The 57,671-nt window shown below is 40.5% G+C and carries 52 protein-coding genes, 3 tRNA genes and 1 pseudogene (2 of these 56 running past the window's edge); 40 read left to right on the top strand and 16 right to left on the bottom strand.

Going from position 1 to position 57,671, the window contains the following annotated elements:
• The 4 genes from B9Y69_RS04900 to B9Y69_RS04885 form a co-directional block, all read left to right on the top strand.
• Nucleotides 1-536, top strand: the 3' portion of a protein-coding gene (locus B9Y69_RS04900) for a DUF4843 domain-containing protein (RefSeq protein WP_085471846.1). 181 nt of this gene lie to the left of the window's left edge; 536 of the gene's 717 nt are visible here — the last part of the coding sequence; its start codon lies off the left edge, out of view; its stop codon occupies nucleotides 534-536.
• 9 nt (nucleotides 537-545) lie between these two features.
• The gene (locus B9Y69_RS04895; RefSeq protein WP_085471845.1) at nucleotides 546-1,973 is read left to right on the top strand and encodes a PKD-like family lipoprotein; all 1,428 of its coding nucleotides are present in this window, start codon (nucleotides 546-548) and stop codon (nucleotides 1,971-1,973) included.
• A gap of 22 nt (nucleotides 1,974-1,995) precedes the next feature.
• The gene (locus tag B9Y69_RS04890; protein WP_159451811.1) at nucleotides 1,996-3,477 is read left to right on the top strand and encodes a peroxiredoxin family protein; all 1,482 of its coding nucleotides are present in this window, start codon (nucleotides 1,996-1,998) and stop codon (nucleotides 3,475-3,477) included.
• A gap of 238 nt (nucleotides 3,478-3,715) precedes the next feature.
• On the top strand, nucleotides 3,716-4,684 hold the full coding sequence (locus B9Y69_RS04885) for a hypothetical protein (protein ID WP_085471843.1): 969 nt from the start codon (nucleotides 3,716-3,718) through the stop codon (nucleotides 4,682-4,684).
• Here B9Y69_RS04885 and B9Y69_RS04880 read toward each other — a convergent pair.
• On the bottom strand, nucleotides 4,674-5,312 hold the full coding sequence (locus B9Y69_RS04880; protein ID WP_085471842.1) for an efflux RND transporter periplasmic adaptor subunit: 639 nt from the start codon (nucleotides 5,310-5,312) through the stop codon (nucleotides 4,674-4,676). The genes B9Y69_RS04885 and B9Y69_RS04880 overlap by 11 nt on opposite strands.
• 378 nt (nucleotides 5,313-5,690) lie before the next feature.
• On the opposite strand from B9Y69_RS04880, the gene B9Y69_RS04875 reads away from it, so the two are divergent.
• Complete coding sequence (locus B9Y69_RS04875; RefSeq protein ID WP_085471841.1) at nucleotides 5,691-6,509, top strand: alpha/beta hydrolase; 819 nt, start codon at nucleotides 5,691-5,693, stop codon at nucleotides 6,507-6,509.
• A 293-nt stretch (nucleotides 6,510-6,802) separates the two neighbouring features.
• Nucleotides 6,803-7,219 (top strand): hypothetical protein, encoded by a 417-nt coding sequence (locus B9Y69_RS04870; protein ID WP_085471840.1) that lies wholly within the window; start codon nucleotides 6,803-6,805, stop codon nucleotides 7,217-7,219.
• Nucleotides 7,220-7,708: 489 nt separating this feature from the next.
• On the opposite strand, the gene B9Y69_RS04865 is transcribed toward B9Y69_RS04870, so the two are convergent.
• Together B9Y69_RS04865 and B9Y69_RS04860 are read right to left on the bottom strand one after the other, a co-directional pair.
• Nucleotides 7,709-7,795 (bottom strand) — tRNA-Ser (locus tag B9Y69_RS04865).
• A 119-nt stretch (nucleotides 7,796-7,914) separates the two neighbouring features.
• A complete protein-coding gene (locus tag B9Y69_RS04860; RefSeq protein WP_085471839.1) occupies nucleotides 7,915-10,044 on the bottom strand; it encodes an HD family phosphohydrolase in 2,130 nt (709 codons plus the stop codon).
• A gap of 233 nt (nucleotides 10,045-10,277) precedes the next feature.
• Between B9Y69_RS04860 and rpe the strand changes: the two genes are divergently transcribed.
• From rpe to B9Y69_RS04840, 4 genes are all read left to right on the top strand, one after another.
• On the top strand, nucleotides 10,278-10,961 hold the full coding sequence (gene rpe, locus B9Y69_RS04855; RefSeq protein WP_085471838.1) for a ribulose-phosphate 3-epimerase: 684 nt from the start codon (nucleotides 10,278-10,280) through the stop codon (nucleotides 10,959-10,961).
• A 273-nt stretch (nucleotides 10,962-11,234) separates the two neighbouring features.
• Nucleotides 11,235-13,499, top strand: a complete 2,265-nt coding sequence (locus B9Y69_RS04850) for an aconitate hydratase (RefSeq protein WP_085471837.1) — start codon at nucleotides 11,235-11,237, stop codon at nucleotides 13,497-13,499.
• A gap of 66 nt (nucleotides 13,500-13,565) precedes the next feature.
• The gene (locus B9Y69_RS04845) at nucleotides 13,566-14,429 is read left to right on the top strand and encodes a hypothetical protein (protein WP_085471836.1); all 864 of its coding nucleotides are present in this window, start codon (nucleotides 13,566-13,568) and stop codon (nucleotides 14,427-14,429) included.
• Between the two features lie 104 nt (nucleotides 14,430-14,533).
• Nucleotides 14,534-14,605: transfer RNA gene (locus B9Y69_RS04840), tRNA-Arg, on the top strand.
• 146 nt (nucleotides 14,606-14,751) lie between these two features.
• On the opposite strand, the gene B9Y69_RS04835 is transcribed toward B9Y69_RS04840, so the two are convergent.
• Entirely contained in the window at nucleotides 14,752-15,705 is a 954-nt protein-coding gene (locus tag B9Y69_RS04835) for an acetyl-CoA carboxylase carboxyltransferase subunit alpha (RefSeq protein ID WP_085471835.1), read from the bottom strand.
• A 244-nt stretch (nucleotides 15,706-15,949) separates the two neighbouring features.
• On the opposite strand from B9Y69_RS04835, the gene B9Y69_RS04830 reads away from it, so the two are divergent.
• Nucleotides 15,950-16,831 carry a mechanosensitive ion channel family protein gene (locus B9Y69_RS04830; RefSeq protein WP_085471834.1) on the top strand — a complete coding sequence of 294 codons (882 nt, stop codon included), beginning with the start codon at nucleotides 15,950-15,952 and terminating at the stop codon, nucleotides 16,829-16,831.
• Here B9Y69_RS04830 and coaA read toward each other — a convergent pair.
• The 5 genes from coaA to B9Y69_RS04805 all read right to left on the bottom strand — a co-directional run bounded on the left by coaA (nucleotide 16,828) and on the right by B9Y69_RS04805 (nucleotide 21,011).
• Nucleotides 16,828-17,778 (bottom strand): type I pantothenate kinase, encoded by a 951-nt coding sequence (gene coaA, locus B9Y69_RS04825; RefSeq protein ID WP_085471833.1) that lies wholly within the window; start codon nucleotides 17,776-17,778, stop codon nucleotides 16,828-16,830. The two genes, B9Y69_RS04830 and coaA, sit on opposite strands and share 4 nt — an antisense overlap.
• A gap of 122 nt (nucleotides 17,779-17,900) precedes the next feature.
• On the bottom strand, nucleotides 17,901-18,302 hold the full coding sequence (locus B9Y69_RS04820) for an OsmC family protein (RefSeq protein ID WP_085471832.1): 402 nt from the start codon (nucleotides 18,300-18,302) through the stop codon (nucleotides 17,901-17,903).
• Between the two features lie 16 nt (nucleotides 18,303-18,318).
• The gene (locus B9Y69_RS04815; RefSeq protein ID WP_085471831.1) at nucleotides 18,319-18,684 is read right to left on the bottom strand and encodes a methylglyoxal synthase; all 366 of its coding nucleotides are present in this window, start codon (nucleotides 18,682-18,684) and stop codon (nucleotides 18,319-18,321) included.
• Nucleotides 18,685-18,694: 10 nt separating this feature from the next.
• Nucleotides 18,695-19,924 carry a nucleoside recognition domain-containing protein gene (locus tag B9Y69_RS04810; protein ID WP_085471830.1) on the bottom strand — a complete coding sequence of 410 codons (1,230 nt, stop codon included), beginning with the start codon at nucleotides 19,922-19,924 and terminating at the stop codon, nucleotides 18,695-18,697.
• A 37-nt stretch (nucleotides 19,925-19,961) separates the two neighbouring features.
• Nucleotides 19,962-21,011 (bottom strand): patatin-like phospholipase family protein, encoded by a 1,050-nt coding sequence (locus B9Y69_RS04805; RefSeq protein ID WP_085471829.1) that lies wholly within the window; start codon nucleotides 21,009-21,011, stop codon nucleotides 19,962-19,964.
• Between the two features lie 166 nt (nucleotides 21,012-21,177).
• Here B9Y69_RS04805 and B9Y69_RS04800 point away from each other — a divergent pair.
• A tRNA-Ser gene (locus B9Y69_RS04800) sits at nucleotides 21,178-21,265 on the top strand.
• Nucleotides 21,266-21,990: 725 nt separating this feature from the next.
• Here B9Y69_RS04800 and B9Y69_RS19415 read toward each other — a convergent pair.
• Nucleotides 21,991-22,776: pseudogene (locus tag B9Y69_RS19415) on the bottom strand (recombinase family protein); the annotation flags it as partial.
• A gap of 304 nt (nucleotides 22,777-23,080) precedes the next feature.
• Here B9Y69_RS19415 and B9Y69_RS04785 point away from each other — a divergent pair.
• A complete protein-coding gene (locus tag B9Y69_RS04785) occupies nucleotides 23,081-24,040 on the top strand; it encodes a hypothetical protein (RefSeq protein WP_085471827.1) in 960 nt (319 codons plus the stop codon).
• Nucleotides 24,041-24,049: 9 nt separating this feature from the next.
• Nucleotides 24,050-24,958 (top strand): bacteriophage abortive infection AbiH family protein, encoded by a 909-nt coding sequence (locus B9Y69_RS04780; protein ID WP_085471826.1) that lies wholly within the window; start codon nucleotides 24,050-24,052, stop codon nucleotides 24,956-24,958.
• Between the two features lie 65 nt (nucleotides 24,959-25,023).
• Here the strand turns inward: B9Y69_RS04780 and B9Y69_RS04775 are convergent, their stop codons facing one another.
• Nucleotides 25,024-25,272: a hypothetical protein gene (locus B9Y69_RS04775; RefSeq protein ID WP_085471825.1), complete on the bottom strand. Its 249-nt coding sequence runs from the start codon at nucleotides 25,270-25,272 to the stop codon at nucleotides 25,024-25,026.
• A gap of 532 nt (nucleotides 25,273-25,804) precedes the next feature.
• Between B9Y69_RS04775 and B9Y69_RS04770 the strand changes: the two genes are divergently transcribed.
• Genes B9Y69_RS04770 through mobC form a run of 3 tightly spaced genes read left to right on the top strand, consistent with a single transcriptional unit; the run spans nucleotide 25,805 to nucleotide 29,486 of the window.
• Nucleotides 25,805-26,212: a plasmid mobilization protein gene (locus B9Y69_RS04770; protein ID WP_085472008.1), complete on the top strand. Its 408-nt coding sequence runs from the start codon at nucleotides 25,805-25,807 to the stop codon at nucleotides 26,210-26,212.
• Nucleotides 26,197-27,438 carry a relaxase/mobilization nuclease domain-containing protein gene (locus tag B9Y69_RS04765; RefSeq protein WP_085471824.1) on the top strand — a complete coding sequence of 414 codons (1,242 nt, stop codon included), beginning with the start codon at nucleotides 26,197-26,199 and terminating at the stop codon, nucleotides 27,436-27,438. The genes B9Y69_RS04770 and B9Y69_RS04765 overlap by 16 nt, the downstream gene beginning before the upstream one ends.
• 29 nt (nucleotides 27,439-27,467) lie before the next feature.
• Nucleotides 27,468-29,486, top strand: coding sequence for a conjugal transfer protein MobC (gene mobC / locus B9Y69_RS04760; RefSeq protein ID WP_085471823.1), 2,019 nt, complete (start codon nucleotides 27,468-27,470; stop codon nucleotides 29,484-29,486).
• Nucleotides 29,487-29,545: 59 nt separating this feature from the next.
• Here the strand turns inward: mobC and B9Y69_RS04755 are convergent, their stop codons facing one another.
• On the bottom strand, nucleotides 29,546-30,004 hold the full coding sequence (locus B9Y69_RS04755; protein WP_144036499.1) for a hypothetical protein: 459 nt from the start codon (nucleotides 30,002-30,004) through the stop codon (nucleotides 29,546-29,548).
• Nucleotides 30,005-30,647: 643 nt separating this feature from the next.
• Here B9Y69_RS04755 and B9Y69_RS04750 point away from each other — a divergent pair.
• The 6 genes from B9Y69_RS04750 (at nucleotide 30,648) to B9Y69_RS04720 (ending at nucleotide 37,030) form a co-directional block, all read left to right on the top strand.
• Nucleotides 30,648-31,397, top strand: a complete 750-nt coding sequence (locus tag B9Y69_RS04750; protein ID WP_144036498.1) for a hypothetical protein — start codon at nucleotides 30,648-30,650, stop codon at nucleotides 31,395-31,397.
• A gap of 1,102 nt (nucleotides 31,398-32,499) precedes the next feature.
• Complete coding sequence (locus tag B9Y69_RS04740; protein ID WP_159451810.1) at nucleotides 32,500-33,342, top strand: sensor histidine kinase; 843 nt, start codon at nucleotides 32,500-32,502, stop codon at nucleotides 33,340-33,342.
• Entirely contained in the window at nucleotides 33,339-34,052 is a 714-nt protein-coding gene (locus tag B9Y69_RS04735; protein ID WP_085471818.1) for a LytR/AlgR family response regulator transcription factor, read from the top strand. The genes B9Y69_RS04740 and B9Y69_RS04735 overlap by 4 nt, the downstream gene beginning before the upstream one ends.
• 288 nt (nucleotides 34,053-34,340) lie before the next feature.
• Nucleotides 34,341-34,676, top strand: coding sequence for a DUF2147 domain-containing protein (locus B9Y69_RS04730; protein WP_085471817.1), 336 nt, complete (start codon nucleotides 34,341-34,343; stop codon nucleotides 34,674-34,676).
• 377 nt (nucleotides 34,677-35,053) lie between these two features.
• A complete protein-coding gene (locus tag B9Y69_RS04725; RefSeq protein WP_085471816.1) occupies nucleotides 35,054-35,650 on the top strand; it encodes an HdeD family acid-resistance protein in 597 nt (198 codons plus the stop codon).
• A gap of 192 nt (nucleotides 35,651-35,842) precedes the next feature.
• Nucleotides 35,843-37,030, top strand: coding sequence for a hypothetical protein (locus B9Y69_RS04720; protein ID WP_085471815.1), 1,188 nt, complete (start codon nucleotides 35,843-35,845; stop codon nucleotides 37,028-37,030).
• A gap of 171 nt (nucleotides 37,031-37,201) precedes the next feature.
• On the opposite strand, the gene B9Y69_RS04715 is transcribed toward B9Y69_RS04720, so the two are convergent.
• Complete coding sequence (locus tag B9Y69_RS04715) at nucleotides 37,202-37,561, bottom strand: hypothetical protein (RefSeq protein ID WP_085471814.1); 360 nt, start codon at nucleotides 37,559-37,561, stop codon at nucleotides 37,202-37,204.
• An 888-nt stretch (nucleotides 37,562-38,449) separates the two neighbouring features.
• On the opposite strand from B9Y69_RS04715, the gene B9Y69_RS04710 reads away from it, so the two are divergent.
• Genes B9Y69_RS04710 through B9Y69_RS04695 form a run of 4 tightly spaced genes read left to right on the top strand, consistent with a single transcriptional unit; the run spans nucleotide 38,450 to nucleotide 44,168 of the window.
• Nucleotides 38,450-39,046 (top strand): carboxypeptidase-like regulatory domain-containing protein, encoded by a 597-nt coding sequence (locus B9Y69_RS04710; protein ID WP_085471813.1) that lies wholly within the window; start codon nucleotides 38,450-38,452, stop codon nucleotides 39,044-39,046.
• A gap of 30 nt (nucleotides 39,047-39,076) precedes the next feature.
• Nucleotides 39,077-41,434: a SusC/RagA family TonB-linked outer membrane protein gene (locus B9Y69_RS04705; protein ID WP_159451809.1), complete on the top strand. Its 2,358-nt coding sequence runs from the start codon at nucleotides 39,077-39,079 to the stop codon at nucleotides 41,432-41,434.
• A 12-nt stretch (nucleotides 41,435-41,446) separates the two neighbouring features.
• A complete protein-coding gene (locus B9Y69_RS04700) occupies nucleotides 41,447-42,814 on the top strand; it encodes a RagB/SusD family nutrient uptake outer membrane protein (protein ID WP_085471811.1) in 1,368 nt (455 codons plus the stop codon).
• Nucleotides 42,801-44,168, top strand: a complete 1,368-nt coding sequence (locus tag B9Y69_RS04695) for a TlpA family protein disulfide reductase (RefSeq protein WP_085471810.1) — start codon at nucleotides 42,801-42,803, stop codon at nucleotides 44,166-44,168. The genes B9Y69_RS04700 and B9Y69_RS04695 overlap by 14 nt, the downstream gene beginning before the upstream one ends.
• 130 nt (nucleotides 44,169-44,298) lie before the next feature.
• Here B9Y69_RS04695 and B9Y69_RS04690 read toward each other — a convergent pair whose 3' ends face one another.
• From B9Y69_RS04690 to B9Y69_RS04680, 3 genes are all read right to left on the bottom strand, one after another.
• A complete protein-coding gene (locus B9Y69_RS04690; protein WP_085471809.1) occupies nucleotides 44,299-44,580 on the bottom strand; it encodes a hypothetical protein in 282 nt (93 codons plus the stop codon).
• 46 nt (nucleotides 44,581-44,626) lie between these two features.
• Nucleotides 44,627-45,157: a MauE/DoxX family redox-associated membrane protein gene (locus tag B9Y69_RS04685; protein WP_085471808.1), complete on the bottom strand. Its 531-nt coding sequence runs from the start codon at nucleotides 45,155-45,157 to the stop codon at nucleotides 44,627-44,629.
• 104 nt (nucleotides 45,158-45,261) lie between these two features.
• On the bottom strand, nucleotides 45,262-46,263 hold the full coding sequence (locus tag B9Y69_RS04680) for a helix-turn-helix domain-containing protein (RefSeq protein WP_085471807.1): 1,002 nt from the start codon (nucleotides 46,261-46,263) through the stop codon (nucleotides 45,262-45,264).
• Between the two features lie 424 nt (nucleotides 46,264-46,687).
• Here B9Y69_RS04680 and B9Y69_RS04675 point away from each other — a divergent pair, with 424 nt between their 5' ends.
• The 13 genes from B9Y69_RS04675 to B9Y69_RS04610 form a co-directional block, all read left to right on the top strand.
• On the top strand, nucleotides 46,688-47,512 hold the full coding sequence (locus B9Y69_RS04675) for an RteC domain-containing protein (protein ID WP_085471806.1): 825 nt from the start codon (nucleotides 46,688-46,690) through the stop codon (nucleotides 47,510-47,512).
• Between the two features lie 135 nt (nucleotides 47,513-47,647).
• Nucleotides 47,648-48,139, top strand: a complete 492-nt coding sequence (locus tag B9Y69_RS04670) for a hypothetical protein (protein ID WP_144036497.1) — start codon at nucleotides 47,648-47,650, stop codon at nucleotides 48,137-48,139.
• Between the two features lie 19 nt (nucleotides 48,140-48,158).
• Nucleotides 48,159-48,476 carry a DUF4134 domain-containing protein gene (locus B9Y69_RS04665; RefSeq protein WP_085471804.1) on the top strand — a complete coding sequence of 106 codons (318 nt, stop codon included), beginning with the start codon at nucleotides 48,159-48,161 and terminating at the stop codon, nucleotides 48,474-48,476.
• 18 nt (nucleotides 48,477-48,494) lie between these two features.
• Nucleotides 48,495-48,833, top strand: a complete 339-nt coding sequence (locus tag B9Y69_RS04660) for a DUF4133 domain-containing protein (protein ID WP_085471803.1) — start codon at nucleotides 48,495-48,497, stop codon at nucleotides 48,831-48,833.
• Nucleotides 48,830-51,283: a TraG family conjugative transposon ATPase gene (locus B9Y69_RS04655; RefSeq protein ID WP_085471802.1), complete on the top strand. Its 2,454-nt coding sequence runs from the start codon at nucleotides 48,830-48,832 to the stop codon at nucleotides 51,281-51,283. The genes B9Y69_RS04660 and B9Y69_RS04655 overlap by 4 nt, the downstream gene beginning before the upstream one ends.
• Nucleotides 51,284-51,315: 32 nt before the next feature.
• On the top strand, nucleotides 51,316-52,053 hold the full coding sequence (locus B9Y69_RS04650; RefSeq protein ID WP_317042130.1) for a conjugal transfer protein TraI: 738 nt from the start codon (nucleotides 51,316-51,318) through the stop codon (nucleotides 52,051-52,053).
• Nucleotides 52,054-52,099: 46 nt separating this feature from the next.
• On the top strand, nucleotides 52,100-52,693 hold the full coding sequence (locus tag B9Y69_RS04645; RefSeq protein ID WP_085471801.1) for a hypothetical protein: 594 nt from the start codon (nucleotides 52,100-52,102) through the stop codon (nucleotides 52,691-52,693).
• Nucleotides 52,686-53,336 carry a TerB family tellurite resistance protein gene (locus B9Y69_RS04640; RefSeq protein ID WP_234991098.1) on the top strand — a complete coding sequence of 217 codons (651 nt, stop codon included), beginning with the start codon at nucleotides 52,686-52,688 and terminating at the stop codon, nucleotides 53,334-53,336. Before B9Y69_RS04645 ends, B9Y69_RS04640 begins: the two co-directional genes overlap by 8 nt.
• 11 nt (nucleotides 53,337-53,347) lie before the next feature.
• Nucleotides 53,348-54,541: a conjugative transposon protein TraJ gene (gene traJ, locus B9Y69_RS04635; protein ID WP_085472005.1), complete on the top strand. Its 1,194-nt coding sequence runs from the start codon at nucleotides 53,348-53,350 to the stop codon at nucleotides 54,539-54,541.
• A 29-nt stretch (nucleotides 54,542-54,570) separates the two neighbouring features.
• Nucleotides 54,571-55,173: a conjugative transposon protein TraK gene (gene traK, locus B9Y69_RS04630; RefSeq protein ID WP_085471800.1), complete on the top strand. Its 603-nt coding sequence runs from the start codon at nucleotides 54,571-54,573 to the stop codon at nucleotides 55,171-55,173.
• Nucleotides 55,174-55,677: 504 nt separating this feature from the next.
• Complete coding sequence (traM, locus tag B9Y69_RS04620) at nucleotides 55,678-56,418, top strand: conjugative transposon protein TraM (RefSeq protein ID WP_159451808.1); 741 nt, start codon at nucleotides 55,678-55,680, stop codon at nucleotides 56,416-56,418.
• A gap of 44 nt (nucleotides 56,419-56,462) precedes the next feature.
• A complete protein-coding gene (locus tag B9Y69_RS04615; RefSeq protein WP_085471797.1) occupies nucleotides 56,463-57,452 on the top strand; it encodes a hypothetical protein in 990 nt (329 codons plus the stop codon).
• A 122-nt stretch (nucleotides 57,453-57,574) separates the two neighbouring features.
• Nucleotides 57,575-57,671, top strand: the beginning of a protein-coding gene (locus tag B9Y69_RS04610; protein WP_085471796.1) for a hypothetical protein. The gene runs 344 nt beyond the window's last position; only the first 97 of its 441 coding nucleotides appear in the window; the start codon lies at nucleotides 57,575-57,577; its stop codon lies beyond the right edge, outside the window.

The following is a 57,671-nucleotide window of genomic DNA, read 5'->3' as shown; positions in this document are numbered from 1 at the left end:
TTTATCTGAACATGCGTGCGCAAGGCGCCGCTCAGTCACGTCAGCGGTTAATTAAAGTCAAAGCAGGAGTAGGAACAACAGCCATTTTAGGTGAGGATTTCCTTCTTCCAGAAATATATCTTCCCGCAGATTCATTTAGCGTTAAATACCCTGTAATCATCCTTAATTCGGAGAAGATTAAGACGAAGTCGCTTAAAATAGTAGCAGAGGTCGATGCATCGACAGATTTGGTCCCTGGTGCTACAGGACGAGAAATTGGTGGAACATACGCCATGAATTCATATAAAATTTGGTTTTCCAATAAAGCCGATAAACCAGCATATTGGAGCCGAATTGAGTATTATTTTGGATCGTTTTCGGTCGCGCGCCTACGCTTTATGATCAGTACACTCGGAATTAGTGACTTTTCGGTCGAAGCTATTGGTGACTATGGCCTGTACAATTATCCCGTTACACTCCGTAATGCGATGAAGAGGTATGTAGAGGAGAATAAAGGTCCTCTTATTGATGAATTTGGAGAAATCGTGAACTTTTAGACTTCAATTATGATGAAAGATAAATTATTTAATTTTTTACCACATATACTCGTCGCATCGATTTTATCGATGTCATTACTTGGTTGTGCGAAGTATGATCAGAGTTTTAAGACGACGCCGGTTAATGAATTAACTATCGATGCCGGTGCTACGATTTTTACAGCGGTGCAGTTTGATCCGTTTAAAATCCCTGTCTCTATTCGTGCTACGCAGCCGGATAAGGCAAAATACAGGTATATCTGGAAAGCTATCGCGGATGATTCGGTTTATGTATTATCGCACGAGCAAAATCTGGATATAAAAATGGAATTGCCACCGAAGCGTTATAACCTGCAGTTTACGGCAATTGATGAAGATAATGGTTTAGAACATAGTAAATTGTTTACGCTAGTGGTTACTGGTGTGTTTTCAGAGGGCTGGCTTGTTTCCCATAATATAGGGACGAACGGAAGGTTAACATTTGTACGGATGGATAATAAGATGTTTGAAAACCCAGCTGAGGAAGTTAATAATATGAAGTTTCCTGGTAAGGCAATGGCTGCTTTCTCTGCGGAAATTCCTAGTTATTCTGAGTATGCTTCCATACATTACTTTACAGAATCAGGTGTATATCGATTTGATCCAGTAGGTTTTCTTCTGACGGGCACTACCAATAATGTATTTACCAATCAAACGGTATTTAGCAATCCGGCTTACGGGGCTAATCTAACGCGTACAGACCAGTATTATGTAAACAATGGAGATGTACATGCGGGAATGGGGAGCTTTACACCGGATCAAATATCAATGCCTTTTTCTGAAGGTTTTGGCGGAGATTATTACCTTTTCCCAGTCGTTATAAATTCAGCCCAGCTCGGTACTTTCTTTTACGATAATAAGTACAAGCGTTTTTTAAATTTACCTTACTTAGATCGTCAATTAGTGCCAGCGGTAGGTTCGAGCAAAGACCTTTTTAATATGGCCGATGTTGGGAAGACGATGATAGCCGCGGATAAAGGAAGGGGGTCGTCCAGTACTGCTGTCTTCTATTTTATCATGGAGGACAATAGCGGGCGATACATTTACGGTTTAAATGCGGACAAACCAAGTTTGTTCCAGAAAATTGATCCGACGAAATGCCCAGAGATTAATCAAGCAACCGCCTTTGCTACTTCTGGTGTCTTGCAGCAAATGTATTATGCTGTGGATAATAAGATTTACCTGTATAATATAGTAGCTAATAGTGCGGAGCTCTTGTATAGCTTTCCTAATGCTACGAAAATCAGGGATATCAAAATGAAGAGAAGTACGAGCAAAACGTTAGCCGTTGCAACTTGGGCCAATTCGGCAGGTCAATTTCACACTTTTGATATTAATGATTTAGGAACTTTTGTCGGGAATAGCCCATCTAAGACTTTAAATGGTTTTGGTGAAATTGTACATATCAGTATTAAATAAAAATAGAAACCTTACTAATAAAATGAAAAAAATAATTTTAACCATCAGCCTCACAACGTTGTTGCTAACGGCTTTTGCGCAGACAGAGAAAACACAAAGTATACGCGAGCGATTAAAGGTATTAGTGGAAAATAAAGATGAAAAAGTGGTTGCTTCGTCGCTTAAGAAGCTAGAAAAAAGTAAGAATGAGAGCGATAGAATGTTGGCGTATTCCTATTATCGAAGCACGGGTAATGAGGAAAAAGAAAATGGGGTAAAAGAATCTACTATTAAAGATTTTCCAAAAGGGCAGCTCGCATACGATGCGCGGATTAAAGAGATAAGCCAGATAAAGAGTTTAGACGAAAAGGATGTCCTGTATAAAGCTTTGCTAATGGAGAATCCCGACGTTCAAGTGGGCTTTGAGATGCATATGATGGCTATGTCATATGCAGATCAGGGAAATGTAGAGAAAATGAAGGAGTATGTAACGCTTTATCGCAAATATGCGAGAGAGCGTGGCGGCAAAGAGATTGATGAGAAGAAAGCATTGGCCTCGATGGCCGTTAATCTTGTTCGCAAAAATCCTGCTGCCGCTATTCCTTTCTTAGCTGAAGGTTTAGAACTTCACCGTAAAGATCTCGCTGAACCTGAAGAAGGGGAGACGGAAGATATCCGAACACAACGTAGGGCACGCGCGGAGTCTAACTATTATGGGATGTTAACCACATATGCAGATGCCTTGATGGGAAGCGGGAAAGAAGCAGATGCGCTTCAATTGTTGGCGGCCGTACGACAAGAGGTTAAGGATAAGAGAGCATATCAATCGGTTCAGTTTAGCTATGTGAATGCGCTGCTAGCAAATAAGAAATACGCTGAAGCCTTGCCTTTCCTCGAAGAAGATTACAAGAGGCATAATATATTCGCGACAAATGAAGAGACGTTAAGAAAGGGGTACGTAGCAGCTATAGGCTCGTTGGAGGGTTTTGAGGCATATAAGGGTGGTCTTGATGATGCTAAGCGCGTGTTTGCTAAGGAAGTGTTGATGAAAAAAGTGGTAACAAAGGAAGCGCCTGATTTTGAGCTTAAAGATGTCGATGGGAATACGGTTCGCTTAGCTGATTTGAAAGGGAAGGTCGTTGTGCTTGATTTTTGGGCAACTTGGTGTGGACCTTGTAAGGCCTCATTTCCTGGTATGCAAAAGGCAGTGGACAAGTACAAAGACGATCCGAATGTACGCTTTTTGTTTATTCATACCTGGGAAAAAGGTAGCGGAGACCCGGCGGCAAATGCGAATAAGTATGTAAAGGACAATAATTATACCTTTGAAGTTCTGATGGATTTGCGAGATGCCGCAACAAAAGAGAGTGCCGTTGCTAAGGCTTATAAGGTGGACGGTATTCCTGCAAAATTTGTTATTGATCCTAAAGGTCGGATCCGTTTTGAAAATGGCGGTGCTTCCATGGATATAGAGAAAAGTGTAGAAGAGTTATCTGCAATGATTGAGTTTGCGAGAAAAGGATAAAACTGCATGGTGCGTTTAAGTTTTAGCCTCCAGGATGGTTTTCCATCTTGGAGGTTTTTTTATTTAATTTAGCTAATTTTTTGTCGAAAATGTAAATGTTTACCAACCAATTTGTAGCTTTTATTACAATTTGCATGTGCTTTCGTGGCAAAGAAGAACCTTTTGATGAGATTCCTGTAAAAAGAAGTACATTTAAACAATTAACAAAACCTTATAACTTAAATTTTAAGTAAATAAAATGGCAGGAAAGAATGTTTTATGGAGACAGCGTAGAGGAGGGAGCTTTGCTGTAATAGTGCTATGCCTTGTATTTATTCAATGTGCAGTGGGGCAAAATAAGGAATTCGTATTGCTCGAGCATCCTTCCGAACAGGATAGTTTTCAGCTTTATCATTATCGTATTAATACTTTGGATCTGTATAAGGTGGACTATAATGTGGAGCTATACAACGTTGTTTTTCCAAGAAATGAAAGGAGCTATGAGAGGATTATTTTGTTTTCTGCGCTTCCTGATTTCCATTCGAAGTCGCTATGGCGTGAAATCAAAGACACTTCGATTCTGGTAAATGTGAGAAAAGTAAAAGAGTTGGAGAATCTTTTTATGCCTTCGCTGGGGTACCATGACGGAATGGATTTGAAACGAAAATTTTTGCACGAATACATTTTGGTAAAGAAAAGCGGTGATACGTATTTCCAGGCTAAAGTGTGTTTAATGGAGATGTTTGAGGTAAAAAATATGACACCGATTATTCCTTCACCCTATGGTTTACTTAATTTACAGGAACAGCCCCTAAGTTTAGCGGCGTATCTGAAAAATTATACGGAGGATACTGTTCGTTCACAATCTTATCCAGTGCATATTTTTGGAAAGGAATATGGGGTAAACTATAAAGAAGGTTGGCGTATGTGGAAGGAATATTTATCGAGAGTCTTCGTCACCAATACAGGTCAATCTGCTTACCAGTTTTGGACATCGGCAGCGTCAAATATTGCTGATTTTCCAGATATTTCAAGGGGGATAGAAAGGTTTGTTTATGTGCCGGGGCGTGGAATAATTGGTGGATCGTATGATTTTCATTTCTTTAAGCATGATCTTAGGGTACTGGACCACAATCCTGACTTACTTCCGACGAATAGCTTAACCAAAGAAGGATGGAATGAAAATGTGTTAACAGAAAAGGTAATGATGGGGGACTTCATCCGCTAAAAGCTTGTGATAAAGTATTCAAAGGCCGTGCGTCTGTAGGCCCCACTAAAGCTCCCAAACGATTGGGAATACGTCCAATATAACCATTCACAGGCGCTTTAATCACAGCAAAACCTATGTTGACATCAGCTGAAGCCACTAAGGTTTGTTGCTGCTGTACTGAGGCTTTAGCATTTTGATAGGCTGTTTTAGCTTTTTGGTGTTGGAAATCCGCTACAACTTTTTTATTGCTTAACACTTTGTATTTATCCAATTCTAATTCAGCAGTTGCTAATTGTGATCTTGCCATTTCAAGTGAGGCTAAGGCGGTGTTTTTCTGTTCTCTATAGACAGTAGCATTAATACGAAATATAGGTTGACCACTTTGGACGTAGGCACCTTCATCTACATAAATTTTGTCGATGTAGCCACTAATTTGTGGGCGTAACTCTATATTTGTTTTACCTTGAAGATTTGTACGAAATGATTGATCAATCTGTGCATTGACAATTTGAAGGGGCAGGACTTCTGCTTCTATGGTTTGTGGACTATCTTGAGTATTCTGTTCGGTCTTATTACAACTGTGCAATGAAAGCATAGTCGTTAAGAACAAAACTAATACATTTTTTTTGCTTGTAAAACGCTTCATCGGTTATTATTTTTTATCATTATTCCTGACAGATGTACTAAAAAAGTGTTGATCGCGCAGCATATCATATTTTGTCCGATGGTCTGCCTAATCTATTATCTGAAATATCGAGTAGTTACGACTTCGAATTTGTAGATAAGATGAAATCACATGAATAACTTAACCTAAAAATGTTATTTATTAATTAGGCTGCTGATTTTTTAAAAGGTTGAATGTTTAATTTTGCTGGACATGGTATTCTAGTACGAGGAAATCTGTAACGGATTTCCTCGTACTAGAATATTAAAAGCCAGTGTTAATGACATTGTCTTTTTTTTGTAGTTTAGCTGTATAGACAAGAAGTTATTCGATATAACACCTAACCAAAATCATTCACAGATGAAAAGCATGTATTACATTTTATTTTTAGGAGTTTTATTCCTGACAAGTTGTTCGAACGCTTCAAAACAAAGTGAGCCAATTCCTGCGCATGAAACTTTTACCCTTAAATCGATACAAATTGGTGAGGATAGAGTTATCAATATCTGGATCCCAGACGATTATATAAAAAAAACAGACAGTTTGCCCGTGATGTATATGGCTGATGGTGGAATAAAGGAAGATTTCCCACACATTGCCAATACTTTGGCTAAGCTTATTAAAGAAGATAAAATCAAACCATTAATTCTTGTCGGTATTGAAAATACGCAAAGAAGAAGAGATTTGACAGGGGTTACCGAAGTGGAAAAAGATAAGGAAATTGCATCTGCTGTTGGGGGGGGTGAAAAATTCAGAGCATTTATAAACGAAGAGCTTTTTCCTGAAATCAATAGACGATATCGGACTACAGAGGAAAAGAGTATTATCGGCGAGTCTGCAGCTGGACTTTTTGTAATGGAAACCTTTTTCCTTCACCCGACGATGTTCGACAATTATATCGCTTTTGATCCATCTTTATGGTGGAACAATCATTATTTAGTAAGAACCGCAAAAGACCATTTATCGGAATTCTCAACCGATAAAAAGGTTTTGTGGTTTGCAGGTTCAGATGCAGCAGATATTTCTCCTTATACAAAGGAGTTGGCCAATATTTTGAAAACAGAAAGTCCCGTGTATTTGAAATGGGAATATTCAGACGAACCTAATGAGAAGCATACAACAATTTTTAAAGCAGCTAAAGAGAAAGCAATAATATGGACACTGAATAATGCTGAGTAAAAAAAGTTTGTTAATGCTGTAATTATCATTCTAGACCTCTATAGTATGATTAAAGTATATCCTTATGAGGGTGGTAAGAAAGTTTTATCTGAAGTGTTTGAGTGTTTTTATTATATTAGGATTGAAAAACCATTATTTCACTCACATGGATCCCGTAAGTATATTTTTTTTTTGCACTAGCTTCTATTATTGGTATAGAAAGTAATAGTATCGTTAGTCAAAAAGCAACTATCACAATAAATCCCACTGATCGAACTTTTGAAATTCATCAGGAAGACCTTTTTGCAATTATCATGACAGCAGAGGACAGTTTTTCCGTAGAAGATGAATTACGACAGATACTTGAATTTCATAAGAATATAGAGAGAAAAAATACGGATAGTTTGACTGTGGAAGAAATCGTATTCACTTTAAATGATGAGCAGTTAAATACCACTTTAAAAGGAAGGTATTTCGATTCGACTGTGCTTGAGGATGCTGGCATCTATCTTGACAAAATTACAAAGGACAGATTTTACTTGATGAATTTTCCGGACTGGAACATTAGGTCATCTGACGCTGTTTTGAAAGAAAACTATTGGAGCTGGCCGGTAGACAAGACCGTGACGATCATAATGGAGCCATTTAATGATATTCCGGATGAGTATAGGCAGCATCGACGAAGTATATTGACCTACTGGAAGCAACAGACGGGTCACCAATCGGAGTAAAGAAAAATACTTAGATGATAAAAATATTGAGGAGAAATAGAGGTACCTATTATCTCCCTGGTACAAAGAACGGGTCTAGTAAAATGTCCAATTACGATAACTTGCGATTTCCGGTTTCATAAATATCACCGTACTAGATGAAGATTTGTATGTGGTCGATGAACCGTTGCCGGCACATGGTTATGTATCTGTGTTTTTTATGGCTTTTTCATAGCCTAAAAAAATGGGTCTCGATTTTGCCCTTTTGCATATGAGAAATTGGAAATCTTAGGGAGGGGTTTAAAAGCAGAAAACCCCATAAATAGTGTTGTTTATAGGGTTCTGACATTATTTGCTGCCATTTGGCGGAGAGAGTGGGATTGGTTCAGCCCCTACATGCCCCAAGCACAACCCTGAACCTCCTGTGGATCGAACCCGTGGGGTCTCATCCCTAAATGCTATTGCATAAAAAAAATCCAATCTTTTGGATTGAACTTTTTTTAGTCTTAGCGGAGAGAGTGGGATTCGAACCCACGGTACCGTTTCCAGTACGACAGTTTAGCAAACTGTTCCTTTCGGCCACTCAGGCATCTCTCCGTGTTTTGACATTGCAAACATAAGGCAAATATTTCAATCTGCAAAGCGTAAAACGGCTTTTTTTAGTAAATTTCAATAACTTTCTGAAACTCAAAACTATTATTTACACCGGTCATTTTTTAGGCCTGCTTTTTACTTGCTTCGTAATCGATTCGTACGTGATAAATACTCTTCAACATCGACTTAAAGATATCAGATACCTCCGTTATATCCCGCATGGTGATGTTCGCATGAATAAATTGACGTTGCGTAATTTTGTAGTCAATAATTTTATCCACCAAGGTATTGATTGACTCCTCGGTTGGTTCCTTCATCGCTCTAGAAGCCGCTTCCACAGAATCTGCAATCATCAGGACAGCGGTCTCCTTGGAGATTGGGACAGGCCCCGGATAGCGAAAGATACTCTCGTCAACCAGTTTGTTCGGGTTGTTCTTAATAAACATATTGTAGAAGTAATCCACTCGGGTGGTACCATGGTGCGTACGAATGAAATCAATAACCACTTCTGGTAACTGATTCTTCTTAGCCATCTCAATACCTTTGTGAACGTGTGAAATGATAATCTGTGCAGACTGCTCCGGTGTGAGTTCACTGTGGGGATTGCTGTCAGCCTTCTGGTTCTCAATAAAGAAAAGCGGATTAAGCATTTTTCCAATATCATGATACAAGGCCCCTGCGCGAACCAAGAGTGGATTTCCTCCAATTTTGTATATGGCTGCCTCCGCGAGATTAGCCACCTGGAGGGAGTGTTGAAAAGTACCCGGCGCTTTGAGTGAGAGTTCCCGCAACAGCTTTGAATTACTGTTCGTCAGTTCCATCAACGTTAAATCCGAAACAATACCAAACAAACGCTCAAAAGCATAAATCAAAGGATAGGCGAGGAGGGTCAAACCCACACTCACAACAAAAGGTACAATATCAGACCAGTAAATACTGTGCAGTGATCCATTACGCGTGAGGAACAAGCCGATATAGCCGATGATATAAGTGCTTAAAATTATGATGGCTGATATTAAGAACTGCTCACGTTTTACGAGCGTTTTAATACTATAAATAGCAACCATACCGGTCGTAAACTGCAAGAACACAAATTCGTAGCTATTCGGTACAAAAAGTGCGGCAATCAAAACCATTAATAAATGGATATTAAGCGCTACCCGTGTATCAAATAATACACGTATAATGATCGGTACGGAACAATAAGGAATGTAATATAAACTTGGTATCTTAACCGTAATGGCCCATGAAAGGACAGCGAGCATGGATAAGATAACGATCATGATGATCGATATAAGCCTGTTGTTGTAAAATATAGACTCGCGAAAGAAAAACAGGAATACCATGAGCAATACCACGCATAGAGAGATCATGAGGAATTGACCTAAAGCAACATAGCTTTGGTTTCCACTAATCTTGGACTCATCCTCAAAAGCCCGTCGTAGCGACTCCAGTTTTTGGTAAATATCATTGTTTATGACTTTATCCTTTTCTACGATTAACTCTCCCTTTTGTACCATACCTCTTGTGCTGGAGATATTAGCCAACGCGGTTTGTTCAATTTTGTTCGTTAGGTTCTCGTCAAAAATAAAATTGATGGTAATATAGTTTTTAAGGATCTCCGTTAACCAGGCCTTACGGTCTATCTTGGTGTTTTTTGCAATAGCGTCCCGTACATATTCATTGGCCGCCTCAATAGTGAAGATATCAGCTGTATTTTTCTGCTGCGCGATGTTATCATGTACGAGGGTAAAATTATATTGTTTTTGTGCCTCATCGGTATTATCCCCATTTGCACCTTTGTTTTGATAGCGATTATTGAGAGATATTACTCCACGGTTATAGATATAGTTTAACAAACTATTTCCAACCGCTTGATAGGTCGTTAGTTCCTGCTTCGAAAGGGAATCCATATTACTTATCTGCCACTTTTCGATCACATCAATATTAAACTGGTCAATCTGCTCTTTGCTAATATTGCTATTGAGGTTATAGATTGGCTGCACAGTCTTTAGAATCTGCTCTTTATCGCGGTTGAGCTCCTCCGGAGTCTTTAGTATTGCAAAATTATAAGGCGAAATCAAATTATCATGATTCCATGCCTTTCCCTTTTGAAATTCGTATCGAAAGCGAGGTTGTTTCGGAAGAAAAATGCATATCAGGATAATGGTGGCCATTACCATGGCTACCTTAATGATAAATGAACTATTTTGTGTTTTGCCCCGAACGTAATTTATTTTGAGTTTCGCCACTGGATAAAGTGTTTTTAATCTTTCTACAACTGTATTATATAACAAACTTAGCTAAAAATGCGCATATCTATATTGAGCATTGTTTTAAAATCTTACATGCAATAAGCAAAATCTGCCTTTTGTCGAAATGTGGATCTTGTTACATAGGTGTCGTTTGAAGTAATTCACGTTGTTTTTTTCGGCTATTCGTTCAGACTTCGTTATCTTTGTCGTGTAAAACATAAAATAGCAACATGTCCACATCAAAACATTTAATAGCTCCTTCCGTTTTGGCAGCCGATTTTGCAAACCTTCAACGCGATATTGAAATGGTGAATGCGAGTAAAGCAGATTGGTTCCATATCGATATTATGGATGGCGTTTTTGTTCCTAATATTTCTTTTGGTTTCCCGGTGATGCAAGCCATTGCTAAGCATGCTAAAAAGCCATTAGACGTACATTTAATGATCGTTGATCCAGATCGTTATTTGCAAGTATGTAAAGATTCTGGAGCGGCCGTTATTACGGTACATTACGAAGCTTGTACACATTTACATAGAACATTGGCGGCAATCAAAGAGCTTGGATGTAAAGCAGGTGTGGCCTTAAACCCCCACACGCCAATAGGGTTATTAAAAGATATTATTCAGGATATTGATTTAGTTTGTCTAATGTCTGTGAACCCAGGTTTTGGTGGGCAGAAGTTTATTGAACAAACCTATAATAAAATCAAAGAACTACGCGCATTAGCTGCTGGGGTAAACGATGGTCTACTAATTGAGGTTGACGGTGGGGTAGGAGCAGCAAATGTAGATAAGCTTTTAGCCGCAGGTGCGGACGTTTTGGTTGCTGGAAACAGTGTTTTTGCAGCGGAGAACCCGACTAAAGCGGTTGAGGTATTGAAAAATGCAACAGGTTTAGTAAGTCAGGAAGCATAATTCCTTGTTTACTTTTCGTTATTTTGATTGTATAGGAGCCACAATATCTTGTGGCTCTTTTTATTTTGCAGGGTGTTCTTCTGCCCGCTTGCTCGTTCCTGCAGTTCATATGTTTTAAGTTTCTCAAACAGTTGTTTGGATTGATTCCAAATTATGGTTAGGTGGCAGAAAACTACCATAAACGTATTCTTTTTTGTATTTTTGTATCAATTGAAAATCAGGCAACCGATTGGATATTAGTTACACAGTACATCAAATAAATTATTAAATAGAATGGCTTTTGATATAGAAATGATCAAGAAGGTTTACAGCCAATACGATGAGCGCATTGCTGCTGCTCGTAAATTGGTGAATAAGCCTTTGACCCTATCTGAGAAAATTTTGTACGCTCACTTATGGGCCGGAAATGCCACAGAAGCTTACGAGCGTGGTACTTCTTATGTTGACTTTGCACCAGATCGCGTAGCGATGCAGGATGCAACAGCACAAATGGCGTTGTTACAGTTTATGCAAGCTGGTCGCCCGAAGGTAGCTGTACCTTCAACGGTACACTGTGATCACTTGATTCAAGCTAGAGATGGTGCGGAGCAAGATTTAACACGTGCTAAAAACGAAAGTTCGGAAGTGTTTAATTTCCTTTCTTCGGTATCTAATAAATATGGTATCGGTTTCTGGAAACCAGGAGCAGGTATTATTCACCAAGTCGTATTAGAAAACTACGCTTTCCCGGGTGGTTTGATGATCGGTACGGATTCACATACTGTAAATGCTGGTGGTCTAGGAATGATCGCTATTGGTGTGGGTGGTGCGGATGCATGTGATGTAATGGCAGGTCTTCCATGGGAGCTTAAATTCCCTAAACTTATTGGCGTTAAATTAACAGGTAAGCTATCAGGTTGGGCATCTCCTAAAGATGTGATCTTGAAAGTTGCTGGTATTTTAACTGTAAAAGGTGGTACAGGTGCTATCGTTGAGTATTTTGGCGAAGGTGCTGAATCCCTTTCTTGTACAGGTAAAGGTACAATCTGTAATATGGGTGCTGAGATTGGTGCAACAACATCTACTTTCGGATACGACGAATCTATGGAGCGTTACTTACGCGCTACAGATCGTAATGAAGTAGCTGATGCAGCAAATGCGATCAAAGGTCACTTAACTGCGGATGCTGAGGTTTATGCAAACCCAGAACAATATTTCGATCAATTAATTGAAATCAACTTGTCAGAATTAGAGCCTTCTTTGAATGGTCCTTTTACACCTGACTTGTATACACCTGTTTCTCGTATGCGCGAAGAGGCAGAGAAAAACGGATGGCCTTTAACTGTAGAATGGGGATTGATAGGTTCATGTACAAACTCTTCATACGAAGATTTGTCTCGTGCAGCTTCAATCGCTAAACAAGCAATTGATAAAGGTCTTGTAACCAAAGCTGAGTTTGGTATTAACCCAGGCTCGGAGCAAGTGCGTTACACAGCAGATCGCGATGGTTTATTAAAAACTTTCGAAGATCTTAATGCAACAATCTTTACTAATGCATGTGGTCCATGTATCGGTATGTGGGATCGTAAAGATGCGGATAAGCAAGAGAAGAACACGATTGTACACTCGTTCAACCGTAACTTTGCAAAACGTGCTGATGGTAACCCGAATACATATGCATTCGTAACTTCACCAGAGATGGTAGCTGCGATTGCTATTTCAGGTAACCTAGGATTTAATCCTGTTACGGATACCTTAACAAATAAAAATGGTGAACAAGTTAAACTTGATCCACCTGTAGGTGACGAATTGCCAACAAAAGGTTTTGCAGTAGAAGATGCAGGTTACCAAGCACCAGCAGCAGACGGATCGAATGTCGTTGTTGATGTAGCGCCGACATCAGATCGTTTACAATTGTTGGAGCCTTTCGCAGCATGGGAAGGTACAGACCTTAAAGGTTTGAAACTTTTGATCAAAGCAAAAGGTAAATGTACTACGGACCATATCTCAATGGCTGGTCCTTGGTTGAAATACCGTGGTCACTTGGATAACATCTCAAACAACATGTTGATTGGAGCGGTAAACTACTTCAACGATAATACGGATGATGTTAAAAACCAATTGACAGGTACATACGGTGCTGTTCCAGCAACACAACGTGCGTATAAAGCGGCGGGTATTGGTTCGATTGTGGTAGGTGATGAAAACTATGGTGAAGGTTCTTCACGTGAGCACGCAGCGATGGAGCCTCGTCACTTAGGTGTTCGTGCGGTATTGGTTAAATCATTTGCACGTATCCACGAGACAAACTTGAAAAAACAAGGTATGCTTGGTTTGACATTTGCAAACAAAGATGATTACAATAAAATTTTAGAAGACGATACAATTGATATCGTTGGCTTGACTTCTTTTGCTCCAGGAACACCATTAACATTGGTATTACACCATGCTGATGGTACAAAAGAAGAAATCTTAGCGAACCACACTTATAATAAACAACAAATTGAATGGTTTAAGGCCGGCGGTGCGTTGAATATTATTCGCAAGAATCAAGGATAGTTATTCCCAAAATTTATTTTGAGTGTTTAACCCGGTACTTTCGTACCGGGTTTTCCATTATACTTTATGAAAAACATAATTTTATCTGCCCTTTTAGGGGCATGTGCTGTTACTTCCGTTTTTGCGCAAGAAGAGCGTAAAAGCATATTTAATCCAAAAAACCATCGTATTGAAAGTAATAATGGTCGCTTTTTCGTTCACTGGGGCTACAACTTTTCAAGCTATGCCAAGTCTGATATTCATTTCAAAGGACCAGGTTATGCTTTTACCTTACACGACGTAAAAGCAGGCGATCGCCCATCTAAACTATCGCTAGATTATATTAACCCCGCAAGGATAACGATTCCACAGTTTAATTTCCATTTTGGTTATTTTATCAACGATAATTATTCTATATCCTTAGGTTGGGACCATATGAAATATGTGGTCAATACACCACAGTCTGTTAAATTTACGGGGTACGCTGATGCACAAGTTTCGGATCCAGCGATACCGAGCGGCATTTTTGGAAATACACAAAGTGGCGATCAGGTTCTATTGAATCCTGATGAATTTAAATACGAACATACAGACGGTTATAATTTTGCTACAGTTGGTCTGGAGCGCTATGACGATATCTGGGTAGCACCTTCAGGAAAGATGTATTTAACGATGGAAACAGGGGTAGAAGCAGGGCTTATTATTCCACGATCAGACGTGCGTATCTTTGGTGAGGGAAAAAATCACTACTGGAATATTTCTGGGTATGGTGGCGCAGCCAAAGCCGGAGCCCAGTTTCATTTTAACAAGAGATTGTATTTGCAAGGTAGTTTTAAGACTGGGTGGACGGATATGCGGACCATTCCGACCACAGGGCGAAAAGGGATTGATAATGCAAAACAGAAGATTTGGTTCTTTGAGAACTACTGGGTTCTAGGTGTTAAGATCTAGAAAAAAAATGCAACTCTTTCATTATCTAGCTGTTCGAAAATAAGAATTTATATTTCATTTTTCCTTGCGTAAAGTGATCTAAAAACACTATTTTTGCCAGCGAAGCTTGCGTAGTTCAATGGATAGAATATCAGATTCCGGTTCTGACGATGTGGGTTCGACTCCCGCCGCGAGCACAAAAATAAAGATGGCAGTAAACTGTTTTAGTGCTGTCGAGACATCAGATTTGGTTGCGCTGAGCTCTTCTAGATTTGCGTCTGTCTAAAACAAAAAAGGTTGTACATATTGTACAACCTTTTTTGTTTTCATGCGTAGGGGCGAACTACTCCACCACAACGCCCATATTGCTAAATTTATCAATACGTTCTGTTACGAGTGTATCACTATCTTTAGCACCCAACACTTTTAAATCAGCTAATATTTTTGCTTTTACATTTTCTGCAGTTGCAGCAGGGTCTTGATGCGCACCACCAATTGGCTCTTCAATGATACCATCGATAAGGCCATTTTGCAACATATCTTCCGCAGTCAATTTTAAGGATTCTGCTGCTTTTTCTTTTTGATCCCAGCTACGGTATAAAATCGATGAACAGGACTCCGGAGAGATAACCGAATACCATGTGTTTTGTAACATGTAAACGCGGTCTCCAACACCAATACCCAATGCTCCACCAGAAGCACCTTCACCAATGACAATACAAATGACAGGAACCTTCAGAACGGACATTTCCAGCAGGTTTCTAGCAATTGCTTCACCTTGACCACGCTCTTCAGCTTCAAGACCAGGGTATGCGCCCATTGTATCGATTAACGTGACAATCGGTTTGTTGAATTTCTCTGCCATCTTCATCAAGCGAAGAGCCTTGCGGTATCCTTCTGGGTTAGCCATACCAAAATTCCGATATTGACGTTCTTTAGTGTTCTTACCCTTCTGGTGACCAATAACCATAACGGATTCGCCACCAATGGACGCAATACCACCCACGATAGCTTTGTCATCACGCACCGTACGATCGCCATGAAGCTCAATAAACTCATCACAGATCATTTCGATATAGTCGAATGTTTGTGGGCGCTCAGGATGGCGAGACATCTGAACCTTTTGCCAACCGGTCATGTTGGTATATATATCTGTTTTCGTTTGTTCTAGCTTAGCTTTCAGCTCATTGATCGTAGCGCTCATGTCTACTTTTGTCTTTTCTTGAACCTGTAACACCTTTTCCATCTGTGTCTGCAAATCTGCAATCGGTTTTTCGAAATCAAATGTTGTTTCCATAATTGTATGTATCTAGCGCATTTCAGCCCGCTAAGTTAATTTATTTTTTAGCGATATGGAAATTACAGAGCGATAAACCGCCATTAGGTACTGTTTTTTTTACGCTACAGCATATTTTTTGAGCCTACTAAAATGAAAGGAGCTGTTGTAAGTAAGGGAGAGAAGATTTGTGTGTATCGTTTTAATTTCTATATTAAGTGTTGCAGAACAAACATAAAAGTAATAATTTAGATTATACATAAACATGATGAACGACGAAAATAATAAGTTTCAGATATCGCTTCAATTTATTCTTAAAGTTGTATTGCTACTTCTATTATATGCCAGTTTTTGGTACGCTCCTGATTTTTATAAGGATAAACCGGGACTCGATAAAGTAACCGATGCGATCGCACTCTTTTTAGCATCTAGTATTATTTTCTCGATTGGCCGATATACGCTTATTGCATTGTATCGTCGCCAGCATGGAGATCGTAACGTTCGTGGAAATTTTGTGCTTGGAATTGGTCGTCTCACTGCTGTACTAAACACCGTCATGTTTTTCATTGCCTTGATGCTCTCTTTTGGTATCGATCCAAGAAACTTTCTTACGAGCCTTACGTTTGTAGCGATGGCTATTGCTGTTACTTTTAGAGAGTATATTACGAACATGATCTCGGGCTTATTTATTATGTTTTCGGACAGCCTATCCGTTGGGGATCGTGTAAAAATTGGAGAGTATAAAGGGCGTATAATGGATATTACCTTTTCTAGCTTAATTATTCAGGATGAAGATGAGGATCTAATTACCGTGCCGAATAACCTTGTATTTACGATGCCTGTGGTAAACTTATCCGCACATCCATCAAGTTTTTTTACTGTTCGTTTTGAACTTCCTTTACAAGGTGGAATGGATGTGGATTTATTGGAGGATCGCATAAAAACAATGCTGCGCAATCACCCTAATCTGACTGGGGAGGATACACTCGATTTAAAGATCATGGATATTGGTAAAGATTTCGTGAAGTATAAAGTCGATATGCATGCTACGAGTAATAGCAGTAAACTTCACCGTAAGCTCATGAATGAAATCTTACATGAAGTCCTACGATTTAAAAAAGAATACGAATATAAAGGACAGGATTAAACTTTTCTAACCCTTACATTTTTAACAAAATGATGCGATCCTTTTTCAAGGATAAGATCAGCACGGTATCGTGTAGGTAGTATATTTTCTCTAAGATTTGGCTTATTGATTTCGTTCCAAATATTTGTGGCCATTGCTAAGCTTTCTTCAGCATTCATATTGGCAAAACGATGAAAGTAGGAGTCTGGATTCTGGAAAGAAGTAGCACGTAACGATTCAAACCTGTTGATATACCAATCCATAATGTCGGCCTCATCGGCATCGACATATATAGCGTAGTCAAAATAGTCCGAAACGAAGATATTATTACCCGTAGTCGAGTTCACTTGTAAAACGTTAATACCTTCGACGATCAAAATCTCGGGCTGATGCACGAGTTGTTTCCTATCCTTTAGGATGTCGTATTCAACATGGGAATACATCGGAACTTCAAAGCACTCTTCACCAGATTTCATGGCAGCAAGGAAATTCAAAAGCAATTTAGTATCATAGCTTTCTGGAAAACCTTTGCGGTTTAAAATCCCTCTTTCAATGAGTGTAGCATTGGGGTAGAGAAAACCATCGGTTGTCACCAGGTCTACTTTTGGTTTACCCGGCAGCATCGAGAGCACCTTTTGCAATACACGTGCTGTCGTACTCTTGCCCACGGCAACGGAGCCTGCAATACCAATAATAAAGGGAAGCTTTTGGGTATGTTTTTGCAAGAATCCATTGACATTTACATGCACCTGTTTTGTCTCTTGGAGCATTATATTCAAGAGATGAGCTAAAGGAAAATAGATATCTTCAATCTCTTCGATAGTTAAAGGTTCATTGAGTGCATGCAGGTTTGCAATATCACTTTGCATCAAATCGTATGAAAACTGACCATTTAGATTCCGCCATTCATTTCTGTCAAACAGTTGGAACGGACCTCCACTAACTCCCTCTTTTCTATTTAGAGACATACCGCGCTATTTAATTGTGGGCAAACTTAGATAAATTTACTTTTTTTTTCAAAACTAAATTTTATTCTAACGTGCATTTTGCCCCAATGGATGCTATACATACGGATTCCGTTATGTAACAATTACAGGAGACTGCTTTCAATGATTACGGGGTTATTGAGAATCTTATGAATCGGACATTTATCCGCAATGGCCAGTAAGCGTTGGCGTTGCATGTCATCGAGATCGCCCAAAAGATTGATGCGACAGTGTACAAAGGTTGTGTTTTGTAGTTCTGCTTTCTGCGTACTCAGCGATAGCTCTATCTCTACGCCATCCAAGGGCCATCCTTTACGATCTGCATACATTCGTACGGTCATAACCTTGCAAGTGCCAAGAGAAGACAGAAACAGTTCCTTCGGAGAGGGACCGAAGTCGGTACCTCCAACCTCCTTAGGTTCGTCCGCAATAATGTGATGTTGCGCTATCTGAACCTCTGTTTTATATCGATCTTTTCCTATTTTGACACTTACATTTCTTTCCATAACAATTTTATTTATCTTATAATAAACCCTTTATAATTAAACTGCCCGTAGCCGGATTTGTAGCCAAGGGTACATTATATAAATCGGATATACGCATAAGCATTTGTATATCTGGCTCATGAACATGTTTGCCTAAAGGATCTCTGAAGAAAATAATTCCATCGACTTTTCCCTCGGCTGTTAAGGCTGCAATCTGCGCATCTCCACCTTTCGGACCACTTAGTTTGAGCTCAACGGGGAGCCCTGTCTTTAAAACATATGAACCTGTTGTTCCCGTGGCAATAATATTGGCCTGTCTTAGGTCTTCTAAATGATCCTTAACAAAGGCAACCATATCAGCCTTTTTACCATCGTGCGCAATCAGCGCAATCGTCTTCTTCATACAAATACTATTAACCAAAGAATATATAAGAAACAATAATCGCTGCAATCACACCGACTAACTCAGCTAACAAAGCGCAAGGCAAAGCATGTCTGGTTTTCTTGATGGCTACAGAGCCAAAGTATACCGCTAAAACATAGAACGTTGTTTCCGTAGACCCTTGGATCACACAGGCTACACGCGAAGCAAAGTCATCAGCTCCTTTTGTTGCCATCAGCTCAACCATCAGGCCGCGTGCACCAGAACCACTCAACGGTTTCATAAAAGCGACTGGTAGTGCCTCTACGAACGATGTGTCGATACCAACTTGTGCAATGAGGTAAGAAATACCACTAACAAGGTAGTCCATCGTTCCGGAAGCGCGAAAAACCGCTATACCAACCAATATAGCAACTAGATATGGTATAATCTTCACCGCAACGTCAAAACCTTCTTTTGCTCCCTCAATAAAAGCATCGTACACATTTATACGCTTTATAAAAGCGAGTCCTATAAAGGAAACAAACAAACCAAAGAGAACAAAGTTTCCAAATACACGAGAAATAACACCTATTTCTTCTTGTCCCAAGGTACTGAAGTAGTATAACGTGCTTCCTACCAATATGACTAAGCCGCCTAAGTACGCTAGGATAGTTTTATTGAAAAGATTGATTTTTTGATAGATTGAAACTAAGATTAGTGCCGCTAGGGTAGAGAAGAATGTTGCAATCAGGATCGGTAAAAATATATCTGATGGTTGCGCGGCTCCTGCTTCTTGCCGATAGGCCATAATAGAAATAGGCAATAACGTTAAACTCGAAGCGTTGAGGACGATAAACATGATTTGCGCATTCGAAGCGGTGTCCTTCTGTGGGTTAAGCTCCTGAAGTTCTTTCATTGCTTTAAGTCCTAGTGGTGTCGCGGCATTGTCTAACCCAAGCGCATTTGCAGAGAAATTCATCAAAATAGAGCCCAGTGCGGGGTGGTTTTTTGGAATTTCAGGGAAGAGCTTATTAAAGAAAGGACCAACAATCTTAGCAAAGATATTGATCATACCGCCTTTTTCTCCGATTTTCATAATACCAAGAGCAAAAGTCATCATTCCGATTAATCCCAGTGAGATTGTTGCACCATTGGCTGCACCCTCGAAAAGTGAGTTGACGATATTCTGAAAAACTTCAGTATCACCTCCGATAAGTTTAATCAATGCAACGAAAAAGGTGATTAGGAAAAAGGAAACCCAAACGTAATTTAGTGCCATATAATTTTTTTTACGGTGGTAAATGTAAGATTAAAGATTAATTCTTCAAAAAGTTCCATACAGAGCGTTCCCGACTATTTTTCTTGTCTTGAAGAAGGTCTGTTACAATATCGTTTATTAGGTTTTCGTTTTCGCTAATCATGCGATCGGCTATTGCTATGATTTTCTGTATATTACGAGGCGTAGCAGCGTCCATAGCTGGGTTTGCAGAGGATAGGTTCTCTGGTTCTACGCGAATGTAATTATTTGATTTATTTACAGACCGAAATAATTGCTTGAGGTAATAATCGGTACTCTCAGCGGAACTACTTCCCATAATATCGACTAAAGCAGGGCCAATAGAGATGGCCCATTTTTTCTTGAAATCTTCATAGTTATAAGAAACTTTTGATATTCCCGTACCTAGAGATAAGATAGATATATCGCTAATACGGTAGCTGTTGAAGCTTTTTATTACCTCCAGGAGGGCTGATAATGAGGGGTTATGCGCGAACACACCACCATCGACCAAAGGATACCGTGTACCCGCAACAGAGAAGATTTCGGCCACAGCAAAATATGTTGGGGCAGCTGATGTTGCACGACACACGTCTCGTAACAAGAAATCACGCTGTGCACCGTGGGATATTGCTTTCTGCTGCCGAAACAGGTGGTTTTTACGAAGTTCGATGTTATACGCTGTGATGATACAAGGTTTTAAAAGTTCACATAATTTGTGATCCCCAAAGTAGGAGAGCAGCACTTTGTTTAAGTTTTGCTCATGGTAAAGCTCGCTAACGAGACCGAAACGACTTAGAAATCGTCGGAATGGTGTCGTGGAAAATATTTCAGTTCCATGTTCAAGATAAACATTCAAGGCATCTCGTGTGGTATATTTGTGTTTGGTTGAGGTCTCGGGGTCTGGGCAAAGAAGGAGTGAAGCTAGGATTCCGCCGGTACTGGTGCCGGCAAAGAAATCAAAGTAATCCGCAAGGCATGCATTGGAATCGTTCGTTGCCTCTTGGAGCTTCTCCTCGAGAGCTACTAAGAACATCGCAGGTATGATTCCTCGGATGCCACCACCATCTATAGACAGGATTCTTTTCATTGGCTGAATTAATTGTATTCCATTAAATGTAGCTAAAAAGCATTGGATATTCAATCTTTATTGCAGCAAATGAAGGAGTTACTTACGGATGTAGATTTTAGCCTCAAAAAAAAGTAAAAATAGTCGCTAAATTGGGGTGATTCTGCTATCTTTGCGAACCAATCAAGGAGAGGTGTCAGAGTGGTCGAATGAGCAGACCTGGAAAGTCTGTATACGGGATGACTGTATCGTGGGTTCGAATCCCACCCTCTCCGCAACATGGGATTTGGGTATTATTCCCGATGGGTTGTTCTACTTCGAGCAACCCTTTTTTGTTGATTGTCTGATAGTTGTGATGGAACACAGGATTAAGCGAGGGTGTTCTAAACATACCATCGGCAAACGTGAGACCCTGTTTGAACACCCTGTTTAAAATAGCGTGCTGTTGGTTGATAGAAGCACGGTTGAATAATTCGGGTATGTCCATCAGTTTAGGGATTAACTTGATTTGCTCCTGTGCCTTTGTTTTGATGTCAACCGAGAGGTCTGAAACTTCCGATTTCAGCCGAGCAATCTCAATCGAAAATTTCTTGTAACCCTTTTTATAGGTGTCTCCGTTTATAATATCGTTCAACACTTTATCTTCAAGTCCATCGAGTTTCTTTTGTGCTATTATCAATTGTTCCTTTTTGATTTCAAACTCCTTTGCACGGACTTTTACGGCTTTTTTCAATTCGTCTTTGATATAGCCGATTAACTCCGTCACTTGCTCTTTGGTAAAGCTAAGGTGTTGGAGCAATTCCTCGTACCTTTTGTGCAGAACTGTACCCGAGATATTGACAGAGCTATGTTTTACACAACGGTAATACAGATAGTATTTTTTCTTTCCTTTACTATATCCTGCGGTCATGTGACCACCACAACAATTGCTCCTTAATACTCCCCTCAAAGGAAAATCATCCTTTATATGCGGTTTTTCTACACGCTTATCGTCCAACATTTCCTGCGCCCGCCAATATTGTTCCTCGCTAACAATCGCCTCGTGTATGCCCTTTACAATCCGTAACGGCTCTTTTTCATTTGCCGTTACCCTTACCAACCCTGCATAAAGACAATTCCTTAAAACCCTTGTTATCGCATCGTTTCCATTGAGAGGGAAACCCATTTCCTTGACGGACTTGTGTATGATATAGGCAGGCACTCCCGAAAGGTAATCCCTAAATATTTTCTTGACAACGTATGCCTCTGTCTCATTGACAACAAGCAATCCCCTTTTCGTGCCAGCTTCTTTGGCATTGATATAGCCATAAGGTGCAAGGTTGACATAACGCCCCGATTCCTGCGCCTGCCGAATGCCCATCTTTGCCCTGCGACGAATGGTAAATAGTTCTTGGTTGGCAATTAGGTATTTGAACGCCCTCAACATGAACACGCTCGGGTCAGAGGTATCAATATCGAGAGATTCATTTGTGGCAACGACCTTTAGGCCGTGTTTCTTTTCCAATTGCTCTATCTTCATCAACGCTTCGGGCAGGTTACGGCTAAATCTGTCGTGGTCAAGGACAATAAGATATTTAATCCTACCCCTTTGTTGTTTAATGAACGTTTCTAACGCTTGATAATCTGGACGGTCAAAAGTATAGCTACTTTCCCCGTCATCAACGTAGACCGCTCCAAGCTCTACCTCATTATGTTCACAATATTGACGTATGGCTTTTTCCTGATATTCGAGTGAGTAATGGGATTGGTCTTTAGTGCTTTTTCTGATGTATCCTATCGCTTCCATGTACTGTCTCCTTAATGATTATTTCAACAATGATTTCAGCTATAAATTTAAGGAAATTATCTTGATTTTCAGCACTTTGTGTTAGGTTTTTTTGCTCATTATCAGAAGTGTTTTCGACCGTTTTTCCTTTTCTGTTTGTTCGCTTCATCCTGCAATAATGAAGCATAAAAAAGTCATTGATTGACAAGTTGTCAATGCGTACCTACATTTATATTAAACCGACCTAACAAGTCAAAATGCTTTTTCCAAAATCACAAAAATCCTTTAACTTAGGAACAAGTGTTGAACATCAAAACCATCAAATATGTACTCAAAGGGCTATCTATCAAATTTAGTTTTCGGTTCAAATGATTATGTAAAAGTACAGGAAGAATTAGTTCATAAAATTGTAAATCATAAAGAAGTGTCCTTAGCCGAGGAGTTCTTTGCATGTGACAATTTAAGAGTAAGTTTTGATAGCAATGGAAACCCTTATCCAATAATGGATGTTGATGGGTGTGCTAACAGCAACTTTGTCTATATTTATCTAACACATTATAAAGACATCAATTGTTATAATAAAGTAGCTCGGCTTGGTGTGCCTGTTTCTATTGAAGAATGTACAGCGAATAGATTATTCCTACAAAACGAAAGTACTTCATGGTTAAACAGTATAGAATCGGAAAGCCATGATAGAACTATCATTTATCTAAGACAAGAAGTAAAACATCAAATTAAGAATATTAAAAAATACTGTGCAACTGCTCAGCTTGGATATTTTTACAAAGAGTATCTCATAAAGAATACAATATTGCACAGTAAATTCATTTATTTGAGAGTAAAGGAGTTCTTTCAAGAACTTGGTAGTGACTCTATTGTCTTTGAGCTTTTCGGTCATACAATCCTAATTGATAGCTATTTCTATATTCATATATTATTCCGACATTACGCCGCTTCTATTAAGGAACATCAACAAGAAAAGTCTTATCATATCGAAAACTTTGATTATAGTTGCATGCCGATAATTATGAAAAATATAATTTTAATATATGGAGCATACGCCTCTCCGCAAGATTTCAACAAAAGGGAGATAGCATTTACTCTAAATAAAACATTGTATTCACTATGGTTTAAGGCAAGTAGCATTCAGGTTAATGGTGTTGATACACCATGCTTAAGGTTACAGACCTTTTATCCGGTGGACTCCATTAAAGAGAAAACCAGATTAGCAAATTATGCTGATGTTCATGCAGACGACGGCATTACATTTCTTATAGAACAATAAAACCATTTGATGAAGCTATATATTTTAGGCAATGGATTTGACCTTCACCATAAACTAAAAACACGTTATGCAGACTTTCATGAGTTTCTTCACGTACACAATCAAGATATAGAATTTGATTTAGAGAGATACTTCAATTTTCAGGTTGATAGTAATTACTTATGGAAATGCTTCGAGGATGACCTTGCGCATTACAATTATCAAGAATTTTTCGAAACCTATAATAATATTGATATTATGAGCGAATCTTTTAAACCGAGTGAATGCTACGGTTTGGAAGATGAAATAAGTGAAAGAACAGAAAGCTTTGTAGACCAAATTCGATCTAATTTTACAGATTGGCTTTTATCGATTGAATATCCCAAACCCGAAGACTTACCGCGTAGCATATTATTAAATTTAGATAAACGGGCATTATTTATGAATTTTAATTACACCGATACCCTTTCCGAGCTATATGGCGTATCTCGTGATAGGATATTTTACATTCATAATAATGCAAATGAACAATATGGAGACTTAATATTTGGTCATGGGCAAGAAGAAGAGGATGATCCAGAAGAACCTGAACTGGACGAAAATGGTGATAGTAATAGAACAATGTTTACCGATTCTCAACGTGCATCCAGAACTCCTTTTAATTTGTTAAAAAAAGATACAGAATCAATTATTAACGACAATACCCAATTTTTTTCAAGTTTAGATCAAGTAAGCGAAGTTATAGTATTAGGACATTCGTACGGCGAAGTAGATTTGCCTTATTTCAAAGAGGTTAAAAACAATATAAAAAATCTCAAGTGGAAAATGGCATACTATTCACAAGACGACTTTGTTAGTTGTCAAACTGCAATAAAAATTTGTGGAATTTCAAAAGATCAAATAGAAATGATTAAAATTACAGACTTAATAAATCAATAAACTGTAGCTTTCTTGGAAACGTTTGCTTAGCACAATATACATTAAGATTGGGATAGCATTTTTTATTATGCTATCCTAATCTTGTTCAAAATTTCAATCTGCTTAAATTTCTCCTTTAAACCGATGTTATCGGTAGTCTCCAACTTAAATCGTGTAGAGGAATCTGTTAGTCCAGTTGTGGTTCTATTCCTGACAATAGAATAAAAATAGTTGACCAGTTCCTCATTTTCCATCCCCTCTATTTCGGGGAATAGCTTACGCAATTCTGGCGAAAGATTTCGAAGTTCTTCGCCGATAGAATGTAAATTCACCATACTTATATTTATTTGATGATGCAAAACTATGTAATTTATAGACGCAGTTTTTGAAGTAGGCCGTTGGATGTATAAATTTCTTTTTAAGAATCTTTAGCCACTACCTATCCAGTTGTCAAAAGCCCAGACAACTTCCTTTCAACTTTGATCAAAATTCAATACCATGAAAAGGAATATAATGCCACTAAAAAAAATTCGACAGAAGAACGAAATTAAAGACAATCAAAGATCCCACGGGAGTATACGAAAACGAATTCGGCAGCGTGTCAAAAAAGCCATCACGGAATGGGAAGATATGGACGAGAGTTTACAACGGTTTCTAAAGTAGCCACTATCAACTAAAATCATTGTTCACTAAAGTTTAGGCAAAGAGTTAAGCACCTTTTTGTAAGGAGCTTTTGACCCACTCGTGTGGGTAGCAAAGATGTATTTTCGCATGCGGTTCCCGCCTGCGAAAAACACTTTGCCCGCCTTGAGGCGGGAGACTTTGCTCGAAACTCGCAAAGTCCTGAACGTCCTGAAAAGCCATCTTATGCCAAGAAAAAAAGCAACGGAAAGGGATGCTGTTTTAACGCACAACATCGTGATACGTGTCACAGAGGAAACGTTTAAAAAACTCGAAAAAATCAAAAAGGAAAGCGACTGCAAATCCATAGCACAGGTTGTCCGGAATATCCTTGCGGACAGGCATATCAAATACATCGTCAAGGATATGTCCATGAACGGCACAATGGAGGAACTCGCCATGATACGAAAGGAAATCAAGGCAATCGGCATCAACATCAACCAACAGACCCACCGTTTCCACATAAGCCAAAGCGACGCCGAACGCTCTTTCCACTTTCGAAAGACTGCGGAGATATACCGTTCCATCGACCCCAAAATCGACGACCTGTTACAAATCGTCTCAAAACTCGCTGAAAAATGGTTGCAAGGATAAAGATTGGAAAGAGCATTAGGGGCATACTCCACTACAACGAGCAGAAAGTATCGGAGGGAGACGCACGGATTATCATGGCGAGCGGGTTTGCTATCGAATTGGACAGCCTCGATTTTAACGGCAAATTGCGGAGGTTTCAGCATCTTACCGAACTTCGCCCGAGCGTGGCGACCAATGCACTCCATATATCGCTGAATTTCGATGTAAGCGAAAAATTGGAGGACGAGAAAATGCAACGCATCGCCAACCGGTACATGGAGTTGCTCGGTTTTGGGAATCAACCTTTTTTGGTCTATAGGCACGAGGATGTTTCACACCAACACATACACATTGCCACAGTCAGCATCCAAGCCGACGGCACACCTATCAATCTGCACAACATCGGCAGGAAACGTTCGGAAGAAGCCCGCCAGACCGTCGAAAAGGAATTTCGCTTGTTTATAGCCAAGAGCAAGAAAAAGAAAACACACCCCCCGATAAAAGCCATTGATGTCGAAAAGGTCAACTACGGAAAGACCCCGACAAAACGTGCAATCAGCAATGTGGTAAGTAGCGTATTGGAAGACTATCGGTTTACTTCGCTCCCCGAATATAATGCCGTTCTAAGGCAGTTTAACGTGGTGGCAGACCGAGGTGCGGAAGACAGCGAAATGTACCGTAAAAATGGCTTGATATACTCCCTGTTGGACGAGAACGGCAACAAGGTAGGCGTACCTCTCAAAGCAAGCTCTTTTTACCACAAGCCCACATTGGCAAACATCGAGAAGAAGTACGAACGGAACAAGGACAAAAGGGAGCAATTCAAAAAGGACATCAAGAACAGGTTGGATGATATTCTACTACGGTACGAGACCGTCACAAAGGACACGCTAAAACAGGAACTCGCCAAAAGCGGGATATTCCTTTTGTTCAGGGAAAACCAACAAGGTATTATCTATGGAGCAACCTACGTGGACAATGTAAACCATGCCGTATTCAACGGTAGTGCATTGGGCAAGAATTATAGTGCTTCGGCTATCAGCAAAAGACTTAGTAATTCGGACGTTCCCAAAAACCATTTCATCACGCCGTCTTTTACATCGCCTTACGATGGGTTATCCCTTGATAACGGTTCGGCAGATCCCGCACCAAGTTTGGGTTATGTGCAAGATATGCTTGATACCAAAGATTACACGCCCTCACAGACCTTACGGAGAAGAAAGAAAAAGAACCAAAATAGGCTTTAAAAAGCCCACATTTCAAAATTTAACAAGCTATGAACACAGGAGAAGATATACAAGGTTTACGCAAAATAGCGGATTTTACACGGTTATTGAGCATTGCCATACTTGCCATACATTTTTACATTGCCTGTTACCTTGCGTTTCAATCGTGGGGATGGACAGCCACCATTACCGACCGTATTGTCGAGAATATTTCCAAGACAGGGCTTTTCAGCAGTTACCTCAAACCCAAGATTGGCACATTGATTTTATTGGCGGTCTTCCTGTTGAGCATCAAGGGCAAAAAGGACGAGAAAATCAAAAAGAGCCACATAGCCATCTACATACTTAGCGGTCTCTTCCTCTATTTCGCCAGTACGTTTTTGCTCCATGTCGATATGACCATAGAGACCCAAACCATCCTTTATATCGGGATTACGAGCATAGGTTATCTCCTTATGCTCATTGGCGGTACGTGGCTGTCACGGCTTCTAAAGAACTTGATGAACGGTGGAATTTTCAACGATGACAACGAAACATTCCCACAGGAAGAAAGGTTGCTTGACAACGAGTATTCTATTAATCTCCCTGCGAAGTACAGGCTAAAAAAAGAAGTCCGTGATTCGTGGATTAATTTTATCAACCCACTGAAAGGGCTGTTAGTGGTCGGAAAGCCAGGAACAGGTAAGAGCGCATTTATTTTCCGCCATCTGATTGACCAGCACATCAAGAAAGGTTTTACCGTATTCCTGTACGATCTGAAATTCGATGACCTTTCCAAGATAGCCTACAATAAGCTGTTGCAGTACCGCCATCAGCTTAAAAACCCGCCCAAATTCTACGTCATCAACTTTGACGATTTAAGCAGGACACACCGTTGCAATCCCTTAGACCCAAATACGATGGATGACATTACGGATGCAACCGAATCGAGCCGTACCATTCTGTTAGGACTTAACAAACAGTGGTTAAAGAAACAGGGCGATTTTTTCGTGGAATCGCCAATTAACTTCCTTACAGCCCTCATTTGGTATCTACGGAAATATCAAGACGGCAAGTATTGCACCTTGCCCCATGTTATTGAGCTTATGCAGGTAGACTACAATATGCTGTTTCCTATCCTCGATATGGAAGAAGAAATCAAGGTGCTTGTCAATCCGTTTATTTCGGCATTTCGCAACAAGGCGATGGAGCAGTTGGAGGGGCAGATTGCAAGTGCCAAGATTGGTCTTGCCCGCCTTTCATCCCCACAGCTTTATTGGGTGTTGAGTGGCAACGATTTTACCCTCGACATCAACAACCCCGAAGACCCCAAAATCGTATGTATGGGAAACAATCCACAGAAGTTGCAGACCTATGGAGCTGTACTCTCCTTATATGTCAATAGATTGCTGAAAATTATCAACCAAAAGAACAGGTTGAAATCAAGTCTAATCTTCGATGAATTTTCATCCATCCTAATTAACAACATTTCCAACCACCTCGCCATTGCCCGAGGGTATAAGGTTTCGACCGTCTTGGGGTTGCAGGATTTAAGTCAGAATGTCAAGGACTACTCCAAAGAAGAAGCCGATGCAATCTTTGGCGTTGTCGGTAATATCATCAGTGGTCAAGTCACAGGAGACACGGCAAAGCATCTCAGCGAACAGTTTGGAAAGATATTACAGGAAAAGGTAAGCCAAAATATCAACAGTAGTGAGACATCGTTTACCAAGTCCACACAGTTGGAATACGCCATACCTGCATCCAAAATATCACGTCTTTCATCGGGGGAGTTTGTCGGTGTAGTTGCCGACAATCCCGATTGCAGGATTGACCTCAAAATGTTCCATGCCGAGATACAGAACGATTTTAAAGCCATAACAGAAGAAGAATCCAAGTTCAGGGAAATACCGATCATCAGTGCGGTAACTCCCGAGGATGTAAGGTACAATTACGAACGGATAAAAGAAGAAGTTCAGGAAATCGTGAGGACAGAATTGAAGAGATTGGAAAGGACTGTACCCGACACCGACATTTCTCCTAAGCCATACGAGCCAAAAACAAAGAAAAAAAAGCCGATTTCTACGTAAGGTATTTAACGTGAGTCAGCTACAGTGGTAACATTGTCATACAAACTTGTAGCCAGTCATTAGAAAAAATCCCATTTAATACCAAATTGATATTGTTGAATAGTAGCGTTCCAATTCCGATAAACATTGGTCTTTCTTTCAACTCCACGATAGCGAAAATAGAACTTACCTAACTCCAAACCGAAACTATATCCTAATCGAGAACCTCGATTAAAAGCCTTTTCTCCATTGTTCAATAAGTGGTTATTATCGTTTATAAGCTTATTAAACTCCGTTCCGCCCAATAGCGTAAAACCAGATGTGACATCCAGCCTAAACAAGATCGGCAAATCGAAGAAAATCAATGTTTTATTGCCTTTGGAGATTCCGTTAGGGTCATCTACAGTTTCTGAATTTGCTCTTATTCGTGTTAGGTTGAATGTGGGTTCGGTTTGTAGCCATTTTTGGACGAAAATGGTAGCTAAGCACACCCCCAATCTGGAATCCAGCTCTTTTGGAGGAACGAAACGATATTCCATCAGCATACGATAAATTTCCCCCCAACTTTATTCCAGCACCAATTTGTGAAAAAGCCTTATTTAATGGCATTATTAACAACGACGTTGAAATAAAAATCAACACCAAAATCTCTATCGTTGTTACTTTGGGGTCTTTCAGCATGCACAAATGTAAAATTTAAAAGGATTTATATTTCCTGACTTTTGTAAAAACAAAGTCAATAAGTTAAATGAATGTTAAGGATTTAAAATATGGAAGTCTGTAAGCATCGAGTTTACCTAAGTGTAAACCCTCACTCGATATTACCAAATGGTAGTTATAAAATTTAAAAATTTTTACACAACGACAGGTAAATTCCCCTTAGTATAATAAATAAGCTGTTTAGTCTAAAAACTCAAAAATCTAAGTTTCTGTTCTATTTCTTTGTGCGAACAGAATTAAAACAAAAGGATGATTACACGTTTTTATACCACTATTGCTTTACTTTTAATATCAGGATTTTCATATTGTCAAACGAATGATTCTACCGCCAGAAAAACTGCATATCGAATTATAGAAAGATTCCCGACTACCAGAACAGTGGGACTCCAATATGAAATATATGATAACAGTGACTTTAATGTCAAAAATTTCTCTGATGCCGTTGATGGCAAAGTGTCCGATATGAGAAGGATGAGAGCATCTGCGAATATCCCTGTAATTAAAAAAAGAAATCTTATCTTCACCTTATCGGGTTACTATAGTCATACAAAAGGAACTGTAGATATTGAAAGTCCCGAAACTTATATTTCGAAAGATTTTGATTTGAAGTATTGGGCGGGGACTGCAAGCTCGACATATATAACGCGACTTTTTGAAAAACCACTCATATTTAACGGTTCTATCATAACAGACGGAGACCAACATGATATACACCGCACAAGAGGATTATTGACATCAGCTATTATATTGAAAAGATCAAGGAACGAAAATTTTTCCGTCGGTGTGATAGGTTTGATAGATAAATCTGCCCGCCTACCCGCGATTCCGATGGTGTCGTATGAAAGACATCTAAGTGGAACGCCGTGGACAATCGAATTGTTCTTCCCGCAGAGATTGATGTTAGAAAGACGTATCTCCGAGAATAGCCTACTTTTTCTCGGAAGTGAAATATTTGCAGATAGAAACTATATGACATTAAATACCAATGGTCTGAATGGTGTCTACCAGTTTAACGAAGCAAGTCTTAGAAGTGGGATAACGTACGAACATCGATTTTTCAAACACGTATATCTCCTCTTTATGGGGGGTATATCCAATCCGATTGAAGCACGGTTGATTGAGAAAAGCAGTAAGTCATCGGACTACGTGCTTACTACCAAACGTAATGGCTCGCTATACTTTAACTTAGGTCTATCATATAATCTGTTCTAAAAATATGCAGTTCTATAAATTGATAGGGTTCAAGATATAAATTTACATACTTCTTTCTATCAGCTCCAAAGGAGCCGATAAACTTTGCATAATAACAAAACCCAATATTTATATATCTCAAGTAGAGGGCAAGAATATTCTTGCCCTTGCTTCTTATTATCCCCACCGTAGATGGTGATTATTGAGTTAGAGAGAATCATCTCTACGATTCTTTCTAACAGCTGTAGTTCGAACAAAAAAATCTCTTTACTTGTAACAAAATAGGGAGAGACAAATACCTTGGTTTGTATCCCTAAGTCTATCCACTATAAATTAGGAAATGGCCCATGATTTTTGAGCAATCGGAAGCCAATACAAAACAGTCTTTAAAGCAACAATTCACATTGAAACCCGCACAGCTCCAAAACCCTCTCGACTTCGGCAGGTATAAAATCTCTTCCCTCTACCCGAAGTATCCTGTCACAATCTTCCAAGTCAAAAGTAACGAGTATTGGATTCAAAAGGTTATTTAATATGGTCAAAATTTCTTGTGCGTCATCGTGTCGATCGACATTCGTTTTAAATACTCTAATAATAACGTCAGTTTTCTCCATTGTGTCGTTCATATCTTCTATTCTCGATTATTAAGCAATCCAATTAATGAATGGTCACGAAATCGTGTCCCAAGTAATCACTTAATAAAGGTAGTTGTTTCGACAGAGTTAAAAGTTCTTTTTAGACCAACGTGGTAAATAATTAGACAAAAGGGATTTAATATTTAGTCCTTTCTATTTGGTCTATGAAATGACCCCATTTGTATAATTTGCGAAAAAGAACAGGTGGTAAATAGTATCTTTATTTTTATACAAGATTTGATATGCAAATTATGCAACATGGAGTACATAATATCAATCACCTAAAGCCTATACTTTTTCTGACCCAAAAAAAGTATAGGGTACTCCGTCACGGTGTCTTCCTCATTTCATTTTTCATCTTTTTATCTCAAGGACGATTTTTACAGGACTATATCGATAAGGACAAAATTTCAATGCTACTCATAGTCTATGCCTTTTTTGTCTCTATGTTCTATGTTAATATGTATGTGCTCGTACCTAAATTTTTGATGAAAGGACAATACCCTCTGTATATCTCTGTACTCTGCCTTTTGGACACAGCAGGTCTTTATTTGCTCAGTATCGTCATGAACAAATATGTGATCAGTGTGGATGTGGCCTTGATAACTGAGCAAAGGCTTGACTTGTCCGATGGAGTATTTCTTTCAATAATTCTTATCCTAACGAGCACCACCATGAAATTGTTTCAACGTTGGGTAATCGATGTGGAGCGGATTGCCGAACTCAACCAACTTTCCTTAAACCTCGAATTGAATGCCTTAAAGAACCAAATCAACCCTCATTTTTTGTTCAATATGTTGAACAATGTAAAATCTTTGGTCCATAAAGACCCCCAATTAGCGAGCGCAGTCATTGTAAAACTATCGGGGTTTTTGAGACATCAGATCTATGGCACTAACGATAAAAAAGTTTTGCTTAGTTCAGAGATAGAGTTTTTATCAAATTTCTTAAATCTAGAGAAAATAAGGAGAGATAATCTACTGATCGAAATCGAAACTGACCGTTTGCATGAAAAAGGTTATCTCGATACTGTTTTTTTACCCGCAAACCTTTTTACCACTTTTGTTGAAAATGCCGTGAAACACAGTGCCGACTATGATGGGGAGAAACCGTTTATCTCTTTGTCCTTTTCTATTAACAACAGCCGTCTATTATTTGTATGTCGAAACTCAAAGAGTTCAAAAATTGTACAGATAAATCCAGCGAAAGACAGTGGTTTGGGACTTGCTAACATACAGCGACGGCTTGATTTGTTATATCAGGATCAGTACAACTTAAATATATCTTCGGTATCCGAAGAATTTACAGTGACTTTAAATATACCACTATGACCTGTATTATAATCGATGATGAACCATTGGCTAGAGAGGAATTAGAACATCTAATTGGGGAGGCTTCTGACTTAAAGATTCTCGGGTGTTTTCCCAATGCCAAACAAGCCCGATTGTTTATGGAAACGAACCATATAGACCTAATATTTTTAGATATAGAAATGCCTGGAACGAACGGTTTGCAGTTCGCTGAACATATAGGAAAAAATACGCTCGTGATTTTTACAACAGCTTATCCTCAATATGCACTAAAGAGTTACGAGCTTGATGCCATCGATTACCTGGTTAAGCCAATAGAGCACCCACGCCTTGAAAAAGCTATTGCCAAAGCCAAGTCTTACCATGACTTGCTCAAAAAGAGTGAAGTCAACAATACCATTGTTCGCTATTCGGAGGGTTTCCTCCTTGTGAGGTCTGAAAGGCAATATCGAAAAGTCTTTATAAAAGATATACTGTTTATCGAGGGCTTGAAAGATTATGTGGTTATCCATGAAGCACCGTCAGAAAAAATAATTACTGCTATGAACCTGAAATCCATTCACCAAAAATTGCCCGATTCGCTTTTCGTAAGGGTGAGCAAATCTTACATAGTGAATGTAGCACATGTTGACCGTTTCGACTCACAGACTATTTTTATTAATGATACTGAGATTCCATTGGGAGAGGTTTACAGAAAAAAATTCTTTGACGTTTGGGATACAAAATCATGATTTCCTCGTCTATAAATAAATCTTCACTTTCATCAAATGTATGCCAAATTTTGTCATGCATGTTGCGTACAAAGCAGTTATAATAACAGTAAATTCACCTTTAAGTATAATAATCACAGAGGTTAGTATAAAAAACACTGCATATCTAAATTACCATTGCTTTTTTTGCATATAATTAAACATTATAAGTGAAAACACCAAAGGTTGTAGTGGTTTCCAATTACCACTTTTGACTTTTATGGCACGAAGAATCCATAAAACAAGTTAAATAATACAAATATAAAAATCATGAAAAAAATCTTAATGACAGGGATGTTCACGTTAGTAAGCCTACTGACCTTTGCCCAAAAAGCGACCGATGATCTTTCTGGAAAATGGAAAACAGAAGAAGGCCAAATTATCCTGATAAGCAAAACAGGAGATGTATTCAATGGTGTTTCTGAGAACGAAAAAGGAACGGTACTAAAGGACGTGAAGTTTACAGGCGGAAAATGGAAGGGCATTATCCAAAAACCGAATGGCAATGCAAAAGCGGACTGCGAGATTGTACTCGACGGGAAAAATCTAAGAATAGTGGCAAAAAAATCTTTCTTTACCAAGAAGATGGTATGGACCAAATCATAAGAAAAAAACGAAGATTATTTGGATAATGACTAATCTACATTAAAACATCATAGACAGGGCGCTTCGATTAAGTTGTCCTGTCAAACCAAAAAACTTTATAAACCCTATCAAATGAATCAAAACGAATCAATTCTAAAATAAACTTACCATACTATTGGGCAAAAAGTAATCTAAATAACAGCAAAAGAAATCTTTAAGTATAATAATTATAGGGTTTAGTATAAAAACACCGTACACCTAAATTTACCATAACCTTTTTTTGTGTATAATTAAATATTATTAAAAACGCTTAAAGATTGTAGTGATATCCGATTACCGCTTTTGATCTTTACAGCAATATGGTTCTTGGTTGTGAAGTAATTTAAAAATGATTTAATATGGCAAGTTTAATTGAAAAAAGGTTGAATCATTGGTATATACCAATGATTTTAGGGTTATTATTCTTTGTGTTGGGATTTTGGGTGTTTGCGAGTCCAGTAGCGACATTTGTCACGCTAGCAATCCTGTTCAGCATCGGGTTTATCGTTTCGGGTGCATTGGAGATATTTTATTCTATTTCTAACCGGGCTTTCCTTAAAAATTGGGGATGGTACTTAGCAATCGGTATCTTTACGTCTGTATTAGGTGTTAATCTATTAATACGTCCAGAAATATCCGCCCTGTTTTTGTCTACTTACATAGGCTTTTGGGTTTTGTTCCGTTCAATAATGTCTATCAGTACTTCTATCGAACTGAAAGAAGAAGGAGAAAAAAGTTGGGTATGGATACTTGCTTTGGGTATTTTGGGGACTATCTTCTCATTTGTCTTATTGTGGAATCCAGTTATCACTGGAGTGACCGTTGCATTTTGGGTAGGGTTTGGACTTATTACTTTGGGTATTCTCAATATCTTTTTGAGTTTTTCAGTAAGAAAAGTGAAAAGGTATATTAACGATATAGAAGAAAAAATCGAAGATTATTTGGATAACGACTAATTGACGTTCAGACATCATAGACAGGACAATTTAATAATTTGTTTAAGTTGTCCTGTCAAACCACAAGACTTTTTATAAACGCTACCAATGAATCAAGCGAGTCGATTCCAAAGATACGTGATGAGCTAAAACCGATATCACGAAACATCGTAAATGTTTACATTTTTATTGTTGGTTTTTAAGGGTAGTGCGATGGAACAATTAAAAATCGAGAATTTGCTGAACGCTCTTTGGCAGGAGATAGAAATAAATATACTTGAGACAACAGATGAACTGAACTCACAAAAACTCACAGAACTCAAGGAGAGAATAGAGATAATTATTGCTGAAGCAGAAAGGCAACTTTCCTATACACTCATTGAACTTGGACATAACCATAAAGGAAAAGGACACCGAGTAGATGCCGTCATGGAGCGAGCTATTACACTGAGTTTACACGCAGAAGCTCAGCGATTGGTCGGAGGACCAAACAGTCTGTACCAAGCCGAATTATTGGAGTATTTCTTAACGGCTCTCGATAGGCTCATGGTCAATATAAGGTTGAAATTCTCCCATCTCCAATACGCTAACCTCATGCCACCACCACACTACTTGAAGTATATTCTGCACTTGCAGATAGACAAGGTAGAATATATATTCAAGACGCTTCGAGAAGCCCAAATACGCAGTTTTATAGCAGAGGCACTCGAAGATTATTTTACTAACCCACTCCCTCCAAATCACAGTTCACAGATACCAAATAACGGATTCAGATCGCTTGATTATTTTGTCGGTCTTGTTGAATCCCTGTACGATATCTGTCACAGTACACCTGTACCCGAACTCGAAGAAGCCATATACTACGAACTCATAAACCGAAACTTTAATCGCATACAATTTATTCGTTCCCTCATCAATACTCATAAGAAAACACTAGAAGACATCGAAGACCCGATAGACGAAATAGGACAGCTTTTTGTATTAGATAAAGAAATCCGAAATGTTCCGGTAATTTCGGGAATGGCGTATATCCCTTCCGATGCAGGGCTAAAAGAATTTTTATTGAAGACAATATCTACACAAATCAGGTATCTGAAAAATGTGATAAAACACCGTGAAGGAGAAATCGCAGCATTCATTCATCCCACTTTCAGCACCAACAGAAACGTACTGCAATTCTTGATGTTGTTCAATGCTTTTTTGAATCTTTCATATTTGAAGAAAGTCGGCAAAGGCAGTATTCCCCTGTTTATACAGCAGAGTTTTGTCCGACCAAGTGGAGAACCCTTTTCGTTGGGTAGCTTGCGCAAGAAAAATTCGGTAAGGGACAGAAAGAATGCTCAGGGATTAATTGATATGCTCAATAAGATAACAGAGTATATCACCAAAAACTATCTATGAAAATACCATCCATACTCGCTCCATCGTCCCTAATACCTCCCAAATAAAAAAGGAAGCCGAACAAAAACTTTGTTCGGCTTCCCATTTTAAACATTCAATCTAAACGTAATCAAAACGTCTATTTTTTTTACCTTTTCCAACAGTTTTGCAAGCGCATGGTGTTTAGTTGGATTATTTTCCTTTTAAATACTTCTCTTTTATTAGATTGTTATGCTCTTCCAAAAGTGAGTAATATTTATCTTTCCAATAATCTCTTTCTTTTAATAGTCCCTCAATAGAAAGTTGGGCTTCGTCGCTTGGTAATAGATTATTCTCCTTTAGCCATTCGCTAAATTCTGGCAATTCTGTACTAAAGAAATAGTCCATAGCTATTGCATACTTGTACAATATTTCAAATGACAAATCTTCTTGCTCTTTGTGGTAATAAAATGTAGATTGGTCTACCCCAGCATCTTTACTAATCTGAACTATTGACTTTTTGTGAAGTTTTGCTATACGATGCAAAATTGCACCTCTATGAATTGAACTCATTTCTCTTTTTTTGGTCTAACACCAAATTAGTAAAGCAATGACTCTAATAAAATACTGAATTTTATTGTATTTTTTAAAATAAAGACCTATTATTGTCTAATATTACTGAATGAAAATTCTTGACATTAGGTGGTTTTAGATATTTTTGGCGATTATTATAGAATAACAACGGGATTAAGTGTCTAATTTCACTTGATTATATCGTTTAATAACGATTTTTTTATTGAATAATATTTATATAAAACAATTGATTTGAAGGAACATTGTTAAAACATTAAATTTGTGATTCTTAAGGAATCGCATTGCGAACCTCGTTGTAGCAAAATCTGGTAAATTTTCCGAACGAAGGTGAGTAATGCAACCGTACCCTATAAAACTAATAGGGTCGGTGCTTACTTACGTTTTTTGTCGGAAGCCATTCTTCGGAATGGTTAGGTTTACCAGAGCCTGCTACCGAAAGACTAAGTAGGTTACCGGCCCTTGTTATTTTTACCTCTCGATAACTTGCAAAGTCTATTAAAGTTCGCAAAAACAAAGCGAACATTATGGGTGCAACTAACAAAAAACAACTCTACAAAAACATCATCAAATCCCCTGTTTAAGTTATTTAGAAGCTACTTCGTAGCTATCCGATACCTTATGGCATTCTGCCGTCAAAGGTAATCCAACGAACAGTTTACAAGTAATGTTTTCGGTCTCGATACATTACCCGTACTAACACTAAATCTAAATGACAATGAAGCTACTTTACAGCTATACAGGGGCATCAGTTCCTCACACTACAACCAATGATATTATAAAGCATACCGCTCCGTGTCGGCAATCTCTAACCATCCAATACCCAGAGGTTGTCGCAGGAGCGGTCTATATTGCAGAAAGGAGGGCTAAATGAAAACGGTCTTAGTCCTAATCCTTTCCTTGCTGACCGTCTCGGCCTACTCTCAGCAGTTTACCGTCAGTGGTGCAGTCCGTTCCGCAGATAGCAGTACCCCGTTGGCAGGTGCAACCGTCTTCATAGTCGGCACGTCCCTTTCAACGACCACCGACCAAGACGGCAACTTTGCGCTCCAATCTTCACCATCACAAGGTGCGCTTCGCATCAGCTATATAGGCTATGAAACGCAAGAAGTAGCTTTTGATAGCAGTAAAGAAAGCTACCTTAATATCCAATTAACAAGCAATCAAAATACCGTTGACGAAGTACAGGTGATTGGTTACGGCGAGACCAGGAGACGGTTTAATACAGGTAGTGTAGTCAGTATCTCTGCAAAAGAGATCGAGCAACAGCCCGTGACCAACGTACTCTCCGCACTGAGCGGAAGAATGGCGGGGGTATTTGTGCAGACCACCAACGGATTACCCGGTGGCAATATCAATATACAGATTAGAGGTACAGGGTCGATTCAGGCAGGTACAAATCCCTTGTACATCATAGACGGAGTGCCGTATGATGGACAAGCCGTTAATCAAGGTTCTGTTCTGTAAACAAGTAGCATTGTTGGGGCAGTTAGCCCTTTGAATATCTTAAATCCAAATGATATAGAAAATATCACTGTCCTAAAAGATGCAGATGCTACCGCAATCTATGGTAGCCGTGGAAGTAATGGGGTTGTTCTAATCACAACAAAAAAAGGGCAGTCCGGCGGAACAAGGATAAACGTAAATGTTAATCAAGGTTTTAGTAAAGTTGCAGATAATCCCAATCTCTTGAATTTAGAACAATATTTAGAGTTGAGAAAAGAAGCATTTGCAAATGATGGTAGAACACCGTCAGCAGACCCTACATCAAGAGAATATGCACCCGACCTAACCGTGTGGAGTCAAACCGAGGGTACAGATTGGTACGATTATATATATGGAAATACCGCCAACTTAACAAGTACCCAACTCTCTGTTTCGGGAGGGAATAGCAATACAAATTTCAATATAGGTGGGAATTTCAGAACAGAGGGAACAACGCTTCGGGGAGATAATATCTACAACAAAGGGGGACTACAATCCAATATCAACCATATTTCCACTGATGGCAGATTCAAAATTAACCTCTCGTCCATTTACAACATGGATAGGACTGATATTTCAAACCCCGCAAATAATGCAAGAACAATGGCTTTGCTCCCGCCCAATTATCCTACAACGAATGAAGATGGAAGTTTCAATTGGTATGCAGGGCGAAACGTAGATGCGGAATTATTGTCAAGAGGTAATTCGGCAACTCAAAACTTTGTCGGTAATCTTCTTACGAGCTATATGTTCCCAATGGGATTAGAGTTGAAAGTGAGCGGTGGCTATAATAGTAGAACTTCAAACCAAAACCAAGTATTCCCAACAAGGTCGTTGAATGTTGGAAGAATCAATCATACAATGTTCGGAGAAAACTCCTCAACTTCTTATATAGTCGAACCCCAAGCTGAATACAAAAGAGAGTTTTCGGAATCAAAGTTACAGGTTTTAGTGGGAGGTACTTACCAATCACGTACTTCCGAATGGCTGTATTTACAAGCATCAAATTTTGCAAACGAGTCCTTAATGAAGAATTTAGGATCGGCAGGAACAATTGATGCAAGAACCAATACTTTTACCCAATATAAGTATGTGTCTGCATTTGGCAGATTGACCTATAATATACAAAATAAGTACATCCTAAATGTAACGGCAAGACGAGACGGAAGCAGTCGGTTTGGTCCCGCAAATAGATTCGGCAACTTCTATTCAATAGGGGGCGCATGGCTATTCTCCGAAGAAAGGTGGCTCGGTCAGGGTGATGGCTTTCTTAGCTTTGGAAAGCTAAGGGCAAGCTATGGCTTGACAGGCAATGACCAAATAACCGATTACCAATACCTTTCGACCTACCAAGCAAGTGGCTCAAATATCTATCAAGGAATAGGAGTTTTAAGACCAAGCAGAATATTCAACAGCAGATTTCATTGGGAGGTGACCAAAAAATTGGAAATGGCTACTGAGCTTGGGTTTCTTGATGATAGACTATTTTTGACCGTCAATTATTATCGGAACAGAAGCGATAACCAACTCGTAAGCTACCCATTGCCCCAGATTACAGGTTTTTCAAGTTACCAAGCCAATCTTCCGGCTGTAATACAGAATACAGGATGGGAATTTGATGTGAACGCACGTATATTGGACAACCAAAAGTTTCGATGGACAACCTCGGCAAACATCACTCTACCCAAAAATCAGTTGCTTTCCTTTGATAATATAGAAAACAGCAGTTATGCCAATACACACAAGGTGGGGTACGATGTAACAAGAGTCTACGGCTATCACTTTGTAGATGTTGATTCTGAAAATGGGGTTGCGCAATTTGCTGATGAAAGTGGTGAAGTCTCCAATACTCCATATCAATTCCATACGATTGGAAAACGTACCCCCGATTTTTATGGTGGATTGGGAAACAATATCTCTTTTAAGAATCTTCAATTGGACTTTTTTTTCCAATTCGCTCAACAATCATCCTTTGGAAATTTAGACTTCAATCAATTTGGCTTCCGTGCGATGAACGCATATCAGATATTGGATACAAGGTGGAAAAATTCGGGAGATATTTTTCAATTACCGAAAGCGTCCTCGTCACAGCGTCATGGTACTCAATACTTTGGTAATTCCAATGCAAATTATTTTGACATCACTTACCTACGCTTGAAAAATGTTTCACTCTCCTATCAATTACCTACACATCTATCGAAAAAAGTTGGAAGTCACGCAGTACGTTTTTCTGTTGTTGCACAGAATTTATTTACGGTATGGGATAGGAATATACCCATATTAGACCCCGAAACCGGAGGTCATGGAACTTCTATGGTAACAGTCCCGCCTCTAAAATCAATATTATTTGGCATCAACCTAACATTTTAAAAGGAAACCAAAATGAATAAGTACAAAATAATTTTTATCAATTGCTTAGTTATCTTTTCTTTAGGCATAACCGGCTGTTCAAAACTATTAGAAGTTGAATCTCCGAGGAATCATCTGACGACAGACAAAGTTTTTTCTGATTCCTTATCGGCTGTTTCAGCATTAAGCAATATTTACTATACATTGGCAAATAATGTAAATAACAATTATACCAAATACATTAGTTTATACACCGATGAATATATATACACGGCACTTAACCATGATTTTTACTCTGGTCGCATTTCAGTAGACAACAGTACAAACGCCAATATATGGGGGTATTTTTACGAAGTAATCTATTCCTGTAATGATATATTGGAAAGGGTCAACAATGCCCAAGAACTCAGTGAAAGGATAAAGAGTCAGTTAATAAACGAAGCAAAATTTGTCCGAGCATTTTGTTACTACCACCTTTATACACTTTATGAAAACATCCCACTTATCCTACAAACCAATGTGGATGAAAATCGCCTTGCTGTACAAGCGGATAGTGCTATCATCTTTAATCAGATTTTGACTGATTTGATAGATGCGAAGAATGGACTTTCAGCAGATTACCCAAGCGGAGACAGAGCCAGAGCCAATAAATGGTCAGCGAGTGCATTGCTCGCACAAATATATCTGTATCAGCACCGTTGGCAGGAAGCATTGGACGATGCCAATGCAGTGTTAAATTCGGGTATGTACGCCCTAACAGATTATGTCGATAATGTGTTTTTGGCAAATAGCGGAGAAACCATTTTACAACTGTGGAGATTAGATGGATTCATCAGTGATGCAACCACCCTCATCCCATCCTCACGAATCACTGTACCACAGTATGTTGTAACAGGTTTATTGTATTCAGCATTTGAAAACGGTGATTTACGTCAAAGTAGTTGGCTTGGAGAAAACAATGCGACGACAGGTGGAGTGACACAATCGTATTGGTTTCCGTACAAATACAAAAACCGCTCGGCATCCAACAGTACTCCAGAATATCTTGTGGTGCTACGAGCAAGTGAGCAATACCTAATCCGTGCCGAAGCCAAAGCCAATTTAGGAGATATACAGGGGGCAATAAGTGACCTCAATGTTATCAGAACAAGGGCGGGACTAACCGAATTATCCGACCAATTGGGCAAACAAGATTGTTTGGAAGCCATATACCACGAAAGGCGGGTTGAGCTATTTGGCGAATGGGCTAAACGGTTTATTGACCTCAAAAGGACAGGCAGACTCAATACAGTAATGGGAGAACACAAAGAGACATGGGTAGACGGTGAATCTGAAAGACTACCCATCCCAATGTTAGAATTGACTTACAATACAAATCTTATACAAAATGAAGGCTATTAATATCATTGCTGTCGCTTTTTTGTTATTGTCATTACAAGTCGATCTTGCAATGGCTCAAATCAAGGAGTTAAAGGTTGGGGATAAAATCCCCAACCAAATAATGGAAATGGTAAACGGTAATTCAGTAGAACCAAAACCCACCATTATAAACTTTTGGGCAACATGGTGCGTACCATGTATAAAAGAGTTGCGATTATTAGATTCTGTCTTGAAAGAAAGTGATGCAGTCAATATCCTATCGGTTACTTATGAAGACGAAAATACAATACAATCTTTTTTGGAAAGGAATATCGATTTAAAATCGGGCAGATTGAACATTTTGACCTCTGACACCATTTTCAAAAGCTATTTTCCCCATCGAATATTGCCCCACAATATTTGGATAAATACGGAGGGTCTTGTGGAATATATTACAGGAGGAGAAGATATGAATAAAGACAACATTCTTTTATTCAAAAACAATCAACCAATAAATGCCAAGAACAAAAAAGACAATACAAAATTTAACCCCCGTGAGCCTTTTCATTTGAGCGATAGTAAATTTGTATACAGGTCAATTTTTACAAGACATATTGATGGGATACTTAGTGGAACAACAGTACGTAAATCTGGATATGCCGATAGAAAAAAAATAAACAGGGTTTTTGCCTATAATTCAACTCTTAACAATATGTTATGGCGTGCGGTAAACAAAGGTGTATCACCCGACAATTATTATAACACCATGCGGATTGAAACAGATGATTCATTACGGTTTTTCTCACCCACACAAGCTCCCTTGACCTTTGAAAAATCAAACTATAATTCGAGGCATGAATGGACAAAAGAACATGCACACTGTTATGAATTACGGTTGCCAGAGTATATTAGCGATACAGTATTTTACTCCTATATGCTTGATGACCTTAAAAGAATATGTAACATAGAAGTGGAAGTTATTGAAGATAGTATATTATGTAGTATTATCACCGCTGATAAAGGGCATACATCTATATCCAATCCTAATGATTCGACAATTTTAATCTTGAATAAAGATGGCTTAATAGCAGAAAATGTTAGCGTTATATCACTCTTTCAGTTCCTCAATGAAACTGTCAAAAAAGGACTTAATGATATACCAATAGATCCACCTTTTATAGATAAAACAGGAGGAATGCGAATTAGCGTACACCTTGAATTTAAAGAGGGGATACCCCAATATACACGTATCAAGGAATTAATCGAGGACACCTATGGAATCATGATACGGCATCAAAAGGAGAAATATAAAATAACAATAGTAAAACCCGTTGTGCATTATAGCGCTAAACTCTGTCATCCTGACGATAGGAAGGATCTAAAGGTAAACATATAGATGCTTCGACTTCGCTCAGCATGACATAAGATGCGTTTTTAATTCATAATGCACAACGGGTTAGTAAAGGATATGGGTTGAATAAACCCATATCCTTTACTCTGCATTGTCACAAGTGACAACAGCCTGCCTAATTGAAGTTGATTGTAACTTCATCATCCTCGGGGTTAATAGGCGTTCCTGTTGCACATAGATTTGTTACACCCTCACAACCAAAATGGTCTACCGCCTCATCTACGGTTCTGTCAAGGAGACTTTGCCCTGGATTTTTAGGAGAATTTGGTTCTGAGGCCCAATCATACGTTGCTTCATTAGCACTTGGCACTTTTGAAATAGTGTGAGCACCTGCGATTGTACCGCCCATTAGGATAGCACCCAACAGGAGTTTTGATTTTAAACTTAGCTTTTTCATGGCTATTCAATTTAAAGTGTTAAAAAATATGTTATTTAAAAAATTCCTAAACTGTTCCCGATTTCCTCATCTTTCGCTGATTGTAGATAGATAGCCCCAAGAGGAAAATAAACACCGCATTAAAAAGTAGATGTGCCGTCCATCCCATATTTGATATTATCCCGCCACAGGTACAGGGCAAGCGAATGCCTGTCTGCATTTCCATTATCTTCATGCCTGTAATATATACCTCAAATGACACCAACAACATCAGCGAACAGACCATCCCCAATAAACGTGTCCTATTCAGATAGAGCAGTGCAACAAGCACCAATTCAATGATCGGGACAACCCATCCGATAACAGGTGCTAATGTGTACATTAAGGGCAATGGTGCGCGACGCATCTGAAAAACGAATACACTTTGTTGAAATAACTTACTCACAGCCGTGTACATAAACAGCAAAATGGTAAGCATCACCGTAAAGGTTATAAAGGCTTCCTTACCCTCTTGGGATTTCAGCCAATCCCATTTAGCGGAAAACCAACCTTTATGATGTTGGGTTTTTAAGGATTTATTTTGGTAGACAACTTTCATATTTACCTCACATTTGTCTTATCAAAGGTATAAGGGACAAGTGTCTAAAAATTAACCCAAACAGAGGAAATGAAACAATTTTCGAGATCGGCTCTCCGTTTGGGTTAATAGTCCCTTTTTGTGTTGCGGTATTCATTTGGAGAGATACCCTTATTTTTCTTAAAGGCTCTGATAAAACTTATAGCCGACGAAAAGCCTATCCGTATAGCAATATCACGTACCATCATATCCGTGCATACCAATAACTCCACAGCCTTATCTATCCTCAGCTTGGCAACATACCTACCCACTGAACAGCCAAAGGTATTGCTTGCCACAGTCCGCAATGTCCATTGCGCCCATCCCAAGTTTTCCAATATGCGTTCCGTCCTGCATTCTTCCTCAAACATATAGTTTGCCGATAGGTACTCTTTCAGTATCTTCCCCCTTACTAAATCCTCATATCGGTTCAGTTCTTTTCGGTCAGTTAACTGTGTGTGGTAGATGTCGAGACACTTGGATACATATTTCAGCACTTTCAGTCCGTCGTCCATATTCTCGACGACCGCTGTCCGTATCTGTGCGAGCGTCTTCCAGACTTCGTCCGTAATTTCCTTTTTAGGGAGCAGAATAGGTGTAGGTGATTTCACAGACCACATTTCAAGCAACGGAGCAAATGCCCGATGGAGATTTGTATTGGACGGCATAAACCAACCGCTTTCCAATCCGATAATCAAAAGGCTATGTTCGCCCCTGTCCATTTCGGCGAACAACTTTCCCGCAGGGCTGTATGTCAGATAATAAGTTGGGAATTGTATCTGGGTAAGGATCATATGCCTTTCGTTGCAGAAGCGAACTTTTCCCCGAAGAAGAAAAAGCAAAAAGGCGGTAGACTTTCCGACGGAGAATCTGACTTGGCTCACAGACCCCACATCCACCTCAAACAGACGGATATGTGTACCCAATAGACTACGTGCCTGTCGCGCTACCTCACAGGTCTGGTAAGGGATGACCCGCCATTGTAGCCCGACCACAGGAAAGGCACAGTACTCTGGCTTAAACCTTGTAAAATAGGGCTTATCAGACAGAGAACTCTCGTGAATGTCTATTGTCGCAATGTCGTCCATAGATGTAGATTTTACGCCAAAGGCTTTCGATACTACAAAGTTCGCTCAACAACAATTCGTGCGTCAAGTGAAAAAATACATTTCACTTCCATTCACTTTCGGTAGGAACAGTACACAATATGCCTTGCAGATGCCTTATCCGCTAAAAACAGGATGTAATCAATCTCTAATCTTGTTTTGGCAAAATCTAAGTCAGTGTCCTTTTATGCTCAAAAAATATTCTCTAATTCCTATTTTCACTCCAAAATCCTATGCTGTTTACAATTTCACCCATATTTTGGATAAAAGTGAAGTAGGGTGAAGTAACAACAATATACTTGACAGATGTAGGTATGGTTAGGAACTTTGTTTTTCAGTCCCAAAATCGCGATTACATATAGTGGACAAGTGGCATGCCCTATGGTTTAACTAAAGTCGCAGAGATATGATTAGAGAAAAATCCAAAGAGGCAATGGGTATTCTTGGAGAGACCCTTGCCGTAACAGAGCCTTGGGAGGATGCAAGGATAAACTGCATCCAAAGGCTATTACAGGAACTGAAAGCCGAGGCTTTGCGCCACGGATTCACAGACAGAGAAGAAGAGATTGCCTTTTTCAAAGAGGATAAACCCTTTTATTGCGGACACCTCATGTTCGCATACATGACCCAAAAACTCCGATTGGACAGCCCCGATTGGTCGGAGATCTTTGTACGTCAATTCTACCAAGCCAAACTTAACGACATCAACAGCTTTTTTGACGACCATAAAGAAATCGTTTCCTATTACCGCTCCAAAGCCGACCACCTTGATGAAGTCCTTTTCGTCCGTGGTAGAACGATTTGTCCGACATGGCTGTGCACACAGCGGATTGATGCAGACGAACGTTTTTCCACACTTGGCGATTACCCATTCTCGCAGATTATCGCCAACGAACTAACCGCAAGATATATCAACGAACTCTTGGAGGGCAGACCAAAGGACGCCCCCGACGATCCCGACGCACCTGTCCTGAAATGGACAGGCGACAGCATCAATTTTTACGAATTGGCTTATGGTATTCATTGCACCGGACAACTGAACAATGGCAATGCTGAAATCATCGAGGTAATCCGTGCATTGGCAAGAGCCTTTGGCGTAGAAGTAAAGCGACCTTACAGAAGATTTGCCGAAATCAAACGCCGAAAGAGATTGAGCCGAACGCAGTACATCAACAGCATGGGAACATCCCTAAATCAGAAATTAGAAGACGAAGACGCCTACATTCCGTAGGCGTTTTTTATATGACACCATCCCAAATTATTTTAGGGTACTACCCAAGAGGTTGTCAAACAAGACCTGCGCAAACCGAAAACTTTGCTTCCGAAATCCCGAAGCAATGGAGCATCGGGAAAAACGAACAAAGTTATGTTACTATCAGATTTTACATGGTTGCACTTCTTTGCAATCGCCACATTCCTAACCGTGCTGTGGTACACAGGCGTACTCCTGTTATTTTTCCGGGAAGAAATCAAAGGGGCATTCGGGCTGAAACCGAGAGAGACCAAGCCCCTGAAATCCGAATCGCCGACAGCACACCACGACCCCTATAATGTCATGGGCGAGACCAAAGCCCCCGAGGGCATGACCGAAACCTACGAAATCAACTTTGCCCACCCGCACCGCAGGGAAAGGCAGTTAGGGTTAGTCCCAGACTTCCTAAAGGAAATCTCGGAAATCGTGGAAATCACCCAAAAGGAAAACGGCACGAAGCAAGACCTATTGGGGATGTTGGAGGAACTCAAAGAAACCTATCCCGACATCACATCCGTCGAGAATTGGGACAGCCTTGTCGTGCATATCAAGGACAGCTCCCCGTTCCCCATCACCGAGGACGAAATCAAAAACCTATTTCGCTAACACTTAAGTCCCATCAGTTATGAAAGAAAAAATCAAAAAAATATCAAAGCCCCTTTCCCTTGTCACGGCCTTACAGCTTATTGCCCTAAGCCTATTTGCACAGAGCGGAGAAGCAGGATTGCAGGAAGCGACCCGACAGGTCAAAGGCTATTTCGATACAGGCACGGACTTGATGTACGCTATCGGTGCAGTTATCGGAATCGTCGGAGCGGTCAAGGTATTCAATAAATGGAACGCAGGAGACCCGGACACGAACAAGGTCGCAGCAAGCTGGTTCGGGAGCTGTATTTTCTTGGTCATCGTGGCGACGGTGCTCAAATCATTCTTTGGAGTTTAGAAATGGGAGGAAAATACAATGGCAGTAGTCTATCACGTGAACAAAGGCGTTTCCCGACCCATCGTCTTCAAAGGCTTAAAGGCACAGTATATCGCCTACCTCGCAGGGGGATTGGTTGCATTGCTCATTCTCTTTGCCGTACTGTACATCATCGGACTTCCCTTAATGGTCATTCTCCCTGTCATTGGTACGGCGGGAGCATCCCTGTTTTGGGCGGTTGACCGATTGAGCAAACGCTTCGGAGAGCATGGACTCAAAAAGTACCTTGCCCGAAGTCGCTTGCCAAAAGCGATACGCTACCGTTCACGAAAGCAGTTCATACACCTCAAGTACCGAAAACAAATCAGAGCAAAATGACAGAAGCAAACAAAATACTTCCCATTGCAAGCGTGGAAAACAACTGTATCCTATCGGCAAACGGCGATATAACCCTCGCCTTTGAAATCCAGTTGCCCGAAATATTCACGCTTGCCGAAAGGGAATACGACGCATTCCACCAAGCGTGGATAAAGGCGATAAAACTTCTTCCCGAACATACGGTACTGCACAAGCAGGATTGGTTTGTAAAGCGCACCGTTCGGGAAAGCTCGGGCAAAACCTTTCTGTCCACGAGCAGTGACCGTTTCTATTCGGGGCGACCCTACATGGCGCACAAATGTTACCTGTTCCTTACCAAGAAACCCGATGACAGGAAACCGTCAAACTCAGCTTTCTGCAACATATTGCGAAAATCCATCGTACCCAAACAGACCGTGGACAGCATGCTGTTACGGAATTTTGAGGACATCGCAGGACAGTTCACAAGGGTACTCGAAGACAGTGATTTTGTCGGGTTGCATAGGCTCACCGATGATGAGCTTGCAGGTACGGCAAACAAGGCAGGTATTATTGAGCGTTACTGTTTCCTGTTGGACGAGAGCGAAGAATCCCACTTATGCGATACCCACATCGGGGAGCGGATGACCATCGGGAACAAGCATTGCGAAATGTACGCGCTTTCCGATGTCGAGGAACTCCCCTCGATGTGCGGTAGCCGTATCAACTATGACCGATACAGTACCGACAGGACAAAGTTTTCTATTGGTTTTGCCAGTACGCTCGGTTTATTGTTGGACTGTGACCACCTGTACAACCAATACCTTTTCATAGGCGATTCGCAAAAGACCATCAAGGAACTCGAAAGGAAAAGGCTACGGCTCAATTCCCTTTCAGCTTACAGCCGTGAAAATTCGGTAAGCCGTGATGCCGTAAACGACTATCTGAACGATGCCGTTGCCAACCAATATCTTCCTGTCCGAGCGCACTTCAATGTGATGGTGTGGGATGAAGACAGCGAAAAGCTAAAGGACGTGCGCAATCGGGTATCGGCAAACATGGCAAAGATGGATGCCGTGGCAAAGGTCGAATCCGTCGGCGCACCGCAGATATATTGGGCGGGCATGGCAGGAAACCAAGCAGACTTTCCCGAGAACGATACCTTTATCACCTTTGCCGAACAGGCAACCTGTTTCTTTAACCTCGAATCAAATTACAGGTCGGACAGCTCGGGCATACGGCTCAGCGAAAGGCTCTACGGTCGGCCTGTATCGGCAGACCTATTCGATAAGCCGATGAAGCAGGGAACGATAACAAATCGCAATTTGTTTGTCTGCGGAGGTAGCGGAGGGGGTAAATCCATGCTGATGAACCATTTTCTGCGAACACTATACGAGGACGGTGCGCACTGTGTGGTCATTGATGTCGGAGGCAGTTACAAGGGGCTTTGCGACCTGTTGGACGGTTACTATTTCATCTATACCGAGGATAATCCCATCAAGTTCAATCCATTCTACCTGTCGGACGGCGAGGTCTTAGGCACCGAGAAAAAAGAAAGCCTAAAGACCTTGCTTTTCTCCCTGTGGAAGAAATCGGACGAGACCTACACACGTTCCGAATACGTTGCCCTGTCCAATGCCCTCACAGCCTATTATCGAAAGCTCGACAAGCATCCGAACATCTTTCCCTCGTTCAATACATTCTATGAGTTTCTAAAGGACGATTACAGCACGGTACTGAAATCATTGGGTGTTAACACTCGGGATTTTGACTTTGAGAATTTTCTCTACGTGCTGAATCCCTACTACGAGGGTGGCGAATTTGACTACCTGTTGAACGCCAAAGAGAACCTTGACCTATTGAACGAACGCTTTATAGTCTTTGAACTGGACAACATCAAGTCGCATGAGATTTTGTTTCCGGTGGTCACGATTATCATCATGCAGATGTTCATTTCAAAGATGCGGAAGCTCAAAGGTAGAAAGGTACTTGCCATCGACGAAGCATGGATTGCCATAGCAAAAGCGGGCATGGCAGAGTTTATAAAATACCTCTACAAAACAATCCGAAAATTCAATGGTATTCCCGCACTGATTACGCAGGAGGTGGACGACCTCATCAGTTCGCCTGTCATCAAGGAGACCGTGGTCAACCTATCGGACACAAAGGTCTTTCTTGATATGCGCAAATTCATGAACAAGTTTGACAGTCTGCAAGCAACACTTGGACTTTCCGAAAAGACCAAGACCATGATGCTTTCACTGAACAGGGCAAACGACCCCACGAAGAATTACAGGGAACTTCTGATAGACCAGGGCGGACAGTCCATCAAGGTCTACCGTAACGAGCTGTCCACCGAGGAGTATTTTGCATACACCACCGAATTGACCGAGAAGCTAAAGGTACAGGAATATGCCGACAGGTATGGAAGCATGGAAAGGGGCATTGCCCATCTCGCAAGGGAACTGCGAATGCAAAAACAGAATCAATAACAAATAGACAAATAGCAATGAAAATGTTGAAGATGATGAAAAAAACCGAGGGGTTCTTGAATGCAATTAAAAAACAAGTTAAGAATATGAAAAACTACATGGTTATACTCCCATTGAGTGCAATGACGCTTTGCGTCGCATTGCCACAGGGAGCCAACGCCCAAGTGGCGATTGCGGAAGTGATCAAAGCAGGTGTAAAGCGTGTCATCAAAGCCGTTGACCTTAGAGTACAGCGTTTGCAGAACCGCACGATATGGTTGCAGAACGCACAAAAAACGCTCGAAAACCAACTTTCCAAACTAAAACTTGGCGAAATAGCTGATTGGACCGAAAAGCAGAGAGACCTGTACGAACGCTATTACAGGGAACTGTGGGAGGTCAAATCAGCCATTACCTACATCAAGCGGGTGCGGGAACTTGTAGAAAGCCAATCGCTATTGGTCGATGAATACCAATGGGCATGGGGGCTGTTCACCAAAGACCTTCATTTCTCGTCCGAAGAACTCGGAAACATGAAAAGGATCTATACGGGGATTTTGGAGGAGAGTATCAAGAACGTGGACGAGATCCTGATCGTTGTCAACAGCTTCGGTACGCAGATGTCAGACGCATCACGCTTGGAAATCATCAACAAGGCTATCGACAGGATTAATGGAAACCTCAACGACCTAAAGAAGTTCAACCGCCAAAATATCGGAGTAAGCCTACAAAGAGCAAACTCATTGGACGAAGTATCACGGTTAAAGAAAATATATAGAATTGAAAACTGAGACAACAAAAGTATGGAGGGTACTATTGCCCTTTATGCTCACGGCAATGTTCGCACCAAATTTCCTTTCTGCACAGACTTTCAATGAATTTTTTAGGCAGAAGAGTACGCAAAGGAAATATCTTTTGGAGCAGATAGTCGCATTGCGGACATACGCCTCAGTGGCAAAAAGAAGTTACGACATCGCCCGTGACGGACTAAATATCGTCAGAGGGTTTACAAGCGGGGAACTTGGCTTGCACGACCTGTTCTTTTCGGGACTGCAAACCATCAATCCCATTGTAAGGAACAACCCGAAAATAGCAGAGATATTGGCGATGCAACGCACAACCGCAAAATTAATCAACAACCTACGTTATCCTGGACAGCTTAGACGGGAACAACGAGATTATTTGATGAACATCAAGCGGAATCTTATCAAGGAATGTGAGCGGAATATGGACGAACTCCTGTTGATTACATCTGCCGACATGACGAGTATGGACGATGCAAGCAGGTTGGAGAAACTGAATACCATACACCGTGAAGCTACCGATAAGATGTTGTTCGCAAGATGGCTCGCTGAGGAACTCGAAACGTGGCGCATAGTGTCGCAAAGCGAAGATAAGTCACTACAAAAGCTAAGGAGGTTATATGATTGACAGGATTAAAAGAACATTCCTGTACGGAATGTTAACCGTATTCCCATCGTTCGGAATTACAGAAGTACGAGCGCAGTCACAGGAGATACAGCAGTTGCTGTTGAACGTGGAGAAGTTGAGCCAGCTAAAGAACATCTTGGAGGACATGAAAAAAGGCTACGATGTGTTGACCGGTGGCTACAATGCCGTAAGGGATATTGCAAGGGGGAGTTTTTCCATCCACGATGTTTTCCTTGACGGACTGATGCAGGTCAATCCCGCTATCAAGAAGTACCGCAGAGTTGCTGACATCATTGCCCTGCAAAAAAACATTATGGACGAATATGGTCGGGCAAAGAGACTGTTCAGATCATCGGGCAATTTCTCCGTGAACGAGATTGATTATATGCTATCAGTCTATGGCAATATCACAAACAGAAGCCTGCGCAACATTGAGGAACTGTTGATGGTCATTACCGCTTCAAATCTAAGGATGAGCGATGACGAAAGATTGAGCTATATCGACAATCTGTACGCCAAGACACAAGAAATGTCCGCTTTTGTCCGCTACTTCAACGACGAAGCACGGATGCTCGGACTTATGCGGGAAAATGAAAAGCGTGAGTTGCAGGGATTGGAAACGATGTTGAGGACAAGGAAATGAAAGGAGAGAAAATGAAAAAGACCATTGGTTTATTACCCATAGTTATCCTAATGGTTGTCTTTCCGATAGTCGGAACGGCACAAAGTATAAACAGCACGCTTACAGGAATGCAAGGGGTGCTTGACAACATCTACAACGAGATGTTGCCCCTTAGCAGTCACCTTATCGACGTTGCCCGTGGAATAGCGGGATTTGGCGCACTTTGGTACATCGCCGTGCGTGTGTGGCGACAGATTGCATCCGCCGAACCCATCGACTTTTACCCGCTTTTGCGCCCCTTTGCCCTCGGACTTGCCATCATCCTATTTCCCGCTGTCCTTTCCTTGCTCAACTCCGTCCTCAGTCCAACCGTTACCGCTACCTCGGCTATGGTGGATAACAGCAACAGGGCGATAGAGGTGCTATTGGAGCAGAAAGAGAACGCTGTCAAAAATTCAAAGCAATGGCAGATATATGTAGGCGAAGACGGTACAGGGAACAGGGAGGAATGGTATAAGTACAAATATCCCGAAGACAGTAGAAGTTCTGAAGACCGTTGGCTGAAAGGAATTTCCAACGATATACAGTTTTGGATGGAAAAGCAGTCCTACAATTTTAGGAACTCGATAAAAGCATGGCTAAAAGAGGTTTTAGAAGTGGTTTACCTCGGCGCATCCCTCTGCATCAATACGCTTCGAACGTTTTTTCTTATTGTGCTTGCCATCGTCTTTCCGTTGGTTCTCGGTTTCTCGGTATATGACGGATTTCAAGACACCTTGACCAACTTCATTGCAAGGTATGTCAACATATTTCTGTGGTTGCCCATTGCAAACATTTTTGGGAGCATACTTGGGAAGATACAGGAGAATATGATACGGCTCGATATATCACAGATTGAGAGCGGTGGCGATACTTTTTTCAGCAGTACGGACACCGCCTACCTCGTGTTCTTGCTCATCGGGATAATCGGCTTTTTCTCCGTCCCCAACGTAGCAGGATATATTATTCAAGCAGGTGGACACAATACACTTCTGCAACGTGTCAATACCACAGTAATCACAGGTGGACAGGCAATAATGGGGCAAGCCCAACAAGGTTCGGCAACAGGAACTGAATCGGCAAGGACGGTTGGAGGGAATTACTCCGAATTGGGAAAACAGCTTTACAACAGCCTAAAGGGCAGTAGCAACGACAAGAGCAAGGTGGACACCGACAAGAAAGGATAAGAATCAAAGACTAACAAAATCAAGAAACCATGTTTAGACAGTTGAGAAATATAGAGACAGCTTTTCGGCACGTGAGGACATTTAGTTTACTGTTTTTGGTTGCCTGTACAGTGGTCAGCATATATGCCATATTCAAGGCATACCGTATGGTCAGCGAAGAAAGGGAACGTATTTACATCCTGTCCAACGGAAAAGCACTCGAAGCGTTCAGCGAGGGAAGAACGGAAAACCTACCTGTTGAACTGCGCAACCATATCGGCAATTTCCACCGACATTTTTTTTCGCTCGACCCCGATGAAAAAGTAATACAGGCAAACATGGCCAAGGCTTTCGACTTAGCGGACATCAGCGCAAAAAGGGAGCATGACAACCTAAGGGAACAGGGTTTTTACGCCAACATCATATCGGCGAATATATCCACACGGATTGAGATAGACAGTATTTCACTCCTGACGGACAGGACACCGTACAGATTTACCTGTTATGCTACGCAGACCATCATTCGGAGTACATCCACCGTTCGGCGCAACCTAATCACGAAAGGCGAGATCCGAAACGTGAACCGGAGCGACAACAATCCCCACGGATTCCTTATCCAGCGATGGGAAACCGTCATGAACGAAAACAAATAAAGAAGATGAAAAAGACAAAAAGGGCATTGGAGACCCAACATCGAAAAATGGCAGATTGGCTCAATAGGCGAATGGAAAACCTCACGAAAAAGAGGGCTAAGGGATTGTTCTTTGCATTCTGTCTCGTGGTCGGTCTACATTGTCTCTATCTTATAGTAAATGCAATAGTTAACATTTAAAAAAGCAATAATTATGGAACAACGCAAAAAGAAAGCACTTTTGGTGCTACCGCTGATCTTCGTGCCGATCATGGCATTGGTATTCTATGCTCTTGGTGGAGGCAGGGCAGCGGTACAGGGCACAGCCAAAACGACAGGTATCAACACTGCATTGCCCGACGCCTCGTTTCGGAAAGATGAGGCAACAGACAAGGCATCCCTTTACAGGATGAACCAAAATGAAACAGAGGACGAGGATGTTGAAGAAGAAATCACAGAAGACTTCGGGTTTGATGACAGTACCGAGTTGGAGGAACGCACCGCCCAGATCAGCGAAAAACTCGATATGATTGAAAAGAGGTTGCAAGAACCCGAGGTAGACAGGCGTACAACATCCCAACAAAGGGCAAGCGGTATAGCACTCTCACAAGTGCATCCGGTCAATCCATCGTTTCAGGACGATGTGGACAGGTTGGAACAGCTTATGAAAAATATGCAGGAAGATAGGACGCCCGACCCCGAAACCGAGCAACTGAACGATATGTTGAGGAACATCCTCGACATACAGCATCCCGAACGTGTTGCCAACCGTGAGCGGATGTTGTCCGAATCGCTTGCCGTGGATAGCGTGTTTAGGGCAATACCTGCGACCGTACTCGAAAAGAAAAGGGTGGTACAGGGAGCGACCGTTAGGTTACGCCTTGAAGACACCGTGACCATTGATGGATTTGCCATACCCAAAGGACACGAGGTATTCGGTATTGCAAGGATTGCCAACCAACGCCTTTTGGTCAATGTGACCAATATACGGCTTGGTACATCCATTATCCCTGTCAACTTCGCCGTGTACGGACTTGACGGCATCGAGGGCTTGGATGCTCCCGAAGCGGTAATCAGCGAAACGGCAAACATGGGTGCAGATCGGGCAATAAGCGGTATCGGACTTTATGGTTTTGACAACTCATTGACCACACAGATAGCAGGTGCGGGAATAGACGCCGCACGAAGTGCGGTAAGCAAAAGACTGCGGAAGATAAAAGTAAGGATAAAGGCGGGGGAACAGATTCTACTGCGCATCAAAAGATGACAGCCCCATTCTTTAAATTTTGTAAACAATAAAAGCAATATGCCATGAATTTAAGTAATCTCGAAGACAGACAGTACGAAATGAAAGAATTGGGTTTCTCAAAGGAATCCACTGAAAAAATGCAGGAACTGATGGAGAAGAACGTTCCGGAGTTTAAGCTCTACGAATCCAAACAGACCCCAAAGGGAATGGTTGATTACCGTCTCCATTACAAGAAATCGGCACAGTCGGATTTTTACTACTTCAACAAATTCGATGTGACCGTGGACAGGAACAAACTCCGTACACCCGAATCCAAATATATGGTCATTACACCTACGGAGGGAGATAAAAGCCTTGTAAGGAAGTTTGAGACTCCCTACGAAGCCATTGAGTATTTCAAACAACAGCCGAACAGCGAGCTTGCAATCGGCAAGGATGTAAGGAGCAGAACGAAACTTGCCCAGATTGAAAACTCGAAAATGATTTATACCGAGCGTTCGTTTCGTCAAACGTTCAGTCAGCCCCCCTTACCACAGACCTTTTACATTGATTCGGGAAAGGGCTTTAGCAAAGAACAGGCGGGCAACCTTATGTTGGGGAATGCCGTGTACCGTGATGACCTGTTGAATTTTCAAGGCGTTGGCTACCAAGCTTGGGTAATGCTCAACTTTAACAAAGAGCGGGACAGGTACGGCAATTTTCCGATGAACCAGTACAATGATCCTGCCTATGGTTTTGACCTTAACGAAACGCTTGAAAAATTCCGTATCAAGGAAATGGAAACACCCGAGGGTACTAAAAAATTGGAGGAGAGTGTACGTAACGGAAATACGCCATTGGTCACGGTACAGAATCAGGACAACGAAACCCAAAAGGTGCGCCTTGAGGTTGCCGTCCGTTTTAGGAACATCAATTTCTTTAGAGAAGACGGTAAGCCTGTAATGCGGGAGCAGTTTCTCAAAGAGGGACAAGACCTCTTACAAGCAAGGACAAACACTATGGGGCTTGGACAGAACCAAAACGAAGCAAGGACGGCGAGAATGGCAAGATAACCACCCAATAGGCTTTGCTTATCTTCCCAAAAGGACATCGGAAACCAATCGATGTCCTTTTTTGTTTAACCGATACCGAATAGGTACATTTGTATATGTAACCATTAACAGGAGAAGCCGTTATGAGAAAGATAAGAACACTATCCTGCACATCCCTTTCCCTCATACTTATATACGCCTGTACATCGGGAAACAATGGTGCTGATTTGCAGAAAAAGG

This window comes from Sphingobacterium psychroaquaticum (assembly GCF_900177625.1).
Classification (GTDB): domain Bacteria; phylum Bacteroidota; class Bacteroidia; order Sphingobacteriales; family Sphingobacteriaceae; genus Sphingobacterium; species Sphingobacterium psychroaquaticum.
The sequence above is the reverse complement of the archived record's forward strand: the minus strand, read 5'-3'. Positions and strand labels throughout refer to the sequence as shown.

Coding starts and splice junctions, on each gene's coding strand:
- B9Y69_RS04680 (WP_085471807.1), bottom strand. CDS start 46,263: ATGGACGACATTGCGACAATAGACATTCACGAGAGTTCTCTGTCTGAT.
- B9Y69_RS04885 (WP_085471843.1), top strand. CDS start 3,716: ATGGCAGGAAAGAATGTTTTATGGAGACAGCGTAGAGGAGGGAGCTTT.
- mobC (WP_085471823.1), top strand. CDS start 27,468: ATGAACACAGGAGAAGATATACAAGGTTTACGCAAAATAGCGGATTTT.
- B9Y69_RS04685 (WP_085471808.1), bottom strand. CDS start 45,157: ATGAAAGTTGTCTACCAAAATAAATCCTTAAAAACCCAACATCATAAA.
- B9Y69_RS04735 (WP_085471818.1), top strand. CDS start 33,339: ATGACCTGTATTATAATCGATGATGAACCATTGGCTAGAGAGGAATTA.
- B9Y69_RS04835 (WP_085471835.1), bottom strand. CDS start 15,705: ATGGAAACAACATTTGATTTCGAAAAACCGATTGCAGATTTGCAGACA.
- B9Y69_RS04770 (WP_085472008.1), top strand. CDS start 25,805: ATGCCAAGAAAAAAAGCAACGGAAAGGGATGCTGTTTTAACGCACAAC.
- B9Y69_RS04870 (WP_085471840.1), top strand. CDS start 6,803: ATGACAGCAGAGGACAGTTTTTCCGTAGAAGATGAATTACGACAGATA.
- B9Y69_RS04810 (WP_085471830.1), bottom strand. CDS start 19,924: ATGGCACTAAATTACGTTTGGGTTTCCTTTTTCCTAATCACCTTTTTC.
- B9Y69_RS04640 (WP_234991098.1), top strand. CDS start 52,686: ATGATTGACAGGATTAAAAGAACATTCCTGTACGGAATGTTAACCGTA.
- B9Y69_RS04725 (WP_085471816.1), top strand. CDS start 35,054: ATGGCAAGTTTAATTGAAAAAAGGTTGAATCATTGGTATATACCAATG.
- B9Y69_RS04820 (WP_085471832.1), bottom strand. CDS start 18,302: ATGGAAAGAAATGTAAGTGTCAAAATAGGAAAAGATCGATATAAAACA.
- B9Y69_RS04880 (WP_085471842.1), bottom strand. CDS start 5,312: ATGAAGCGTTTTACAAGCAAAAAAAATGTATTAGTTTTGTTCTTAACG.
- B9Y69_RS04665 (WP_085471804.1), top strand. CDS start 48,159: ATGAAAGAAAAAATCAAAAAAATATCAAAGCCCCTTTCCCTTGTCACG.
- B9Y69_RS04750 (WP_144036498.1), top strand. CDS start 30,648: ATGAGAAGGATGAGAGCATCTGCGAATATCCCTGTAATTAAAAAAAGA.
- B9Y69_RS04845 (WP_085471836.1), top strand. CDS start 13,566: ATGAAAAACATAATTTTATCTGCCCTTTTAGGGGCATGTGCTGTTACT.
- B9Y69_RS04875 (WP_085471841.1), top strand. CDS start 5,691: ATGAAAAGCATGTATTACATTTTATTTTTAGGAGTTTTATTCCTGACA.
- rpe (WP_085471838.1), top strand. CDS start 10,278: ATGTCCACATCAAAACATTTAATAGCTCCTTCCGTTTTGGCAGCCGAT.
- traJ (WP_085472005.1), top strand. CDS start 53,348: ATGAAAAAGACCATTGGTTTATTACCCATAGTTATCCTAATGGTTGTC.
- B9Y69_RS04805 (WP_085471829.1), bottom strand. CDS start 21,011: ATGAAAAGAATCCTGTCTATAGATGGTGGTGGCATCCGAGGAATCATA.
- B9Y69_RS04645 (WP_085471801.1), top strand. CDS start 52,100: ATGTTCGCACCAAATTTCCTTTCTGCACAGACTTTCAATGAATTTTTT.
- traM (WP_159451808.1), top strand. CDS start 55,678: ATGATTGAAAAGAGGTTGCAAGAACCCGAGGTAGACAGGCGTACAACA.
- traK (WP_085471800.1), top strand. CDS start 54,571: ATGTTTAGACAGTTGAGAAATATAGAGACAGCTTTTCGGCACGTGAGG.
- B9Y69_RS04660 (WP_085471803.1), top strand. CDS start 48,495: ATGGCAGTAGTCTATCACGTGAACAAAGGCGTTTCCCGACCCATCGTC.
- B9Y69_RS04780 (WP_085471826.1), top strand. CDS start 24,050: ATGAAGCTATATATTTTAGGCAATGGATTTGACCTTCACCATAAACTA.
- B9Y69_RS04850 (WP_085471837.1), top strand. CDS start 11,235: ATGGCTTTTGATATAGAAATGATCAAGAAGGTTTACAGCCAATACGAT.
- B9Y69_RS04700 (WP_085471811.1), top strand. CDS start 41,447: ATGAATAAGTACAAAATAATTTTTATCAATTGCTTAGTTATCTTTTCT.
- B9Y69_RS04895 (WP_085471845.1), top strand. CDS start 546: ATGATGAAAGATAAATTATTTAATTTTTTACCACATATACTCGTCGCA.
- B9Y69_RS04615 (WP_085471797.1), top strand. CDS start 56,463: ATGAATTTAAGTAATCTCGAAGACAGACAGTACGAAATGAAAGAATTG.
- coaA (WP_085471833.1), bottom strand. CDS start 17,778: ATGTCTCTAAATAGAAAAGAGGGAGTTAGTGGAGGTCCGTTCCAACTG.
- B9Y69_RS04890 (WP_159451811.1), top strand. CDS start 1,996: ATGAAAAAAATAATTTTAACCATCAGCCTCACAACGTTGTTGCTAACG.
- B9Y69_RS04830 (WP_085471834.1), top strand. CDS start 15,950: ATGATGAACGACGAAAATAATAAGTTTCAGATATCGCTTCAATTTATT.
- B9Y69_RS04715 (WP_085471814.1), bottom strand. CDS start 37,561: ATGAGTTCAATTCATAGAGGTGCAATTTTGCATCGTATAGCAAAACTT.
- B9Y69_RS04755 (WP_144036499.1), bottom strand. CDS start 30,004: ATGGAATATCGTTTCGTTCCTCCAAAAGAGCTGGATTCCAGATTGGGG.
- B9Y69_RS04775 (WP_085471825.1), bottom strand. CDS start 25,272: ATGGTGAATTTACATTCTATCGGCGAAGAACTTCGAAATCTTTCGCCA.
- B9Y69_RS04690 (WP_085471809.1), bottom strand. CDS start 44,580: ATGAAAAAGCTAAGTTTAAAATCAAAACTCCTGTTGGGTGCTATCCTA.
- B9Y69_RS04765 (WP_085471824.1), top strand. CDS start 26,197: ATGGTTGCAAGGATAAAGATTGGAAAGAGCATTAGGGGCATACTCCAC.
- B9Y69_RS04670 (WP_144036497.1), top strand. CDS start 47,648: ATGTTACTATCAGATTTTACATGGTTGCACTTCTTTGCAATCGCCACA.
- B9Y69_RS04785 (WP_085471827.1), top strand. CDS start 23,081: ATGTACTCAAAGGGCTATCTATCAAATTTAGTTTTCGGTTCAAATGAT.
- B9Y69_RS04730 (WP_085471817.1), top strand. CDS start 34,341: ATGAAAAAAATCTTAATGACAGGGATGTTCACGTTAGTAAGCCTACTG.
- B9Y69_RS04650 (WP_317042130.1), top strand. CDS start 51,316: ATGATGAAAAAAACCGAGGGGTTCTTGAATGCAATTAAAAAACAAGTT.
- B9Y69_RS04695 (WP_085471810.1), top strand. CDS start 42,801: ATGAAGGCTATTAATATCATTGCTGTCGCTTTTTTGTTATTGTCATTA.
- B9Y69_RS04720 (WP_085471815.1), top strand. CDS start 35,843: ATGGAACAATTAAAAATCGAGAATTTGCTGAACGCTCTTTGGCAGGAG.
- B9Y69_RS04740 (WP_159451810.1), top strand. CDS start 32,500: ATGAAAGGACAATACCCTCTGTATATCTCTGTACTCTGCCTTTTGGAC.
- B9Y69_RS04675 (WP_085471806.1), top strand. CDS start 46,688: ATGATTAGAGAAAAATCCAAAGAGGCAATGGGTATTCTTGGAGAGACC.
- B9Y69_RS04710 (WP_085471813.1), top strand. CDS start 38,450: ATGAAAACGGTCTTAGTCCTAATCCTTTCCTTGCTGACCGTCTCGGCC.
- B9Y69_RS04815 (WP_085471831.1), bottom strand. CDS start 18,684: ATGAAGAAGACGATTGCGCTGATTGCGCACGATGGTAAAAAGGCTGAT.
- B9Y69_RS04655 (WP_085471802.1), top strand. CDS start 48,830: ATGACAGAAGCAAACAAAATACTTCCCATTGCAAGCGTGGAAAACAAC.